The organism is Oleidesulfovibrio sp., assembly GCF_047973035.1.
Lineage (GTDB): Bacteria > Desulfobacterota > Desulfovibrionia > Desulfovibrionales > Desulfovibrionaceae > Oleidesulfovibrio.
The window spans coordinates 57,672-115,187 of the sequence record NZ_JBKEBF010000043.1 but is presented as its reverse complement, the minus strand read 5'-3'; the positions used below and the strand labels follow the sequence as shown (position 1 = coordinate 115,187).

Genomic DNA, 57,516 nt, shown 5'->3' with positions numbered 1-57,516 from the left:
ATCTGTACCGGCTGCTGTAGTGCAGCCATACAGATATGATTAACATGCCGTGCACTGAACGCAACCCCGAGGTTCGCTTTCGCACGGTAAGCTGCGGGATACGACGGGCGGGATTGTGTGTCAATCGGACTGTAAAAAAGCGTAAAGTCAGAGTTGCTGGCAGTCATCTTAATTATATCGAATAAAGTCTTATGTGCTGAAAGGGTGTTTCATGCACTACAAGCGTTGTTATCGATATAAGAGCAACTACCCACTTTTCCCGCCATGCATATTGACTGTATTCTGGAAATTGGATAGATCTGTATCAACTTTTCTTGATTCAGATTTATCAAGTAAACTGAAAATAATCGCCGGAACAGCCAATATGTCTTCTGCACTCGCTTTATTCAAAGCTTTGTCAGACGAAACCCGTCTGCGGCTTATTAACGTGCTCAATCGTTTTGAGCTTAGCGTTAACGAACTGGTAGCCATCCTTGAGATGGGGCAGTCGCGTGTTTCGCGTCATTTAAAAATAATGACCGGAGCAGGACTCTTAAGCTCGCGCCGTGATGGGCTTTGGGTGTTTTATTCCGCACCGGACGAGGGTCCGGGGCGTGAATTTATCAATGCCGTAATGCCTTTTGTGACTAAAGATATCACCCTGCATTCGGACCTTGATATGGCGCGCAAGATTATTGAAGAACGTTCGCGCAAAACGCGGCAGTTTTTCAATGCCATTGCAGAAGACTGGGATCAGCTTAACCGCGAGGTTATCGGCGAGTTTGACCTGCCGGAGGCCATTGTATCGCACATGCCCAAGTGTAAGGTTGCGGTAGATTTCGGCTGCGGTACCGGCACGATGCTCAAGGCCATGATGCAGAAAGCTGATGAAGTCATCGGCGTTGATGGTTCGCCCCGTATGCTGGAGCTTGCGCGGCGCAGGTTTGAAGAAGATGCCGAGCGGGTTTCGTTGCGTATCGGCGATCTGGAACATCTGCCGCTGGCAGATGGCGAAGCGGATTTTGCGGTGGTCAGCATGGTGCTGCACCACCTGTCGCATCCCGGAGCAGCGCTCAAGGAAGTGCGACGTGTGCTGAGCAAGGGCGGCATTCTGGTATTGGCCGATTTTGACAAGCACGAAGATGAACGGATGCGGACAGAATACGGTGACCGCTGGCTCGGGTTTGATATGTCCACCTTGGCTGACAAACTGACCGGGGCCGGATTTACGGTGCGCCACAACGATTTACATGGCGTGGAAAAAGGCCTTTCCATCCATCTTATCGTTGCAGAAAATAACAGTTAAATAAAAATTTTGTGGAGGCAGTCATGACTGACGCCAGCAGAGCTATTCCTCTTGATCTGACTATTGAAAACAAAGTACGCGACATTTCCGAAGCTGACTTCGGCTACAAGGAAATGCAGCTTTCCGAGCGTGAAATGCCCGGCCTGATGGAACTTATCAGCAAATACGGTGCAGAAAAGCCCCTCAAAGGGCTGAAAGTAACCGGCTCGCTGCACATGACCATCCAGACTGCCATGCTCATCAAAACCCTGTACGAACTGGGTGCTGACATCCGTTGGGCATCTTGCAATATTTTCTCCACTCAGGACCACGCAGCAGCCGCTATTGCCGATTCCGGCATGGCTAAAGTGTTCGCATGGAAAGGCGAAACACTGGAAGAATACTGGTGGTGCACCGAGATGGCTCTTACATGGCCTGATGGTTCCGGCCCCGACCTTATCGTGGACGACGGCGGCGACGCCACCATGCTGATCCACAAAGGCGTGGAAGCTGAAAAAGACGCCAGCATTCTGGAAAAGTCTTACAGCAACAAAGAGTTCCAGATTGTCATGGATCGTATCGCCCTGAGCGTTAAAACCGATCCCCAGAAGTGGACCCGTATCGCTGCCAAGATCAAAGGGGTTTCCGAACAAACCACCACCGCCGTTCACCGTCTGTACCACATGGAAAAAGAAGGCAGCCTGCTCTTCCCCGCCATTAACGTGAACGACTCCGTTACCAAGTCCAAGTTCGACAACCTGTACGGCTGCCGCGAGTCTCTGGCTGACGGCATCAAGCGCGCTACCGACGTTATGATCGCCGGTAAGACTGTTGTTGTTCTTGGTTACGGCGATGTGGGCAAAGGTTGCGCACAGTCCATGCGCGGCTTCGGTGCCCGCGTGCTGGTAACTGAAATTGACCCCATCTGCGCATTGCAGGCCGCCATGGAAGGTTTTGAAGTGATCACCATGGATGAAGCTGCTTCTATGGGCGACATCTTTGTGACCGCCACAGGTAACTTCAAGGTTATCACCGGCGAGCACATGGAACGCATGAAAGATGAAGCCATTGTGTGCAACATCGGTCACTTTGATAACGAAATCGAAATGTCCTACCTTGAAGACAACGATTTCTGCTCCTGCCTGAACATCAAGCCGCAGGTGGACAAGTGGACCCTGAAGTCCGGCCGTTCCATCATCGTGCTGGCAGAAGGCCGTCTGGTAAACCTTGGCTGCGCTACCGGTCACCCCAGCTTTGTTATGTCGAACAGCTTCACCAACCAGGTTCTGGCCCAGCTGGAATTGGCTTCCAACCCTGATCTGGATAACAAAGTGTACATTCTGCCCAAAAAGCTGGATGAAGAAGTTGCCCGTCTGCACCTTGCCCGCCTTGGTGCAAAGCTGACCACCCTGACCAAAGAGCAGGCAGACTACATCGGTGTGTCTGCAGAAGGCCCCTTTAAGCCTGACCACTACCGCTACTAGTCTTCAGACTGGTTGTCCGCGTATAAAACAAGGCCGCCACGCTATGCGTGGCGGCCTTTTCTTTTTGTTGTAAGGTATTACTGTAAGGGTAGCTGGTTGCGCTGCCAGTCCACAATGCCGTCTTGCAGGTGGTAGACGGGAGTTTTGAAGCCCATCGACTGCATTTTATCCAGCGTATGGCCGCTACGTCCGCCGGAATGGCAGTACAGCAAGTATGTGGCATTACGGTCGAGCTTTGCCAGCTGTTCGTCGAAGTCGGCATCATAAAAGTTGATGAGGACGGCGTTCGCGAGGTGTCCTTTTGCAAACTCTTCAGGGGTCCGTACATCAAGGGGGATGATGTCAGGTTGTTCCTGCAGCAGGAGCGCTGCTTCGGCTGCAGGCAGGTTGATGACGGCTTCGCTGTTCAAAGGCATCGCATTGTATCTGTACCATTGCATAAAGACCATGCTGGCAGCCAGAAATGCAAAAAGAAGCAGGTCGATGAGTAATGGCCTTTTATGTGTACTAACGGGTGTCATGTAGGCTCCTTGGAATGCGTATTGAACTGTGTTGCGTGTCTCGGTGGTTGGTGCAGAACTTGCTTTATCATTGAATGAGCGTAGAGGATAGCCCAGTATGCTTATAAGGGAGAGTCTCCCGTTGAAGTAAGGATGGAGGCACACATATGGCTCGTATTTTCAGAACATTTGAACTGGTTCGTAAAGGAGATCGGATGATTGAAGATCTCAACAGGGCCATTAAAGAGAGCGGAGTACCTCGCTGGTATCCCTACGAAGACCGCTGGCGATGGATGCGGGTGCTTTATATGCAGGGCAGAGCCACGGCGGAATTGCTGGAGATCTTTCTTGCCCGTCTGGGTGCTCACACTCCGTATACATTATGCACATTGCAGGATTTGAACGCGCGTTCCGGTGTGGAGATTGTCTGTCCTGTACTGCGGGAAACCGGAGTCTTTGACGTCTGATATCTGAAACGTTGAGCGGACATGCGGCGGACACGCTTTTCGGCAGGTCTTTCCGGTAACAGCTCTTTTAATTTTGTAGATTAAGAATGCCGCATGGTTAGATTTTAGCCATGCGGCAATTTGTTTGTAAAGTCTGATGGGGACGGGCCAAAGTGTACCGTTGCTGCGGGCGGATTGTTCCTTTTGACGGGTTGCGGAGCGCGGCGTGACAGTAGGTGGCAGGCAAAAGTATTATCGCTGAGGGCAGGGCTTTCAATGGAATATTGTTTCAATGCGCTGCATTCTTAGTAAATAGCGATACATTATGCTGGCAGCATGATGCTGTTATTGTGGTGTATTGGCCGTCGTTTGCGGGTGCTTGCTACTTCATGCTTGCGTAGTGCTCATGCTGTTGTATATTCAATGTCTGCATACAAAAGGAGTCACACCGTGAAGCATACGATTTCCGCACTTGTAAATAACCGTGTAGGTGTTGTGGCTGAGGCCACGGACGTATTCCGTAAATACAGCGTAAATATCAAGTCCGTATCCTGCGGTGAAACAGAAGATTTTGATGTTTCCCGCCTTGTCATCACCGTTGAAGGCCAGTCAGCAGAAGTTGAGCGCGTATGCGATGAGCTGCGCGGACTTGACTTTATCAGTGAAGTGGAAGACCTCGCCCGTCGTGATTTTGTAGACCGCGAGCTTGCGCTGCTGCGTGTTTCCATCACACGCGAAACAATGTCGCAGGTTATGCAGATATTTGAAGTGTTTCGCGCAAATGTTGTCGGTATGGGGCAGGAATCAATTACCGTGGAAATAACCGGCGACGAAGAAAAGGTGGACGGCTTTATTAAAATGCTGCGGCCGCATGGTATCCGCAGTCTGTGCCGGACCGGAGTTATTGCGCTACGGCGCGGGGATGAGGACTAACGCCGGAGGGCCGATGACCATACGTACAATGGAAGATCTGTTGTCCGCTGCAACCGGCCGCGAGTCTATGCCCCGTGTGGCGGTGGCGGCAAGCGGACAGGATGTGGCCTTAATGGCCGCATTGGACGCATATCAGCGCGGCATAGCCGAGCCTGTGCTGGTTGGGGATCTTGATAAGACCCGTGCCATAGCGGAGCGCGCCGGTACGGATATCAGCAAATTTGAAAGTCACCACGAGCCGGAAAAAGCGCAGGCTGTGCAGCACTGCCTGAAGCTGTTCCACGCCGGTGATGTTGCCATGATGATGAAAGGCAATGTGAATACCGACGTGTTGCTGAAGGGAGTGCTTAATAAAGAAACAGGCGTGCCGCCCACGGGTATTCTGTCGCATGTGGCTGTATTCTGCCTGCCTGGCGAGCAGCGCTTGCGCCTGCTTACTGATGCCGGAGTAAACATATCGCCTAACATGCAGCGAAAAGCGGAAATCGTCCGCAACGCGTTGGGTGTGGCGCATTCTCTTGGCATTGCAAAGCCGAAGATTGCCATGCTGGCAGCAACGGAAAAGGTAATCTATCCCGCTATGCCAGCTACGCTTGATGCCCAGATGGTCGCCCGTATGAGCGAGCAGGGCGAGTTCGGTGATGCTGTTGTCTCCGGCCCTATGGCGTTGGATCTGGCCGTTTCTCCTGCCGCTGTAGCGCGCAAAGGGTTTGAAGATCCGGTAGCAGGGGATGCCGATATTCTGGTGGCTCCGGATATCGAAAGCGGCAACATTCTGTACAAAACTCTGACAAGCCTTCTGGATCTGCCGCTGGCAGGTATTGTGGCGGGCAGCCGAATTCCGCTCATTGTGCCTTCGCGCGGTGACAGCGATAAGAGCAAACTGTATGCGCTGGCACTGGCAGCGTACATGACAAGAGAGGAACGCACCGGATGAGTCTTATCCTGACCATCAACCCCGGGTCTACCAGCACCAAGGTGGCGTTGTACGAAGACGAAACATCGCTTTTTGAAAAAACTGTCGAGCACACCCGTAGCGAGTTTAAAGGACTTGCCTGTGTTTTTGACCAGCTGGAAGCCAGACGCAAGGCCGTGGCAACCCTGATGTCAGAGGCAGGATTCGGTGATGTAAAGCTTGATATTGTTGTGGGTCGCGGCGGCCTGCTGGCCCCGATGCACGGTGGTGCATGGCGGATCACTCAGCCGATGCTGGATGATCTGAGCAAGGCCGCGTATGGTGAACATCCTTGTAATCTCGGAGCCCCGTTGGCACTCGCTTTTGCCGTCAGCCACGGTGCCGGTTCTTCAACTCCCGCAATTATAGTTGATCCTGTCGTTACTGACGAACTGGACGATATTGCACGCGTGGGTGGTTTGCCCGAATTACCGCGCCGCAGTGTGTTTCATGCCCTGTCACAGCGTGCTGCCGCCCGCAGGGCGGCAAGTCAGCTGGGCATGAAGTACGAGGAAGGTTGCTTTCTGGTAGGACATTTCGGCGGAGGCATATCCATAGGCGCACACAGAAACGGTCGCGTGGTGGATGTGAACAACGCGCTGGAAGGCGAAGGGCCGTTTTCGCCGGAACGCACAGGCGGACTACCTGTAATGCCTGCTTTGGAACTGGTGCGCAACGGCATGTACTCTTTTGACGAGATGCGTAATGTTGTGCAGCGTGCCGGCGGTATGTGGGCACATCTGGGCACAAATGACCTGCGGGAAGTGCAACGCCGTATGGATGAAGGTGACCGGCAGGCTGCACTTATTTTTGATGCTTTGGCTTACAACAGCGCTAAGGCTTTGTGCGCTCTTGCTCCTGCCCTTATTGACCCTGCGCAAATAGTTCCTTCGGGAGCGGGAAACGTGACGGTTACTATTGCAGGCCCGGCACCGGCAACATCAGAAGATGATCCTTCATGTCCGGCTGCACTGGACGGGGGAAATGACTGTGATACGGCAAGTCCTGTTGATGCGGTGGTGCTGACAGGCGGCATGGCCCGTTCTGAACGGCTTATGCATGCCATCGGCTGCAGGGTGCGCTATCTCGGCCCAGTAGTAGTGTTGCCTGAATTGGAAGAAATGCAGGCGCTGGCACTGGGTGGTCTGCGGGTTCTCAGAGGGGAAGAAACACCCGCAGAGTACGCCGCCTGAGGCGTAGTACAGCAGCCGGAACTTCGGGGATGCCGGAGCACTTGACGTTACTGCCGGATAGTAGTCTAGTGCGGCCTTTCTATCATACTGAAAAGCGGGGCGTTATGGCTTCATCTAAACAACTTATTCTTGAAAATGCTCGTAGACTCTTTTCCGAAAACGGTTTCAAGGGCACGACCATTGCGCAGATAGCCAAGACATCCAATGTTACGGATGCGGCAATATATCGACATTACCGTTCCAAGCAGCAGATTTTTGACGGCATCATTAATGATTTTTTTGATGACTTCAGCGGGTTGATGGACAGTATTCACGAGCGTCAGAAAACAGGTTACTGTCTCATCCAGACGTTGATTCTTGATCTGGATGCTTTTCTGGACGAGCGGGTGGTTGAGCTGAAGGTAATCATGAATACTTACACCGTGATGCCCAGTGCGCGTGAAGTTATGGAGCGGATTTACGCACTGCTTGGCCAGACGCTGGAACGTTGCCTTGAAAAAGGTATGCGTGACGAGACGGTGCGTGATGACCTTGATGTACCTGCCACGGCATCTCTTATTGCTGTTATGCTGATAGGCATGAGCCGCCGCCAGTTGTACTGGCCGGAAACGCCTAATCTGGCACAGGAAGCTGTGACGTTCTGTCAGCGTAGCATCCGCAGCCGTTAGAGTATTTGAAAGCTGTGCGTATCGACGTGCACGTTATAAAATTGTAACCGGCCTTTTCCTTTTGGAAGAGGCCGGTTTGTTTTGGCGTATGTCATTTTGCCACAATTATTACAGCGAGTTTCGTTGTATCCTGCTCAGATGCCGGAAGGCGTCGGCACAGTACGCGGCTGTGCCTCATCCTGTTATGGATCATGAAACTGCGTGTTGTTCTGTGTATCTTATTGCTTCGTAATGAATAGAAAAATCTTACCGGAATAACATGAAAAAAAACTCCTGTGACGCAAAACGCGCACAGGAGTTTTCAGTATGTCGAAGTTGCAAGCTGATTAACGGTCAGGTTGTACCGGCTAAGGCATGATGCCCCTGCTTGCTATAATACGCGCATGAATATCCGCATAACATCATCGTACGAAAGCGGTGTCAGTCTGCCAAGAGCGCGGTACGCAAAGGCGTTTTTCACCATATCAGGAATGGCGCTTTCGGGTATGTTCCAATGCGAGAGGCGCTGCGGTGCACCCCAGCGGGCAAAGGCGGCACGGGTGGCTTCCAGACCTTGCTGAGGGCTGTCGACTCCCCATACGTTACGGGCAAAGCGGGTAAAGATGTCCGGTACCTTATCGTACACTTCCTCCATCCATGAGGGGAAAAGTACAGCTAGCCCTTCGCCGTGGGGCACGGCAGGGTACATGCCGCTTACGGCGTGCTCCAGCGCATGAGATGTCCAGTCGCCGCCGGAAAGACCGGAGCCGGAAAGTCCGTTCAGCCCCCAGCAGGCAGCCCATGCAAGGTTTGCGCGGGCGGAATAGTTTGCGCCGTCTTTTTGCAGTTCATCCAGTGAAAGAATGAGGGACCGCAGAAGCCCTTCACATATCTGCAGGGTTGTCTCTTCGTGAAAGTAGCCTGTCTGCGCATCGGCAAGGCGTCCTCGGAAGTAATATTCCATCACGTGCGTCATGGCGTCTATGCCGCCGGATGCCGTCAGCCGCCACGGCAGCCCCGCCTGCAACTGCGGGTCAATGATGGATACTTTCGGGCACAGGCACAGGCCGTTGAGTGACCATTTTTTTGCCAGCGGCTCATTAGTGATGATTGCCCTTTCGTTCATCTCTGATCCGGTGCCGGACAGCGTGAGCACCGTGAACACAGGCAGCGCCTGTGTTACGGGTTTACGCGTTTCTACAACTGCCCAATAGTCATCCAGATAGACTCCGGCGGCGATGGCTTTGGCACAATCGATTACGCTGCCGCCGCCGATGGCAAGAACACCTTTCGCCTTACAGGCGCGGGCTGCATCAATACCGCTTTCGACCAGTTCAAGGGACGGGTTGGGCGTGACTCCCTCGAAGGGGGTGTGGCCGATACCGGCCTCCTTTAACGAAGCGAGAACTCTGTCATATGCCCCTGTGCGCTTTGCCGAACTGCCTCCCGTAACCAGCAGCACGTGCTTTACCGCGTACGCGGCAAGCTCTGTACCTGTGCGATCTACGGTATCTTTGCCGAAAACAATACGTGTGGGTGCGTGGTATACGAATGAATCCATTATTGTCTTCTTCCTGTGTCTATCTGCACGTCAGCAGGTGCGGTGACGGTAACGTTGTGGTTGATGGCGGTTTCCGACTGCGCGGGAATTTGCAGCTTCCAGACGTAGATGTGTTCTTCTTTGTCCAATTCCGGCGCGGGAGAGGATGTCAGCTCCAGCTCCATGTCTTTCATACGCAGACGGGGTGCTGCATCCTGTACTTCCACGTTGACAGCCGCAGAGCGGGCGTTGGCGATGGTTATATCCCATGCCCAGTCGAAGACCTGCTTCTTGCCGATGAAGCCCTTGGTACCCTCCTGTTGTTTTTGCAGGTTCATGGTCGCTGTAACCAGCGGGTCACTGCCGAAGTGGAATGTTTCTTCGGTTCCGGCAAACTCAAGCCTGCGTGTGCCCGCGGTGGCGTTGTCCACAATCATGGTGGCTACGCCGGGGGGCAGCAGACGCGCTTCAGGCAGGGTCACACGGGCTGTCAGGAACGCACGGGGCGAACGGGCAGGGCGGATGGTATATACAAATTCTGCTTTCCATGTCTCATCCACAATGGGAATGCGCAGCTCTTTGCCGGCTGCAAGTGACACACTACCCAGCTGCCAGATGGCATAGGTTGAGGCCATTTCCCGAACAGGTGCCGTTGGTGCTGCCATTTCTGCGGCTTCAGGTGCGGCATCAGCCATCATCATGGCAACTTTCATGCGCGGCTCAGGGCGGGGTACCCTCTGTTCGATGTCCCAGTCTGGCAGCGCAGGAGGCGTAAGGCCGGTTCGTGGCGGCATGGTGGCAATGGCAAGACGGGTGTTTGTCCAGTCCATGCCAAGACGCTGCCACAAGGTGGCGGCATACGTGAAAAGTACGGTGCCTTTGTCAGGGCGGGCATGCAGAGTATAGGCCGGTGCCCAGCCGCAGCCGGAAGCTGTGTATGTGTATTCGACCGGCACAGCTTTGTTGACGGGCTTAGCGAGTGATGCCGTGACCAGCCACATATGTTCGGCGCCGCCTGTGGCGTTTTTCAGTTCTTCGCGGATTTCTTTGACTTCCTGCTTGCGCTTATCGATAAGTGGCTCAAGGGTTGCCCGCTCTGCATAGAGTGCTGTGAGCCGCTTTTCCATTGCCGCATTCAGGCGTTCTACTTCTGCCACATTGTTCAGGGCACTGCGAGGGTCAGACCACAGATCAATACGTGCTTCAATGGATTTTTCTGTTGCCCGGACTTCTGCCAAAGCCTGTTCTGCCTTTTTCAGGCGTTCTTCAATGGCGGCAGTGGCAGGTGGCGCTGCCGCCACGGGAACGCGTTGCCAGTTGATGTCAGTAACGGTGTTCCCCCCGACTTTCAGTGACAGGCTGTCCTGATCTGCCTGTTGCGGCAGGAACAGGGTGAATGAGTCAGATGCCTGTACCGTTTGCTGTACACTAAGCTGTGCGCTTTGCGGGAAGAGTATTACCTGACTGGGCTCCGCCGGACGGGGCGGGAGCGCAGCGCTGGCAGCCTGCGGGGAAACAAATGAAGCAAGCAGCAAAAAAGCTGTTAATGCAGGGAGCCAGATGAAATATGAACGGGAGGTACTCATAACGGTCTCCGATGGTTCAATGGTTGTACGTTGTGTTTGCTGTTTTGTAGCACAGCTCTGCGGTATGGGCCATATGACAGGGAAGATTATCCTGTAGCAGAAGTGCCGGTTTGTGTTGCTGGTGCGGCACTGTATAAATTTTTTCAGTGAGCTGCCCACAAAAAACGCCCCGCGGTTGCACGGGGCGTCGGTAGTGTTTTTTCACGATGACTAGAACATCTGTTTCATCAGGTCTTCACCGCTTTTGCTGTCGTCAGCACCATGCCGCGGCGCGGAGCCCTCCACTATTGTGGGCTGGGTGCCTTCTTTAAAGGGCAGGAAGTAGCTCAGTGACGATGCCGGTCCTGCAAGGTTGCCGGTATTACCGTCGATTCGAACCTGAACAATGCCCGGGGGCATGGGGAAGTCCTGAACCGGATAATCTTCTTCCACGGCCCTGCGATAGTCCACCACGATGGGGGATGCCGCGCGTGAGCCTGTTTCCCATTTACCCATAGGCGTCAGGTCATCAAAGCCTACATACGAAACGGTTACAAGGTAGGGCGAAATGAGCACAAACCATGCGTCGCGTTCGTCGTTAGACGTTCCGGTTTTGCCGCCGAGAGGACGCTTGAGCACCTTGGCCCGGAAGCCGGTACCATCGCGGACAACCTCTTTCATCAGCGAAGCCATGATGTAGGCGTTCTGGGGCGAAATAGCCTCTGTCTGCTCCGGCTCAAACGTGGCGATGGGTTCATCCCAGGCGGATTTGATGCTGGTTACCATGCGGTGTTTAGCACGCATACCTTCGTGTGCAAACGCCGTATACACTTCTGTCAGGTTCAGCGGCGAAACAGCAACGGAACCAAGGCTGACAGACAGGTCAAACGGGAAAGGCGCATCAAAGCCCAGTGCCTTTGCGCGCTCTACAATAGGCGGAATGCCGATAGCCTGTGCAATGCGTATGGTGCACAGGTTACGGGATTTGACCAGTGCCGTGCGCAGCAGCGTGGGGCCGTAGAACTTGCCGGAGAAGTTTTCCGGACGCCAGATTTTAGCGGTAGCGTCATCAGTATACACGAAAGGCGCATCAAGCACGATGGATGCAGGGGTGTACCCGTTATCCAGTGCAGTAGAATATACAATAGGCTTGAATGCGGAGCCGGGCTGTCTTTTTGCCTGCACAGCGCGGTTGTATTGACTTTCTGCAAATGAGTACCCGCCGACAAGGGCGACCACGTCACCGGAGTCAGGTTCTATGGATACCAGCGCGCCTTGAACATCCGGCTCCTGCGCGATAGCCAGCTTGAATTTGGTATCAGCCGTAAATTGCGCGGGTTCAGCGTCTTTCTTGTCGTTTTCAGGCAATACAATCTGAGCCCAGACCACATCACCGGCCTTTACAACCGTACGGGCGTCTTTAACGGCGGCAACAAAGTCCGTTGCCACTTTGGGGTCGGGTGTACGGCACCAGTGCATGGATTCAACATCCATAAAGCCGCTGTATTCACCAAAGCTTACATCCGCGCCTTTCTGGCTTACGTTAGTTACCAGTACTTTTACCCATGCATTGTTAACCAGTGTTTCCGGAGCAACGGGGTTTTCCTGCAGAAAGGCTTCGCGGGCTTCCTTTGCTTCCAGATGTTCAAGCGGGCCGCGCCAGCCGCGACGTTTGGTAGAATCAATAAGGCCTTGGCGCAGGGCTTCTTCCGCCGCTGCCTGATGCTTGGGCTCCATGGTGGTGTAAACGTGCAGGCCGGATTCATAAACGGCATCTTCGCCGTAACGTTCCAGCTTGATTCCCTGTTTTTCCATGTTGTCTTCGCTCAGGTATTCGATAAGCCTGCGGCGGACCTCTTCAAGATACCATGAACCAGTACCCCACGAAGGATCTTTCATGGAGGTGAAAACCATCTCTTCATTGATGGCGGTGTCGTATTGTTCAGACGTAATCCAGCCCAGTGCAAGCATACGCTGCAATACATACAGCTGCCTGCTGAAAGCGGCTTCGGGGTTGTTAAGCGGGTTATATTTTGAAGGAGCCTGCGGCAGGCCGGCCAGCAAGGCCGCCTCGGCAATGGTCAGTTCGCCCACGTGCTTGCCGAAGTACGTACGTGCAGCGGACTCTACACCATATGCTCCTGCCCCGAGGTAAATCTGGTTCAGGTAAATGGTCAGAATTTCATCTTTGCTCAGGTAGCGCTCCAGCCGGTAGGCGAGGATTGCTTCCTTGATTTTACGCTCGTAGCTGCGTTCGGAGGTAAGCAGCAGACGTTTGATGACCTGCTGAGTGATGGTGGACCCGCCCTGACGGATACTGCCCGCCTGCATGTTCTTCATAAAAGCGCGCATGATGGCGCGGAAGTCGATGCCCTCGTGACGGTAGAATGAGTCGTCTTCTGCTGCCAGAAAGGCCAGAGGCAGGTGGCTGGGCATTTCATCAAGGCGCGCGAGAAAACGTTTTTCGCGGTAAAAATAGCCTATGGTGCTGTTGTCACGGGCATACACCGTGGTCACCAGCGGCGGGCGGTAGTCCGTGATGCGTGTGAATCCGGGCAGGTCTTTGGTTGCCCAGACGTAGATTCCGCCCAGCCCGAGTATGCCCAGAAGCACAAGGCTGAGTAAGCCGATAAGAAAGTAAGTGAGAGTGCGGTTCATGATATTCTATAAGGTATGGTCGCAAAGTGGATATTGGTTGCCGTGTTCGTCTTGCTCGGGGTCAAGTCCCCATGCAAGACGCAGGCGGCCGAAAATCAGTCGCAGTTCATTTTCTGTAACGCCCATGGTCTCCATGGCTTCACGTATGGACGAGGACTCAAGGTATACAAGGCACTCATCGGGTGTAAACATGGTCAGCATGCCATTGGGCATAAACCAGAAAGGGAAGAGGCGGCAATACCACGGACGGGCTTCGCGGGGAAGCCTGCAACCCGAATGCGTCAGAAAAAGGCAACGGCCTGTTTCGTCAGACGCAAGCCTGAGGTGGTCGCCATGCGGGGGAAATACCTCTTCCAGACGGGCTGAATCAGCGGGGAACAGCCGCTTCATACAGTCGATGAACGGCTGCGTGTTGCGCTGAGTCGCAAATCCGCCCTGATCATTGCAGTGATCCACTATGCGTTTCCATTCGCTGGGCGAAAGGGGAAAACATAACTCCTCATTTCCGGGAGTCATCTGACAGCACGTGCTGAATTTGGCAGCACAACGTGCACAGACATGAGGATCGGCACAGTTGGTCACGTTAGTATCGTTCCTGTTGTTCTCGGGGCCATTTGCCGTTGAAATCGCGCAATACCACAATGGTAAATTCGCGTCCCGGCGCGTCCCTGTGTGTAGTCTTGTAACGTATCACTTCATACGACGCGAACATTTCTTTCAACTGGGGCTTAATGCCGTTGTCTTTTTGCACGTAAATGGCATCCCAGCCTTTTTTATCCTCCGGCGTCGGCCACAGGTCATACTGGCTCATGCGTCTGCCAAAGTCGGCACAATAGGTAACCGGCTGACCGGGTGCGTAAAACGCCAGTGCGGCTGTGATGTCGTATGACTTAGAAAAATAAAATACTTTCTGCGGATCAGGCAGGCTGTTTTGCAGCTCTTCCAGCTTGTGGCTTAAGTCCGTCCAGCCTTTCAGCCTGACTGCCGGATTATACTTGGACGGCAGCGGCAGCCAGTTTTGTCCGTACAATAGCACAAACAGAAGCATGCCAAGCCCGACCCATATGCGGCGCATCCGCAGACGGGACAGCCGCTTACCGGCTTCGCGCACAGCCTGCCCGCTTCGCTCAAGGGCAGATGCGCACAGTATCATACCGGCAACGTAGCTCATGGCCGACCAGTTGGGGTAAATGCGGGTATGGAAGCTCCAGATAATGAAAAAGCCCCACAACGGCCAGAAGGCGGCAGAAAACAGCAGCGACTGCCGGACTTCGTTCATGTCGTTGCGCAGCCCGCTGTACATGTCGCGTCCGGAACGCGGGATGCGCCACACGCGCAATGCGCGCCATGCACCGGCCAGCATGAAAACAAACCACCACGGCGAAACAAGGCCGATCTGTGCACCGATGTATTCAGGAAAACGGTCAAAGCGGATAAGCGGCTTGGGATCAGGCGATGCGACACCTGCCAGCCCTGCAACATGCCTGAAGCCGACAAAGTCGTTCTGCATGTTCCATATGAGAATCGGCAGAAAGCCGATAACCGTACCTGCCCCAAGAGCAATCAGCATCCGCGTGACCATGCCTTCCGGCAGCATCCGTTGGCGGCGCAGACCCAGTGCGTACAGAATTGCTATGCCGGGCATGGCAAGCATCATATATTTTGCAAGAATGCCCAGCGCCATGGCTGTGCCCAGCAGCACATACGGGAGATAGTTACGGGGCGAGACGGACATCCAGTACAGGCACATCATGGCGCCTGCCCAGCAGACCAGCAGGGGGCTGTCAGTGGTCATCAAAATGCCGGAAGCGATGAACAGCGGCGTAGTATTGGCCACAACAAGCGTCCAGAGGCCCAGCAAGGGGCGACGCATAAGGTGGCCGACACCTGTGTACAGAATAATCTGCGCCAGACACGAGTTAATAACCGCGGCAAAGCGTACACCCAGTTCGGTATCACCGAAAACTGCCGTCCACAGGCTGATAAGCCACGCGATGAGCGGCCCTTTGGAATAGTAGGAAAGCTGGAGGCGGCGGGTCCAGTCCCAGTACTGTGCCTCGTCCTGAACAAGGTCAAGCTGACCGGAGGCTATGAACCAGAACCGGACAATAGTGGTCAGCGCTATGATTGCGGCAGCGCACAGCGCGGGCTGACGCTCCCATATGGGGCTTTTTTGCAAGAGTATCACCTTCGCAAGAGTCGTTTGGCGCGGAGTCTAGCGGCTCGCTTGTCTCCTGTCCAGTAAGCGGAGTAAGCCCGCTTTCAGGCTATGGCCAATGCAGCAGGCAGGCAGAAGGAGCGTTTTTGTAACTCTAGTAATACAGGGTAGTTGATGATGCAGGATGAGTGAGTGCAGTGTATAAAATGACAACGGCCTGCCCGTGCTTGGCACGGGCAGGCCTGAACGGATTTATTTTATGATGTAGCGTAGCAGCTTCTGCTTCCAGTTTGCATCCGGGCTGAAGCGTACCGGCAGGTCGATAAAGTTTGTGCCGCGGGCAACGCTGCGCAGACGCGAAAAGGCCATGAAGCCTGCCTCGCCGCGATGGCTGCCTGCTCCGCTGCCTGCCGCATCACCGAAAGGCAGCGCGGGATATACCGTCTGTACCAGCGTGTCGTTGACCGCTGCTGTGCCGGACATTGTTTCGTCCAGCACCATACGCGCAGTGAATATGTTGGTGCTGAATATATACAATGCCAGTGCCGCAGGGCGGCTGTTGACCATCTGAATGGCGTGCTCCACCGTGTCTGCTTCAAACAGGGGCAGAATGGGGCTGCGGGTGGTAGACTGCATCACCGGAGCATCGTCGGCTACACCTTCCAGTACTGTAAAATTGATGAAGCGTGAGGATGCATCGGACTCTCCGCCGATGACCGCTGTGCCGTCTGCAAGAAAAGCTTCTGCCTCTGCAAACGCCTTGGCGTCAATCATTTTGCCGAAAGCAGAGCTGGCTCTGGGAACTGCACCGTGCTGGGTTTCCAGTTCGTTGCGCAAAGCGTTTATCAGGCGCTCGCGGACCTTCTTTTGTACAATGATGTAGTCAGGCGCGGCGGCAGCCTGTCCGGCAGCAAGAGTTTTGGCCCACACGATGCGGCGCGCAGCCAGACGGATATCGGCATCTTCCAGCACAATGGCAGCATTGCGACCTTCTGCGGTTTCGATGACGGCAGGTGCCAGATGTTCTGCCGCTGCACGGCCGAAGCGGATGGCCACATCACGCGGGGCTGTACACAGATAGGCGTCAAAGCGCTGCCCCAGCAGTGACTCAACGGTTTCTTCTTCCGCTGTTGTTACAAAAATCTGTTCGGGTTTGAAGAACTGCTGCACGAGGCGCTCAATGACGCCGTTTACATTGGGAGTGCGCGGAGAAAGCGCCAGCACCAGCGGTGTACCGGCGGCCAGTGCAGATGTGACGGGCATGAGCGCACGCTGAACAGGCATATCCCAGCCGGTTACTGCCAGTGCCAGACCGGCAGGAGAGGGCACGCTGCGGCCCCATCCCCATACATGCAGACGGGAGCGTTTTACCAGTTTGCCTTTGGCAAGGCAGGGAAGCTTTTTGATCATATGGCCGATGTCATTGATGACGGGGGCGATTTCCGCCGCCAGTACCATATGTTCCGAGAGGCCGGCATCCTGACCTGCCGCAACGATAAGGCGGCGGGTGTAGTCGTGTACTGCGCTCCGCAGCGTACGAAGAGATGCCTTGCGGTTGTCCACGTCGCGTGTGGCGCCGGACAGGAAGAAGGCTCGCTGGTTTTCAGTTATTTCGTATATGCGTTCAGGTGTCATGGCAGGCTCCTTTGTGTGCATGTGAAACGTGATATCTGAAAATACTAACACGCACCCTCTGGGCTGGCTAGACCGTACCGTATCGTTTCAATAAATAGTGTATGCTTAACTTGCAGAAAACAAAGAGTAAAAATGTTCAAAATTGCAATTCTGCCCCCTCGGGAAATGTCGCCCGCGACCTATTGACAAATTCGCAGACCCGTGTGCAAGGTACACTAAGCCATTGTGCGCGCAGGGTGCCACGGTCTTGCGTGAATGGTGGTAATGTGTCGATTTTACGGGAGATTGTACATGTCGAAGGTGAAGACAGATTTTGACGTTATCATCGTGGGCGGTGGTCCTGCAGGGCTTTTTGCATCATACTATCTGGCAGAGCATTCCAACCTGTCTGTATGCCTTATTGAGCGCGGTAACACTGCCCGCAAGCGTAACTGTCCCATCAACAAAACGCAGAAATGCGTAAAGTGTAAGCCGTGCCATATTCTTTCCGGCATGGGCGGCGGTGGACTTTTTTCTGACGGAAAACTGAATTTTATCCATAAACTGGGCAAGACAGACCTTACGCAATTTTTGTCCCGCAGCAGTGCAGAGGAGCTGATTGACGAAACCGAAATGATTTTCAATCGGTTCGGCATGGACGGCCCTGTGTACCCTTCCGATATGGAAGCTGCAAAGCAGCAGCGCAAGCAGGCAAAAAAACATGGCATTGACCTGCTGCTTATCAAACAAAAGCACCTTGGCAGCGATTGTCTGCCTGAACATATAGCACGTATGTGCGACTACATAACTGAAAGCGGCGTTACCATCCGGACGGGTGAAGAAGTAAAAACAGTGATGGCCGAAGACGGTCAGCTGAAAGGCGTGATTACTGATAAAGGTGAGTATACTTGTAAAGCCGCCATTCTTGCCCCGGGGCGCGTCGGCGCGGACTGGGTGGGCGAAATCTGTCGTTCCTTCGGATTGCAGGTGAGCCAGCGTGGTATTGAAGTGGGCGTGCGCGTAGAAGTGCATAACGACATAATGTCGGATACAACCGACATTATATATGACCCCACATTCTTTGTGCAGACAAAAACCTATGACGATCAGACCCGCACGTTCTGCACTAACCCTGCGGGCTTCATCGCGCTGGAAAACTATCAGGATTTCGTATGCGTAAACGGCCATGCCTACCGGAACAAGAAGTCGGAAAATACGAACTTTGCTTTCCTTTCTAAGGTAGTGCTGACCGATCCGGTATCAGATAACACAGGCTACGGCACGGCTATCGGCAAGCTGGCGACCATCATTGGCGGCGGCAAGCCCATCCTGCAGCGCTTCGGTGACCTGAAGCGCAGCCGCCGTTCTACATGGAACCGCATAAGCAAGGGCTACATTGAGCCGACCATGACCAACGTGGTGCCCGGTGATATCGCCATGGCTTTGCCGGAACGCATTGTGACAAACCTTGTGGAAGGTCTGGAGCAGTTGAATCATGTGCTGCCCGGTATTTCCAACGAGGAAACTTTGTTGTATGCGCCGGAAATCAAGTTTTTTGCCACGCAGGTCGAGACTGACAGTCAGCTGGAAACAGGTGTGCGGGGGCTGTTTGTAGCCGGCGACGGTCCCGGCGTTGCCGGAAACATTGTTTCTGCCGCCGCAACCGGACTTATTCCTGCCAAGGCTATTATCGACAGATTGTAAGCTGGCATAAAAAACGCTGAATTCTGCTACGGCAGCAGGGTGCAGTATATTGATAATAACGCGGAGAGACCGGCTAGTCTCTCCGCGTTTTGTTGTGCCCTGCATGTAACCGGCAACACTGCACAGCGGGATCTGTCCTTTTGTGAAGTTATAACGCGTGGTCCGCGCTGGCGGCTTGCCAGGTGCGCTCCGTGTCTTATGTTTGAAGTATATTTTTTGTGGCGTCTTAGAGCTTTTGCGTAACCGGATAACGTAGCGTGGGAGGTTAGGTATGCCCTTCACCGCAGTAGCAAAAGTAGCGCGTAGTCGTTATGAAACAGACCCTGCCGTTCAGATGTGGATGACAGGGGTAAAGAGGCATATAGAAGAGCTTGCGCTGGACGTAGGTCTTGTCCCCGAGCGCAATGTGCTGCTTTCAGTGACAGAACAAGAAGTGCGATTGGGGGTAAGCGAAGAGATGGACGCTTACCTGCGGGAATCGTCAGGTGGCTGGCGGATTGATTGAGGCCGTTGAACGGCTTTTCAGGGGTGCCTGAAAAACATGGGCTGACAGGCAAGTAAGGGCGCATTGCGCCCTTTTTTTGTATCGTTAGCATGTAGGTGGCAAACGTGCCGATGGCAGATGCCGCCAGCTGAAACGAGGGGCACGTTATGAGTCTTCGCGGATTACGCGGTGCAGGCTTTCGGGAAGCAGCACTGTGTAGCGAGGGTGATGCATTGTTGCACGGCAGATAACGAGTTGCTTGCCGGATTACAGGTGTTCTGCATTACAATAACAAAACGAGAACCCGTATATGGGGCTCTCGTTTTGTTTTTATAGGCTGGTTATTTTTTGGTTTCGTCCGCGCCCTTAAACTGCACGGTGGAAAAGGTGCCGTGTGTGAACACGCTGGTTGCATAAGATACGGCAAGCGCAAACAGTGCGGCACCCACGCCTATGCCTGCTGCATAGTATGGAGGGGCGGAAAGGGCTATGCGCATGAACAGAGTGGCAATTACAAAGCCGGAGTTGCGGAATACGGCATGAAAGCTGGGCATAAACCGCTGCGTGACAAGCACAAGTAAAATATCCGCAAAGATAAGTACGGTATAAAAGGTGACGAAAAAGTCGTGCTTGGTGCCGTACATCAAAAAGTCCACCGCATCATAAATGCCGATAATAACGAACGAGATGAACAATACCAGCGCGATAATCTTTTTAGTCAGAACGTACCTCATGCGCTCCGTAGGGTCTTTCAGATACCCCTGAAAACGCTGCACTCTGTAGTAGACGCCAAGAATGACGAATATGCACAGCGCCGCAACGCCGGAAGCCGCAACATGCATCAGTGCTTCTGCATCAAGAATAACAGAGATCGGCTCATGCATTTGCGAAAGTGCTTTGAATGAGTTTCGCAGCAGAATCAGAGTCAAAATTTCAAGCTGCTTGCCCAGTGATTTTGCAACCGATGTGGAAAGCACGAAAATCAGGCTCATAACTTCCAGCACCAGCAACATGGTGAAGGCTAAGTCCACAGCATAAAAGTGGTTCATGGGGGTGATGGCAGAGAGCGGTGCAGGCAGCATTCCCTGCCTGTTCAGCTCGATACCGGCAAGTCCTATCAGAAAGATGATTATCAGACCGTGCGCTACATAGCGTTCTGTGCGCGGGTGTTCCCAGAAGTGATGCAGAATATCGAAGAGATTGGCTGCTGGTTCCAGACGACTCATGATGTACTCCGTGAAAGTGAAACGTATTGTAATACTACGCGAAAAAATGAGCAGGGCAAGAGGCTGGCGGCTTTTTTTGTTATTGAGTGGCGGGGTGCTGACTTCCTGTATTTAGTGCGGTGTGTGCGTTTTTTTAACAAGTTACTGGTAATTAATAGTGTTCCGGTATATTGCTTGTTTGTAAGTGATGCTTTCATGCTCTGTATTTTCTGTCTTTTTATGATGAAAGTGCATTGTTCTGAGTCGGCACTCTCTTACACATGCATAGGCTGAGGAGAATCATGTGCCAAAAATTACGTGTTATATGTGTGCGTTGCTCGTAATTTTGTGCTGTTTTGCTTCCGCTTACGGTGCGGATGTCCGCGTTCGCGCCCCTCAGTCTTTAGTCGATGTAACGCATGGATATTACATCAGTTTGCTTCAGTTGGCGCTGGATAAGACTGCGGATGAGTATGGGGTTGCAACCGTGGTGGTTACAGATTTTAATGTAACGCAGGGCAGGGCATTGACTGAGCTTGCCAGAGAGCAGGATTCGCGGATTGATGTTGATTGGGCGGCAACAAGCCTGAGGCGTGAACAAGACCTGTTACCGGTGCGTGTGCCTTTGTTGGGCGGACTGCTGGGATACCGTGTTCCGGTTATTCGCGTAGATTCGGTGGGTGATTTTTCGGCAATACGTGCAATAGGTGATTTGCGGCATTATAAGGCTGTGCAGGGTATGCACTGGCCTGACTCTGATATTCTGGAGTTTGCGGGAATTCCCGTAGAACGCGTGCCCTTGTTTGAGTCTATGTACGCCATGCTCAAAGAAGGGCGGAGTGATTTTTTTCCCAGAGGCATAGCCGAAGCCTACGCCGAGGTGGAAGAAACAGGGGGCGGTGCACTGGTCGTTTTTGATGCGCTGCTGATACAGTACCCTATGCCGATGTATTTTTTTACTTCGCACCTACGTCCCAAACTGGCAGTCCGTCTGGAAAAAGGATTGCGCGCAGCTATCCATGACGGCAGTTTTTCGCGTCTTTTCCGTTCTCACCCTGCAACTGCCCCGCTCTTTCCTCTGTCCCGCTTTGTAGGTTCCCGTGTGATTCATCTGGAAAATCCGAACCTGCCGCCGACCACATTGTTGGGGGATTCCTCTTTGTGGATTTCTGTCGGGGGGCCTTTGCGTCCTCACTAGCCGTTTGAATGATCCGTTAGAATGTTGCCCCGTGTTCGGGATGCCGGAAAGAGGTATACTGAATTATCGTTGTCTGTTTTCGTGTAACTTTTTTCCCTTCCTTCGGAGGAAAATTGGTGAACTATATTGTTTGTTTTATGTTTTGTTTTGTTTTGCTTACCGGCAGCGCGTTTGCCAACATGCTGGAAGTGCGGATTCGTAAGCCTCAGTCTGTGGAGGATGCAACGCATTCTTATTACGCGGGCCTGTTGCAATTGGCTTTAAACAAGACTGAGAAAGAATACGGGCCTGCAAAGATAAACATTACAAACGAGAAAATTACCAAAAGCCGTGCGTTTAAAATGCTGGAAGACCCCCGTTTGTCCCGCATTGACGTGGAATGGGCGGGAACAAGTCTCGAATGGGAGCAGAAATTGCTGCCTGTCAGAATTCCCTTGCTGGGCGGCTTGCTGGGTTACAGGGCTTTGGTAACGAACAAGGCCGTTGCGCCTGACATTGCGGCAGTAAGATCAATGGAAGAGATGAAGCGGTTTGTGGCGGTGCAAGGCACTGACTGGACTGATTCTGACATTCTGGAAGCTGCCGGTCTGCCTGTAAAGCGGGTTGTTGTGTTTGAGCATATGTATGCCCTGCTCAAGCGCAGAGGGGTTGATTACTTTCCCCGTGGCATTAATGAAGCATACGCAGAAGTTGCAGGTGCAGGGGACCCGAATCTGGTTGTTGTTGATTCTGTACTGCTGCACTATGCGTTGCCGATGTATTTTTTCACTTCGCTTACGAATAAGGCTCTTGCACTACGTATAGAGGCCGGACTGCGGGCTGCAATCAAGGATGGTTCGTTTGCGCAATATATGCGTGAGCATCCGGCCACGGCGGGTCTGTTTCCTTTGTCCAGATTCAACGACTCTGTAGTGTTGCATATGGATAACCCTTTTCTGTCGCCGGAAACCCCTCTCGATGATCCTTCGCTATGGATAAATGTCGGTAAAGGCATGCGCATACACTAGGCTGTGCACGATTTCCGTTGGCGAGGTATGAGGGCAGATCTGCTGCGGCTTTGACTGCACTATTCTTGCTGCCAGCTTAGTATAAGCAATCTGCGGGAAATTGATTGGGCAGGGGCTGTGTGAAGATTGCAGGGCATCAGTTGAACATTTTCCGGCTAGCCGCAGTCTGCCCGAATAGCATAGCTGTGCAGTGTGATATTTTTGCAGAATGGCTGCTGGGACTCATTCGGGAAAAGGGGCTCCGGTCCTTAAGCCCGCGATATAAGTTCCACAAGGTGTGTCATTCCCTGATCTGCACCTCTTGATTCGTTTTGGTAAAGAGCTGCTTGTGTGACTTTTTAAGGTTATGAAAAAGAACTAACGGGAAGACTTCACTCTTCTACGGGCATAAAAAAAGCGCCCTATGGCGCATTCTGCTGGCAGCGGCCCTCAAACGCGAAAGAACCTGCTTGAAATTTCCGGGCCGCCCGGGTCGTCCGGCCATATTGGCTTTGCCTTGGCTCCGGTACGACATTTGTCACCAGCAGGTTCTTTCATCTCGGTTCTCTTCATGGGAATTAATCAGGCTTATCCTCCGTTGCGGTATACTCTTGCAAGGCAGAGAACCCGCTGTCCTCTGTCTCGCCCATAGAATAATACCGCTGCCGCCACAGTCAATGCAGAAAAATGCATTTCGCCCAACAAAACGCTTGACGAATTTGACGCGGTACCATAAACACCTCTTCGCGCTGACGGCAACTGCTGTTCAGAGCCACATAAAATGCGTCCCCATCGTCTAGCCTGGCCCAGGACACCTGCCTTTCACGCAGGCGACAGGGGTTCAAATCCCCTTGGGGACGCCACGAATGTAAAAGCCCTTACGAGCAATCGTAAGGGCTTTTTTCGTTATGTCTGGGCCGCAGGGTAAGTTAGAGACAACAAAAAAAGCGGCAGCATGCACACGCATGCAGCCGCTTAACTATAGGGCTTTTTTGCTTAGTACCCTTGTCGTACGGGTACGATGATGATTTCAACACGCCGGTTGACATCGTGTGAAGAAGAAATGGGGCGGCTTTCGCCGTAACCTACCGTGCGGATTCTATGAGCGGCTACGCCGTTGCGCAGCAGTTCGTTGGTTACCGCCTGTGCTCTGCGTTCGGACAGACGCTGGTTATATTCTTCAGAGCCGCGCACGTCGGTGTGTCCGCCAACTTCGATGGTTGTCTGGGGGTATCTGTTCAGCACCTCGGAAATGCGGCGCAGTTCGTGGTATGCGCCGGGCTTCAGGTCGCTTTTATCGTAATCAAAGTATGCTTCGCCCTTGAATGTTGCGCGCAGAATGTCCTGTTCTCTCTGGATGCTTGCTGCTTCAGAAGCGGCAACTGCTTGCCGCAGTTCCTGCTCCTGCATGTCCATGTATTTACCGATCTGGTTACCGGCAATGCCGCCAACAAGGGCACCGATGCCAGCGCCGATAAGGGTGGACTTGGTATCCTTGCCCACAGCCTGACCGACTGCAGCCCCCACACCGGCACCTATACCGGCGCCGTACGCTGTACCTTTGTCCTGTTTGGTGTGCAGGTTGGAGCAGGCCAGCAAATTCATACACAGAAAACAAGTCAGAATAACTCTAAAAAATACCTTCATTTCTTTCTCTCTTTTTGGTCTTCAATAGTTGGCTTTACCGCTTTTAAAACGCATCTGATACGTTGTGCCGGAAAACCGGAACTTACTTTTCGGGATGGTTTGTGCAAGTCAACGTTCGGGTTCTGTGTTGCTATGAACAGCTACCTGTGGCGATGCTGCTTTACTATCCGGTATTACGCATAAAAGACAGTAAAATATGCCAGATGCGGCATCCTGCGCACCCACGCAAACTGTATACAGGGTAGAGTCTGGGGGAAGACGGAGTACGGCACTTGGCTATTCAGAGTATACCCGACTGTGTTTCCGCTGCATATAGGTAAACAATTTATTTTTACTGTATCTGCTGATCTGGTCAGCGGTGCAGCTGGCTGCTTGTTGGCGTCAGTTGGCGAAGCCTTGCAGAGTATTGCGTAACAGCCCTACGCCCTTGGCGATGTCTGTATCGGAAAGGTGGGAATACCCCAGAATGATTTTATGTTTATGCGTGCCATCCTGCAGCAGAGAGTGTTTTTCCACCGGAGTAACCTGCACGCCGCGGGAGTGCAGCGCCGCGATAAGTTTGTCTGAAAAGTTGACCTGCGGGAATCCGGCAACCAGATGCAGGCCGGTTGCCTGCCCTTCTATGTCGTAGTCTGGGCCGAATTGTTCAGTCAGGCACGCTATCAGATGAGCGCGTTTGTGGCTGTACAGTTTTTTCATTTTCCAGATATGCCGTTCCAGCCCGCCGCTGTTGATGAACGCCGCTAGCGTATGCTGTGAAAGGGCATCTGTGTGCACATCCATATACATTTTTTCAGGCTGCCACACGTCAATCATACTTCCGGGGATAATAGCAAATCCCAGCCGCAGGGCGGGGGCCATGATCTTGCTGAACGACCCTACATAAATGACAGTATCCGGAGCCAGCTCGTATAGTGAACTGACCGGCGCACCCTCATAGCGGAATTCGCTGTCGTAATCGTCCTCTACGATGAAGCAACCTGCGGCTTGGGCAAAGCGGATAAGCTCCTGCCTGCGCTGCACAGGCAGAATGCCGCCCAGCGGGTACTGATGTGAAGGCGTGACATACGCAAAGGCCGTGCTGACTGTTTCCTGATGACTAAGGCGCTGCAACTGCGATGTATCCAGCCCGCGGTTGTCTGCCCTGATGCTGCGCACGGTATAACCGGCCTTGCTGATCACTGCCGTAAGACCTGAATGCACAGGGTCTTCCACCACAACAGTCGAATCCGGTTTGTACAGTAACTTTGAAATCAGCAACAGGGCTTGCGTTGCGCCGGATGTGACCATGATGCGTTCCGGCGAAACGCGAATGCCTCTTATGCGCAGCAGGTAAGCGGTAATGGCTTCCCGCAGTTGCCGGACTCCGGCGGGTGCGCAGTAGCGCAAGGCCTCAGGGGGCAGAGCCTCGCATGTACGCTGGTACAATCTGCCCCATTCCTTTGCGGGAAACGCGTCCAATGCCGGAATGCCGGACCGGAAGCTGATGACTGGCTGGGCTGCTGCCATGGGTAACTGAGGCTTTTGCTGGTGGTTGCTTTCCTGATGCTGCGTGCGCTGTATGGGCCGGATGCCTTCCGCCACAATCGTGCCGGAACCGTGACGCGCGACCAGATACCCTTCTGCCAGTAATTGATCGTATGCTTCCATCACGGTGTTGCGGGCAACGCTCAGGTCTTTTGCCAGCGCTCTGCTGGAAGGCAGCTTTTTACCGGCACGCAGTTCTCCGGTCAGTATCTGCGCCTTCACCTGCCTGTATATCTGCCTGCTCAGCGTGGCCTTGCTGTCATGATCAAGCGTTATCCACATATGCATCCTGTGCTGAAAAAAGTGGCTTAGATGAAAATGATAAAAAGTGGGTCTTACAAGAGCCACTTGCGACACTATACAGTTCCTCCCGTACACAGGCAACCGCCGGCAGCGGCTGTGCCGATAACAAGGAGGTACCATGGATTTCGCAGATGCAGTGTTTGAGCGTCACCCGCAGACGATTATGGGCACCATGGCCGTGAGGCGGCTTGATACACCGAAGGATGAGGCGGGCTGGGCAAGGCTGAAAGCACAGGAACTGGCAGCTTTTAAAGAATATCACAGCGCATATGAACGTAAGAACGCTCTCTCTCAGGCGCCGCTGTCTTGCTACGGAACATATTATAAACAGTTTAAAAAGACCTACCCCGTCCTGTTACAGATGGAGTCTGTCCTGTTGAAAGGGCGCGGTGTTGATTCTCCATGTACGGCTGTGGAAACTATGTTTCTGGCAGAGGTGAAGCATGGCCTGCTGGTGGCAGGGCATGACGCGGAAAAATTGTCAGGCGGATATTCTCTACGCGTAGCCGAAGGGGGTGAGACCTTTACCGTGGTAACGGGCAAGGAACGCACACTAAAGACTGACGATTTGTATATCGCAGACGGCGAAGCGATTCTTTCCAGTGTGCTGGAAGGGCAGGACTATGCCTCGCGCCTTACGGGCAGCAGTACGGCTGCGGTATATTGCGCTTATGGTCTGTGCGGAGTCACCGTGCAGCAGATGCAAGACTTTTTTGCCGACCTTGCACACTATATCACAACGGCCTATCCGCAGGCGGTTGTATCCCCGCCCCGCATAATGCAGGCGGTGGCCTCATGAGTGTGCGGTTTTCCGCTTATGTGTATCTGGCGGCAGGGATGAGCATAGCCGGAAGCGCAGTGGTGGCCGGTAAGCTGATGGTAGCCAGTATCCCTGTTTTTCTGGCTGTGGAAATGGGGCTGCTGGTAAGTCTGTTTGTTCTGCTGCCTGTTGTATGGTGCAATAAAAACTATAGAACAGCTCTGGATGGTAAGGCGCATTTGCAGCTGTTGATGCAGGCTTTGTGCGGTGTGGTGCTGTATCGCATTTTTATGTTCTGGGGACTTCAGTTCACCACGGCAACAGCCGGAGGGCTGATTAACAGCGCAGTGCCCGCGTTGGTAGCTCTGCTGGCGTTTGTTCTGCTGCGCGAAAGGCTGGCTGCAACGCGGCTGATTGGTGTGGGGTGTGTCTCAGCAGGGATTCTGGCTGTAAATCTTATTCCGTTTCTGACGGATTCTTCTCAGGCCAACAGCGCGTTGAAAGGAAATTGTCTGGTGCTGGCGGCTGTATTTTCCGAAGCGGCATTCGCTGTGCTGTCCAAAGCGCATGAACGCCCCATGTCTGCCCTATTCAGAACCGCCATGGTTTCGCTGTATGCGTTTTTGTGTCTGCTGCCGCTGGCGATATACGACGCCCGCAATTTCAACTTCGGTTCAATTGATGCTCAGACGGCGTGGTGCATTGTGTACTATGGCGTGGTGGTTTCTTTTTTGTCTTATGTGTTCTGGTTTAAAGGGATTGTTCATGTTCCCGCCAGTGTTGCGGCGTCCTTTGCCGGCTTTGTACCTTTGAGCAGCGTGTTTTTTTCGTATGTTGTTTTGAACGAACAAGTCAGCGGTGCGCACTGGGCGGGGTTGGCGTGCGTATTGGCGGGTATCTGGGCTTCATGCCTGCCCGAAAAGGCGAACGTTAAAGCTGACGACGCAGAACCGGAACTGCCAGAGACTGTCTCTTTTTGAACTGGCTTATATGTTGTTTTGTCGTACTGTTGTCGGGTATTTCGGACTGCGTAACAGGGTAACACTCAGCCTTTGTAGTTGATTGTATTATTAGCTGACGGGGGATGGAGTTGCGGGCGTGACAGGTGTCAGCGCATGAGCAGAGCGTTATAACGGCTGCCTTTATAATTTTTGAAAGCCGTACGTTATATACCCGTATAGAAGATACCCTAATATTAAAAAAAGCGGCCGGCTTACCCTGTGAGTCTGCTGGCCGCTGTGTTTGTTATCTGCTGGAATCCCGCACAAACTTGAAAACATAAGAAAGGCAATTGCCTTCCGAACCGGAGTCGGGGTCTACAGCCATGGTGCGTACAAAACGTCCTGTCACATCTTTGCCGGACATGCCTTCTACAAATACCGCCCCGATAAAGTTAACGAAGATACTGTTACGTCCGGATACCGGCGGTCTTGTAGGATCGTAAAATGCAATCAAGGCTATACGCGGGCTGTTGAGCGGATCGGCGTAAGCACTCCCCTTAATGCTTTGTGTTGCGGCATCCCAGTACGCTCCGCCGTCCTGTGCGATGAGGTCTGCTATTCCCTGACTGGTTGGGCCGGTCATGTTGCCCGGTTCAAGCTGCAACTCATCATTGATACCCACGGCCATGGCGCTGCTGCTGCCTGTGCAGCCTTCGATATTTTCACGATATGCTGCTGCACCGGATATGGGAGCAGCTTTGTTAACCGGCGGAAAGTTAATGGGGTTGAACTGACCGGGCACTATGGTGTCTTTAGGGTCGCCGATTTTAAGCGTGATAGGGGTGCCGAGGTCAGCTTCAGAGTAGCCTTGTACGACCACTGAACTCATTTCCTGCGGGTTTGTGGTGGTCAGTTCGCCATCACCGTCCACTTCCGTGTACGTGAATTTGTCCGGCACAGAAAACGGCTTCAGGCACTTTGTTGAGCACATGGCCGTTGCGCTGGCTCGAGCACTGGCTGAAACGTCAAATTCGTCCACCCCCAGTACCGTGCCGAAAATTGAAGGTAATGGATTGGCACGTCCGGTGCTGCGCGTAATGGACACTTCAATCTGGTTGGGAGAGGTGATGTCAGGAACGCCGTTCAGATAAAAGGTTATGTCGGAATCCTGCAGCGCGGCTGCGGGCGAGTCACTGCTGTGCAGGTTGGAATGGCCGAACTCCGTTACTTTTGCCCTTACTTTAGGCAGGTCGTTGCCATATGAAATAAGCGCATGGCCTCCTGCCAGTGCCGCAATGTCCGCCGCTTTTTGCAGGTCTGCTTTTTTGGCGCGCAGATAGCCCATATCAACGGCAAAAGCCACAAAGCCGATAACCACAAACATGGAAATAGCCATAATAATGCTGACGGCACCCAGCTCGTTGCGTCGCAGAGCAGATAATATGCGCATAGTCACCTCACGGTCGCTGGTAGGTTGCATCAGCTTTTACCTGATCAGGAAATGATATTCCCGGAAAGGTAAACAGCGGAAAGTCCGGTATTGTGTAGGTCAGCCTGATTGTCCGGCTGTCGCTGGTTGCATCGGCAGGTGCTGTTTCAGTGACAGTAAGTGCGCTTGTGTCAAATCCGGCATCACTGAGCACCGCCTGAATGTGCGGTGTATATGCTTCGCCCCGCATGGCGTTGACTGCCCCCTCACGGGCGGCGCGGTTTAAAATTACCTTGGCATGTACAAACCGTGCGGCATCGACCATGCCCACCAGCAAAGGAACCAGTATGAATGCCAGAACTAGAGCAAACTCTACTGATACTCCGCCTTTATTATTTCGTAAGATATCCATGATAGTATTCCTTTGCTGCGCGAATAATGCAGAGCTTCCGTCACTTTTCAGAACGCATGGTGACTGTGTGCGAGATTGTCCGCACGGCAAAGCGGCCTGTCCATTCAGGCAACAGAATGAATGAAAACGGCATGGAAACTGTTACGGTAACCGTGGCGGGGGCTCCGGCCGCTGCGGGTGTTTCAGTTACTTGCGTTGTATGTGGCTGCTGCCAGTTGCGCATATGAAACGTTGCAACGTCTTCAACCTCGGAATCAGTTACATCGGCCAGCACAGCCATTCTGGCTGCTTCATTGGCAGCGTAGGTTACTGAATGCTGCGCCCAGAAGTACCGCCCCAGATCAATGACGCCGAACATAAGCACCAGAAAAATAGGGATAACCAGAGCCGTTTCAACCAAAGTGGCTCCAGACTCGCTATTGCGAAGTCGTAATAGTGAAAAGGTCATCTGTGTATCCCCCGCGTTCCCCGTTGTGCACTCTGAAACTGTTCGACCGCCTGCAATGCCAACTGTATGTCTATAGCTCATGTTTGTCGTAACAGTAGCTAATGTAAGTATCTTTATTTTATATGAACTGCAATAATTCTATGTTTTTAAAAATATAAATACGCGTTGAACTCTAAGGAAGGGCGGGCGGAAAAGATAATTAATAATCGCAGAGAGAGAGGTGGCGGTTTGTTGTCTTAGCTGTCCACCACAGTATGAAGATACAGTTTGGCGTCTTCAGGTGACAATCAACCTGTTTTGCTCAGCATGTGTTATAATTTTGCCGGTTGATGTGCGGGATGAGACTACGCGGCATACTTCTGTCTGGTATGCCTCTTTTCGCCATCCTGTTATTATTAAAACTCCTTACTATCGATTTGCCCTGCTGAGTTGCAAGTTTATCAGGAGTGGTATACCGGAAGAGTGATTCTCTAGGGGCGGCTGTGGTGTGCTCAGTTGCCGGAAATTGCTGTTTAAATTTTGGCAGGTACTGTTGTCTGCTTCAGTCGATGCGATCGAAAAGTATGGCTGTTCACTGATGTTTCGGGGTTGGCAGGGGTACCGGTGTATGGCCTTCGGGAAGTTTTTTATGGTTGTAAAAAAACGTTATATCAGGCTGTTGATTGTGACGGCGTGGGTATACCTGTTTGCTGTAGCAAGCGCTGCAGGGCTGTTGCATTTTGAGAGTGACCAGTGGTGGCCTGCTTCTTTTCTGTTGTTCGGTCCGCGGTGGATGTTCGGGGTGCCTTTACTTGCATTGCTTCCTGCGGCACTTTTTATCAGACGAAGCCTATTGTTGCCTCTTGGTGTTGCGGCGGTAATCTTTTTATGGCCATTGCTGGGGTTTAACTACGCATCGGGTGACAATGATTACCTGTTTGACAGCCGCATCCGCGTGTTGTCCTGCAACGCTGGCGGCAACGCGGTGGATGAAAAGGCACTTTCAGAACTTATCCGTAGCATGGACGTGGATGTTGTGGCCCTGCAGGAGTTTCCCGGACACCTGAAACTGGACTTGCCGGATGGGTGGAGTAAAGCGCAGGCGGGGGCTCTGGCCGTGTATTCCCGAGTTCCGATGGAGGCCGGAGAGCCTGTTCTTTTGGATCATCCCCCGCATAAATGGAAAAGAAACAGCCTGCTGCCGGTGGTTATTACAACGCGGCTTGGTCGGGTGGCATTTCATTCTATCCATTTACCCAGCCCCAGATACGGTCTGCAGCATGTTCTGGATAAAAAACGTATAATTAATACGGAAAAGACAGACCTTCTGGAAGCGCAGATATCCCAGCGGGAAGAGGCTGCATTTTTTACCCGTAAGGTGGTAAACGACGCCACGTTACCCGTCATTGTGGCAGGTGACTTTAACATGCCGCGGGAAAGTTCGCTGTTTCGCAGGTTCTGGGGAGACATGCAGGATGCCTTTGTGGCGAACAGCACAGGGTACGGCTGGACTTTTTTTGAACGTATGAAAGGTATTCCGGTGATGGTTGGCGTTGACCACATTCTGACAAGTAACGGCGTCCGGTCTGCATGGTTTCAGATAGGGCCGGATGTCGGCTCTGACCATCGGCCGATCATTGCTGATGTTATTCCGGATGCCAGCTAGGAATTTGCTCTGAACGCATTATGAAAGGGGCCTGTACAGTAGCTGTACAGGCCCCTTTTTTGTGCTGCTTCAAATGGTATTCGGCTGTATGCGCGCGGGCTGCTTTGCATTTTACGAGACCTCCTCAGACTGTCGGCCCGTCAGGCCCCCTGACCAGTCAGTTTGTCAGACCTGTGCAGGGACACATATTGCCGGCGGGCATTAAAGGAGACCTGTGAGAATGCCTTGTTCTTGCTGCGACATACATGTGTGACGTGACTTCAGGGGACAAATGCTATGTCTGCGGGGTGTCCGTTCTGCCGGAATAGCGCATTGCAAAAGTCACACCCAGAGGCAGCACCGTGCCTATTACGCCCAGAGTGGCAATGACAAACGGTTTGGACTGCCAGTCCAGCGACACAATTTCCATGGCCAGCGCTCCGCACAGGAAAAAGAAAAACGTAACCAGCGATGCCGCGGCACCGGCGTAACGGTCCACCTGTTCCAGAATCATATGGTTGCTGATGGGGCGGCTCATGCCCAGAAACATTGTGTAGAAAAACATGGTTACTGCAAAGCTGACCGGGGTGTCATTTCCCAGAACGACCATGCATAGAGCTGCCAGCAGCATACCGCTGAAAGAAATATACAGGATATGGCGTGATTCCATGCCTACACACAGGCGGGAGCACATGAAAGAACCGAGTGTCAGTGAGACCGCATTAAACGCAAACAGCAGGCCGTATGCTTTTTCCGACATGCCGAACGTGGTGATGTAGATGTTTGACGAACTGGCAATAAAGGCAAAAAACGCCAATCCTGCCATGGCAAAAGCCACGCAGTAAATCATGAAAGGGGCATTGCGGAACAGTATTCCATACCTGCCTAATGCCTCAGCCACTCCTCCGCTTTCCTTTTCTGTCAGGGGTTCCTGCAGCCTGAACGAACCGTAGAGCGCAAAAAGGGCCAACGTTCCCTGCAGGATAAATATGCCCCTCCAGGAGATTTGCTGCAGTATGAGTGCGCCGATGGTCGGGGACGTCATGGTGCACAGCGGGATGATAATACCGATGTATGCAAGCAGTTTTTTACGGTATTCACCGTCGTACAGGTCTTTTGCCAATGCAAAGCTTAGAGCTGAAGCTGCTGCGGCGCCGATGGCCTGCACCACACGGGCAGCGATGAGTGCATTAATTGATTGAGAAAATGCGCATAGCAAGCTGCCTGTAATAAACAGCAAAATGCCTGTCAGCAGAATGGGGCGCCTGCCGAATCTGTCAGAAAGGGGGCCATGAATCAGTAAAAAACTGCTGAAGGCGATAAAGAAGACCACAAGCGACAGGTTGGCCTGCGAAAGCGGTATGTCCCACACCGTGCAAAGTGTGGGAATGGCAGGCAGGTACATGTCTGTGGATAAGGCAGGAAAGGCTGCCAGCAGCAGAATAAGTACAAAATTTGACATATAAAGCGGATAGTCTGTTGTTATAACGTGTTCAGGTTGCCTGCGTTCTGTTCCAGTTTGTGGAGCATGTTACGCAATAATTGCTGTTCTGCAAGGCTCAGGCCTTTTGTCAGTTCCTGATTGAGTGCATCCAGCTGGTGTTCCAGCTCTTCTTTCAGTGCTTCAGCCTTCGGGGTCGGGTGCACCATGTTCATACGCCTGTTTTCCGGCACTGGCGTTCTGGTTATGAATCCCTTTTGCTCAAGTGTCCGCAAAACACGGGCTGTTGTGCTTTTGTCCATGGCTGTCAGCTCGGCTAATTTGTCCTGAGAACAGCTTCCGCGGCGCAGCAGGGCGATGACAAAAGGATACTGTCCTGCTCCCAGATCAAAAGGGGCAAGGCGCTCCACTAGGTGCGTGCGCATTTTGCGGGAAATGAAAGCGATAATCCGGCCCATGCTGTCATGACGGCAACGGCGGATGCGGCACAAACAGCCCGAAATGTCAGGTGCATCTTTTGCGGGAGGCTCTGCAGTCGAGAGCTGACATGTTGCGCATATCTTGGGTTGAACCGCTTGCGGCTGGCATCGCGTTTTTGTTTTCTGCCTGCGAGCTGTGCGCAGAATCGCTTTGCGCCTTCCGTGGCCAAGGCTTTGATGATCAGACATATGTGAGAACCGTAGAGCAGGGTGAAGTGGAATGTTTTGGCGGCAACTGTTGCAAATGCAACTATTAGCGCTGCGGGAGTGTCAGGTCAATATGGTTACTAAAAAGTAGTCATCCCTTTTGAGGGAGGAAGCCGCCGCTGTCGGGTACCGCAAGGTGGCAATGTGCTACAAATCGATCAGGGTGGTTCGTGTGGGACTATGTGCGGGCTCTGCGCAATTGCAGGCAGTTTATTTGGCAATGTACACGAACAGGGCCGGTTAAACCGGCCCTGATTTTGGTGTTGTCAGAAAGGCAGCCTGGGGGCTGCTTCTGCTTTGCTGTTGTAACTTTACGCTTCTTTGATGTGGTAGAAAATGGCGTACAGCACGGGGACGACAACCAGTGTCAGGATGGACGCAAATGTCAGACCGGCCATGATGGTCACAGCCATTGCAACAAAGAAGGCGTCTGTCAGCAGCGGCAGCATGCCGAGTACTGTTGTACTGGCAGCCATCAGAACGGGACGCATACGACTGACCGAAGAGTCCAGAATCGCCTGATAGCGGTCTTTGCCTTCGCGTATCTGCGTGTCGATTTCATCCAGCAGTACGATGGCATTTTTGATAAGCATACCCGTCAGGCTGAGGAAACCAAGAAGCGCCATAAAGCCAAAGGGTTGCCCTGCGGCAAGCAGGCCCCATGTTACGCCAATGACAGCAAGCGGTACTGTAAGCCAGATAATCAGCGGCTGCCGGATGGCGTTAAACAGCATAACTGTAATCAGCACCATCATTGCCAGCGTGGGAGGAATGGAAGCAAACAGCGCAGCCTGAGCGTCGCGGCTGTCTTCATACTCGCCGCCCCATTCAAGCGAGTAGCCTTCCGGCAGGGGCATGGACTCCAGTACGGGCTTCAGCTCTTTAAAGAGGGTGCTGGGCTGACCGGAAACAGGTTCGCAGGCAACTGTAATTGTAGGCTTGCGGAACCGTGATTGCCGCACGTTATCCACCATTCTGGTTTCAAACGATGAGACAAGCTGACCGATGGGAACCATGCTTTTGGCGGTGGGGCTCCACACCTGCACATCTGACAGACGTGATGCATCGTCCATTTCGTCTGCGGGGGGTCTTGCGATGATGGGGATAAGCGTATCCCCTTCGCGGTATATACCCACTGTGGTTCCGGAAGATGCCGTGCGAAGCGCTGTGGCTATATCCGGACGGGTGACACCGGCTCTACGGGCAGAGGCATCGTTTACCACAGGGACGACCTGCTTTACTTTTTGCCGCCAGTTGTCGCGTATGCCGCGGGCATTGGGATTTTCGCGGATGAGCGCTTGCGCCTGTATTGAAAGTTCACGCAGGACGTTAGGGTCGGGCCCACTGAAGCGTACTTCTACAGGGTCGTCACGACCGGGGCCAAGGCGGATTTTTTTGAATTTAAAGAACGCCGCAGGGAATGCATCCTGTAACCTGGCCCTGTACTCTTCTATTATCGCATCAATTTCTCTGTAATCTTTTACAGTGACAATAATCTGACCGTAGTTGGGGTATCTTTTTTCAGGGGTGTATACCAGCATGAACCGCGGTGCACCGCCGCCGGCAAAAGAGCTGGAAAACTCAATCCGTTCATCGTTTTTCAGTGCTTGTTCTATGCGCTGCATGTCTGCGCTGGTAGTGCGGATGTCTGTTCCTTCAGGCTTCCAGTAGTCCAGCAGGAATTGCGGCTGTGTGGAAGGCGGGAAGAAGCTCTGGTCCAGCAGGCCGAAGCCTGCCACTGAAAGGCCCAGCAAAAACACCATTACGCCGACTGTAACCCAGCGCAGCTTCAGACACTTATCCAGCATGGCGCGATACGCGCGGAAAATTGTCCCGCCGTAAGGGTCGCTTTCTCCTGCGTTACCGCCTTTAAGGAACATTTCGCAGAACAGCGGGGTAATGGTGATAGCCGTCACCCAGCTGAGCATAAGCGAAATAAGCAGAACCCAGAACAGGGAGCCGCAATATTCACCTGTGTTGTCTTCGGAAAGACCGATGGCGGCAAAGGCCATGATGGCGATAACGGTAGCACCCAGAAGAGGCCAGATGTTCTGGTTGACCACTTCCCGCGCTGCTTTTATCCGGTCTTCTCCTTGTTGGATGCGCACCAGCATGCCTTCTGTTATCACGATGGCGTTATCAACCAGCATACCCAGAGCGATAATGAGCGCTCCCAGTGAGATACGCTGAAGTTCAATGTCCATCATCTTCATGAAGATGAATGAGCCGCACACGGTGATAAGCAGGATAGAGCCGATAAGCACGCCGCTTCGCAGCCCCATGAAGATCATCAGCACGCCGATAACAATGGCGATGGCTTCGAGCAGGCTTACGGCAAAGTTGTTTACCGCGTTGGTGACGTAGTCGGGCTGAAAGTAGATTTTTTCAATATTGATGCCCACTGGCGTTACAGTATCTAGTTCTGCAAGGCGGGTGTCTATGCGCTCTCCCAGTGTGACGATATTGCCGCCGGGGGCAAGCGAAATGCCCATGGATATGGCAATCTTGCCGTCCTGACGCATTATGGTGGCAGGCGGCTCTACGTAATCACGGCGGATTGTCGCAATGTCTTTAAGGTATACAAGACGGGGCGCTGCGGGGTCGTTGATGTACAGATTGCCCAGTTCTTCAACAGATTTGATCTCTCCTGTGGGCTGGATGCGCAGATAGTCCGGCCCTGCACGAACATGGCCGGAATCAACCACAAGGTTGTTTGCTTTAAGCGCATCATACACGGTGGCAAGCGATACGCCGAGACTGCGCATGCGTGCGCGCGATATCTCAACATACACCGCTTCCTGCTGGGCGCCCCATAATGTGACTTTGGCCACGTCCGGCACTGTCAGCAGTTCTTTGCGCAAAAAGTCGGTGTAGTCTTTCAGCTCTTTATACGAGTATCCGTCTGCAGTGACAGCCAGAAAAATACCGTACACATCACCAAAGTCATCCACCACCAGCGGTTTGCCGGCACCGGGAGGAAGGTTGGCCTGTGCATCGCCCACTTTGCGGCGCAATTCGTCCCATACCTGCGGCAGCAGCGCAGGGCCGTACTGGTCTTTGATTTTTACAGAAATGATGGACATGCCCGGCAGGGAGACTGACTCGATGCGCTTGAGCTGCCCGAGTTGCTGGATTGCGCTTTCAAGCTCGTCCGTTACTTCTTCTGCCACTTCTGCGGGCAGTGCGCCGGGGTAGGTGGTGATGACCTGCGCGTCCTTAATGGTGAATGCAGGGTCTTCAAGCCGGCCCATACCCATATAGGCAATAATACCGCCCATTGTGAGCGCAACCGTAAGCGCAAGGCTTACTGTGCGCTTTCTGATACTGAACTCGGCAATGTTCATTTGCCGCCCCCGATTTTGCCTTCAAGGATTCGCACTTTCTGGCCTTCGTGCAGGTAGTTGGCACCTGCCACCACAACAGTCATTCCGGGCTCAAGGCCTTCCATGATGGTGATTTTATCCTGATGAACAGCCCCTACGGAAACAGGTTTGCGTGAAACTGTCATGGATTCCTTATCAAGCTGCCAGATGTACGGCTCGTCGGTTTCGCCGCCTACAACGGCAGAAACGGGCAGTGATGTTGCCTGAATGTCGTCCCCGAAGGGCAGGGTGCCTTCAACGTCGGCTGTCATGCCGGGAAGCAGCTCTATGTCTTCCGGACTTTCCATGGTCAGGGTGACTGTATATGTCTGAGTCTGGGGGTTGGCGGATGTCTGATATTCTTTCAGCGAAAGTTCAAATGAACGGCCGGGGAAGGCGGAGAAGCGCGCTATGGGAGGCGGCATTTTAGCCCTGTTCTGGTTGCGCAGCTGTACGATGACAAACTCCGGGGTTTCCACCTCGATATCAAGGCGGTCGGTATTTTCAAGACGCAGAACAGGCTGCTGTGCCTGAACCTGCTCGTAGTTCTTCACGTATTTTTTTGCGATCACGCCGGAAAATGGTGCGCGCAATGTGGTGTATTCAAGGTCCTGATTAGCCTGTTTGAGCTGCTGTGCCAGTGACAGCACCTTTGCGTTGGCGTTATCCATGGCTGCACGGGCTTTGTCATAGTCTGCTCTGGAAATGGTGTCCTGCTTGAGCAGAGTCTCCATACGCTTAAAGTTCAGCGTTGCTTCGTTCAGCGAAGCTTTAGCGCCGCCAAGCTGGGATTCGATGTTTCGTACCTTGGTGTAGAAATCATTCTTATCCAGTTCGGCAACAACCTGCCCTTCTTTTACGTGCTGGCTTTCCTTGACGGAAAATTCAGTCAGCTGTCCGGTAACTCTGAAGCCCAGTTCTACTTTTTCTCCGGCAACAACCTTTCCGGGGAATACCCGTTTAATGCCCTTGTCGCTTCCGCCGATGGTCATCACTTTTACAGGCTTGACCGGTGGCGGTGCAACTTCTTCTTTGTTTTCTGAACAGCCTGCAAGCAGCAGGATGCAGAGCGAAAATGTGATCAGAATGTGTAATGAAGAAGGTAATACACGGGCTTTCGTGCCGGATGCTGTCATATGTATACTCCTTGGGGGATAAGCATTGGAGACAAATTTCATTGTAAAAACATAGCACGGAAGTGGGAGTGCTCACAATAGCTGAATTAAATGCAGGAAGTAGAGCGTTACTCTTTGTGCTGTCGGTGGCGGGCTGGCTGAACCTTTTCTATGCAGTGCTTCGCAGACACTATGCATCATGATGTGTGTTACGACGTTATATTGAAGAACATGTGATTCATTATGATAAATACATGGGGTGGACTTTTTGGTCATGATATGTAATATAGCTAGCCTCAGAACAATTGCTGTTTTGATTTTTTTTGGGAAAAACGTAACAGGATTGTACCGATACATAACTATTAGTGAAAGCTTCGGAGGATAAAGATACCGCTCCTGAATAACACGTTTATTCGGGGCTTCACGGTTGCCGGAAAATGCGCTGAAGCATGTTGTTTGGCAACGTTCATGCCGGTTTATATGAATCTGCTTGGCATGACTGTATCCGCTCTACTTCAAGGTGTCGCCTGTAATCGGAATGTTGTCCTTAAATTGCTGCTATTTCAGCGATTGCCGGCTCCGGTTCGACGACCTGCCCCGCCTCTTTGCGGGCTTCCCGCGTCATCCTTGCAGCGTCATGCAATGGCCAGTTGCCATGCATGTCATCCTCCGAGAAGGCGATCAGACGACTGATTATGCCGGTGTCTTTTGTTGCCGGCATAATTCATGTGATCGGCTTTTGTTCTTTCTTGCCTTTGGAGGGTAAATGGCTAAAATTCGAATAGAGAATCTTACCAAAGTGTTTGGTTCCGACCCCCAGCGTGCTCTGCCGATGCTTGAGCAGGGGCTGGGAAAAGAAGAAATCCAGCAGCGCACAAAACTTGCCGTAGGTGTGAATCGTGCATCGTTTGAAGTTGCACAGGGCGAAGTTGTCGTTGTTATGGGCCTTTCCGGCAGCGGTAAATCTACTCTTGTACGCTGCATCAACAGGTTGATCGAGCCTACCGCCGGTAAAGTCATTATTGACGGCGAAGACGTAACTGCAATGGACATCAATACGTTGCGCGATTTTCGCCAGCGCAAGATGGGTATGGTTTTTCAGAATTTTGCACTCTTTCCCCATCGTAATGTCCTGCAGAATGCCGAATATGGCCTTGAAGTGATGGGCGTGAGTGCCGATGAACGTAAAGAGCGTGCCATGGCACAGCTTGAGCGCGTAGGACTTGCTGATTGGGCTGACAGCCGCCCCGCACAGCTTTCCGGCGGTATGCAGCAGCGTGTCGGGCTTGCCCGGGCGCTGGCTCTCGACCCTGATATCCTGCTGATGGACGAAGCCTTCAGTGCGCTTGATCCGCTTATCCGCCGCGATATGCAGGATGAGCTGCTCCGGCTGCAGGAAGAAATGCATAAGACCATTGTCTTTATCAGCCACGATCTGGATGAAGCCATCCGCATCGGCGACCGCATCGTTTTAATGCGTGACGGAGCCGTTGTGCAGGAAGGCACTCCGGAAGATATTCTTACTTCCCCCGCAGACGATTATGTCGCCCGCTTTGTAGAGTCTGTTGACATTTCCCGCGTGCTTACCGCCGGAGCTGTCATGAAACGCTCAGAAGAAGTTGCGATACTGGGCGTGGACGGACCTCGGACGGCTTTACGTAAAATGCGTAAGGCTGCCATTGCCACACTCTTTGTGCTGGACCGCGATCATCGTGTTCTGGGCATTGTAAGTGCTGATGATGTTATTGCGCTTATTAAAGAAAACAGGCGCGACCTTGAAAGCATCATGCGTAAAGACATTCAGACCGTAGATGTGGATACCCCTGCTGCCGAGCTTATTCCGCTTATGGCCGAACTGCCGCATGCTTTACCTGTTGTTGACGACAGGGGACGTATGAAGGGGGTTATCGTGCGCGGCCTGCTGCTGGGTGCGCTGGCTGAAAGAGGAGGTGAGCAGTAATGATGGATTATCGTATTCCTGTCGGAGCGACGCTTGAACTGATCATCGACTTTCTGGTGGAACATTGTTCCACTGCCACAAGAGCATTTTCCGCAGTGACCGAAGCGGCATTGTCCGTACTGGAAAATGGTCTTGCCTTTATCCCCTGGTGGCTTTTCATCCCGCTTGTGGCGGTGTTTACATGGCGCGCTACAAGAAGCCGCGGTCTCGGGCTGTTTGCGCTTCTCGGACTGGGCCTTGTGTATAATATGGGGCTGTGGCCTGCCACGGTCAGCACCATTGCTCTGGTTCTGGTGGCAACGCTGCTGGCGGTGCTCATCGGTCTGCCGCTTGGCGTGTTTGCCGCCATCAACAAGGTGGCATACCGCGTGATCATGCCTGTTCTGGATGTCATGCAGACCATGCCCGCGTTTGTTTATCTTATTCCGGCCATTCCGTTTTTCGGTCTTGGCAAGGTTGCGGCTATTTTCTCGACTGTTGTTTTTGCCATGCCGCCCGTTATCCGGCTTACCTGTCTTGGCATCCGTCAGGTGCCTGTCGAGCTGGTAGAGTGTGCCGAAGCTTTTGGTACAAATCGCTGGCAGCGTCTGCGCAAACTTGAGCTACCTCTTGCCGCGCCCACCATTATGGCAGGCGTAAACCAGACAGTTATGCTTGCTCTGTCGATGGTAGTTATCGCTGCCATGATCGGTGCGAAAGGTCTTGGCGGCGAAGTTTGGAAAGCCATTCAGCGTCTTGAGATGGGCCGCGGTTTCGAAGCCGGTATCGGTATCGTTATCGTAGCTATCTGCCTTGACCGCATTTTGCAGAAGTTTGGCTCGCGCACTGCCAGAAAATAAGATGTGAGTTGTGCCGGAACTGTTACGGGGACGGCTGATGATGAATGATACGTACATATTCTTTGTGTATGTAAAACGGAGGACTGCATGAAAAAGATTATTGTTGCTCTTATGCTTAGCTTGTTTATGGCTGTGCCCGCCTGGGCCGCTTCCAAAGGTAAAGTAGACCTTGCCTATGTAGAGTGGGACTGCGCCACTGCCAGCACCAATCTGGCAAAGGCCGCATTGGAAGAAATGGGCTACGAAGTGGATATTACTCCCGTTGGTGCTGCTGCTATGTTTATGGCAATTTCCACCGGTGATATGGACGGGATGGTCACCGCATGGCTGCCTGTGACTCATGGCGACTACCTTAAGAAAGTCGGTAAAAATACCGAAGACCTCGGCCCCATCGTCGGCGGTGCACGTCTTGGCTGGGCTGTTCCGAAGTATGTGGACATCAACAGCATGGAAGAACTGCAAGCCAACGCAGCTAAGTTCAAAGGCAAAGTTATCGGCATTGATCCCGGTGCCGGTCTGATGAAGCTTTCTGAAAAAGCTATGTCTGAATACGGCCTGAAGGACATGGAGCTGGTCGAAGGCAGCGGGGCAACCATGACGGCAGCTCTGGCTGATGCCATCCGCCGCAATGAATGGGTGGTTGTGACCGCGTGGTCTCCTCACTGGATGTTCGGTAAGTGGCAGCTGAAGTACCTTGAAGACCCTAAAGGTGTTCTTGGCGGCGAAGAGCAGATTCATACCGTTGTACGTGCCGACCTGAAGGCTGATAAGCCCGAAGTGTACGCTTTTCTTGATAACTTCCACTACGAGTCTTCCGAGCAGCTTCAGGAACTGATGGCATGGAATCAGGAAGGTGGCACCCCTCTGGAAAACGCCAGACGTTTTCTGAAGAAGTACCCCGAGCTGGTTGCTTCCTGGAAGAAGTAGTCAGATTCTGTTTTATACTGTGATGATACAAAGCAGGTCTCCATCGGAGGCCTGCTTTTTTTGTGAAAAAAAGCCTCCCTGAAGGAGGCTTTTCCGTGTCTGTCCAGATCAGCTTTCCACATAGTGGGAAAGCACATCAATGACCTTATCAAGAGGTTCAGTGGGATCTTCACTGTTTCGAAGTGATTCAATGTGGCATTTAAGCAGATAACGTTTGAGAATCAGGCGACTTGCAGACTGCAGGGCAGAACGAGCCGCGCGAACTTGTACCAAAATGTCTTCGCACTCTTTGCCTTCATCAATCATCCGCTGGATGCCTCGTATCTGTCCCTCAATACGCTTCATGCGCTGAATTACATTCTTTTTTATCTGTTCCTGTTCAATATCTATTTCTTCCATTCTTTGTGCCCCGTTATGGTGTTGCCCCTTGGGCGTAGCTGACGTAGTGTCAGTGCTCACACTGTTGATAATTGTATCAGGAGGTTGCTGCATGAGTCCGTACCCCGCTGAGGACGCCGTGTTCAGGCAGTCCATATTGGATGCGTTGGAATTGGCCGATGCCCTTTTCAGGGGGCTGGATTCACAGCGGTGCCTTGCGCTTTGTCGTGAAAATCTTGAATTGCATTTCGGCACAGCATCAAACCAAGCCGCTCACCTTACTGATCCCCTTGTTGCCCTGCAAGCCTTGCTTCCTCGCCCCGAAGATGCCGCGGCTGTCGCAGAATTTTGTGATACCATCCAGACGGACTTTGTCCGTCTGTTTGTCAACGACAAGGCCGGTGTGGCAGCCCCGCCTTACGAATCCCTGTACCCTTCGGATGAACACGTTCATGCGTCCCGTATGATGGGACCGCCTGCTCTGGCTATGCAAAAGCGTCTGGCAGAGGCCGGACTGGAGCGTGCGGTGTCATCAAATGAACCGGCAGACCATCTCTGCATTCAGCTGGAGTACCTGTACTACCAGCTTTCCCGCGGCTGGAACGATGCCGACATGACAGCGTTGCAGGCTGCCGCATCCTTTGCCCGCGGCACCATGCTCCCGTGGTTCGGGCGCTTTCGGCGGAGCCTTGCGGCAGCAGATGACAAAGGCTTTTACACTGTTGCCGCAGATCTGCTGCTGAACGTGCTCCGTGTAGTAGCAGCACAGGACAGTAACTCTTCAGACCGCTGACTTGTAATGCTTCACGGCAACTACACCCCGCCGTAAAAAAGTGTCTGATGCGTTGCCGCCGTTACTGACGTGCAGGGTGCGCAGCATGCGTTGCGCCATCGGTTGTTGTCGTTGCGGTGTCATCTATACCCCATGCGGGTACGCCCGTCATCCTGAAAAGTAGACTGCGGAAGTCGGGATTTCCGGCAACTTCACCCGTTGCAGACATAAGAATTTCTCGCTGGCTGGCATCTGTCGGGCCGATCAGCCATGCTGCGGGAACACCCGCAAAGCCGGAAGCCGCAAAAAGCGCTGCGTCAGGGTCTGCAAACAGCGGTATCGGGTGTTCTTGCCCGTGCCTCATGGTCGCAAGCGTCCGTTTGGATTCCTGCACGCCGATACCTACCAGCAACGCAGGCGCTGTTGAGCGCGCTTTCCCTGCCGCATCGTTAATCCGGCGTGTCAGCTTTTCCAGTGCGATCATCTGTTCGCGGCACTGAATGCAATGGGTGTTAAAGAAGAGCACCACCAGCATGTCGCAGCGGATGTCTTCCAGACGGGCGGTATGGGCGTTTTCCGGCAGCCCCAGAATACGTCTGTCAGCATCTCCGCCCAGAATAGCAAGGCCGTGGTCGGGTAGCCTGCGGACCGCAGTCTGCGCATCGCTGCCGCATCGGCCGGGCGCTTCACCTTTCTGGGGCTCTTGTACGTCCAGCCAGCCAAAGTAGCCTTCCGCCATACGCCATACATTGGTATACCCCAGCCGTGCTGCAGCCTTGGCAGCAATACCGCTGCGCAAGCATCGGAAACTGCGGCAGTAGACGACTATCATCCTTTTTGTATCAAGCCCGAGAATTTCCTTCAGCTGTGCTGCTTTTTCCGGTGAAAGATTGTCCGCATCACCGGGGTCGAACTCAAGGTTCACCGCGTCAGCAATGTGGCCGCTCTGGTACTCATAGTCAGGACGTACATCCAGCAGCAGGGCAGTGTCAGGAATAGTTGCCAGCTTATCCGGCGAAAGCAGCCGGTAGCCGTCTTCGGCGGCGTGCAGCCGCATGGTTCTATGCCAGAAAGGCTCAGCATCAGCTGCGGCAGGCGAAGGTGCATGAGAGTCAGACCGGTCGGAGGCGTAGGAAAGCAGGGGAAAGGCCATAACGCAAAAAGCGCACGTAAGAAGCAGAGCTGGTATACCTGATGGGGAACGGAGTCTGGAGATGCGGGAGGCAATGGCTGCAAAAAAAAGTGCTGCGGACATGCTTTCTCCATGGAACAAAAGCGGCGGGTTGCATAATACAACCCGCCGCATGAGTATTAGGGCTTCTTGATTTCGAAGCTGCCGTCCTTGTGATAGGTGGTTTCGGCTTCAAGGTAGAAGACGTCTTTCAGTTCGGGGCGCAGGTCGCGTATCATATAGAACGCTTCGCCGCTGCGCGCGCCGGATGCGCATACAAATACCACAGGCTTGTCAGAAGGAAGGCCGGCAATCTGGCTTTCCAGCTTGTCTACGGGAATGTTTACAGCGCCGGTCATGTGGCCTGCACTGTATTCATCAGGGTCACGTACATCCACCACCATTATACTGGCGGGGTTGGAGGCCATGATGCTTTCAAACTGTACGATGTCGATGGCACCTTCTGCTCCGCCGGACTGAACAGTAACAGCCTGTCCGCCGCCGTACATGGCTTTCCAACCGGGCTCGCCTTTTTCGGCAATCCAGACACTGGTGTAGCCAAGTGCCTGTGCCTTTGCAGCGGACTTATGGCTGAGGGGGCATTTCAGACCACCGCAGAAGTAGATAAGCGGAGTGTTTTTATCAGCAGGCAGCAGGCCTTTTTTGGCGTCAAACTGGCTGTCGGGAATAGATATGGCTGAGGGGATGGAACCTTCAAGATACTTTTTGGCAGGGCGTGCGTCGATGAGCATGTAACTGTCACCTGCTGCCATCATGGCATGCAGTGCTTCAAGACCCAGCCCGGGAGCATGGCCGTTTTCCAGCCATGCGGGGTATCCTGCCGCGAACACTTTTACATTGGTATAGCCCAGCGCCATAGCCTTCTGGGCGGACTTGTGTGAAAGCTTGCAATGCCAGCCGCCGCAATAGAAAATGAGCAGTGCGTCTTTGTTGGCTGGCAGCATGTCGATATGCTTGTCAAACTGCGTATCAGGAATGCTGACCGCGGTGGGGATGTAGCCCTTGACGTACATTGCCTCATACGGGCGGGAGTCGATGATCATTACATTTTCAGGGTGGGGAACTTTGACGTACTGTGCCACAAACTGAACATCAACTATATCATCTACCATCCACGGTTCGTGCGGTTGTTTTGCGGCACAACCGGAAAGCAGCATCAGGCCGAAGGCCAGCATCATCAGGGCCAGCAACTGTTTGCGCATCATTCTCATTGTGGTTCCTCTCCTTTTAAGATGTGCGGTGTCGCCTAGACCGAGCGTCAGGCGAATCCGGCAATTATTCCTGTGCGTTCTGGTTAACGCGATCATACCAGAGTCTGTGGTGGTGTCTGGCGTATTCTTCCGGCACCGATCCTGTAAACATGGACTTGAATCCGGGGCGCTCTTCCGGCGAAATGGCTGCCATGTAAATGTGCACAAGCAGCCCCGCAAAAACCAGCCCGACAGCAAGGTAGTGCAAGGTTACGGCCCAGCCTGTCAGTCCGGTAGCGGGGGTAAGCGGCCCTACATCGGAAAACAGCATTGCAAGGCCTGTTGCGGCAATGACCATGCTGCCTATGACGGCAACCTGTGCAAAACCTTTTTGGCCCATGTTATAAAAGCCCTGCGGCGGCAGTTCTGCCGGTTGCCCCATACGCTTCAGTGCCTTTTCGCCCAGCGTCATAAGCACCATTTTGCGAACCATCCATGTCATGTCACGTGCAGGGCTGACGTTGAATATTTCTTTCAGAAAGAAGCCTGCGCCCTTCGGATTGACAATCAGGTACAGGATAAATGCAGTCAGCCAGCCGATGCCTACGGCCTCATGGAAGATGAGCAGATTGCCTGCTCCGCCTGCCATGGCGCGCAGTACCTCGGGAAAGCTTTCGCCCAGCGGGTTGAGGGCGTGGTTTTGTATGAGGCCCAGTCCGCTGATCAGCAATAACAGCCAGCAGGCTGCGTTGATCCAGTGTATGGCAATGTCGGAACGGTCATGACGTTTGTATCTGATGTTCATGACGTCCTCCTATTCTTTGCTTTCAGCGGCGGTACCGCCGACGCTTTTTGACGAGTCTTTGGTAGATTCAGAGTCTGTCGGAGTATTTTCAGCTGCATTATGAGCAGCCTGTCCGGAGGCTGCTGAGCTTTCTTTATCCGGTTTTTTATCTGATGGGGCTGCGTTATCATGATGCCCGCCGTCTTTACGGCTCAGCAGCTGTCTGCCCAACATGGCCAGTACGCCGATGCCCGAAAGAGCAACCAGTCCTTTGATACCGGGGGCCACTACGCCGGTGAAGGCATCCATGGAGGCAGGAGCCTTGGCTTCCTGCACCCATCCCTTCGGGGCGGTTGCCAGCAGGTAGTACATGTGCGGTGCAGTGTTACTTTTTTCGTTAATCAGCTGGACAACCTGTCCGCTGTATTTGCTAAGAAGTCTTGAAGCTTCGGATTCAGGATCATGAATGTCGCCGAATACCCGTGCCTTGGTCGGGCAGGTGTCCACGCAGGCTGGCGGAATACCGGCAGCCCGCCGTTCGGGGCAGTAGTTGCACTTGTCTGCAATGCGTTTTGCAGGGTTACGGAATCGTGCCCCGTAAGGGCAGGCGGGTATGCAGTTGCCGCAGCCGATACACAGCTTGGGGTCAATCTCCACTATGCCAGTGTTCTTCTCTTTCCATGTGGCGCCAGTTGGGCAGGCATCCACGCAAGTCGGCGCTTCGCAATGCATACATGCGCCGGGCTGGAAGTGACCGTTCTGGTTTCTGCCGGCCTTTACAACGGGCACAGCTTCTTTAATCCAGTTACGGTTGTATCCCGCTGGAACATTGTTAGCCACTTTGCAGGCTACAACGCAGGCTTTGCAGTCAATGCACTTGGCCGAATCGATCACCATGGCGAATTGCTGCGTCATGATGCCCTCCTCGTTACAAACACGAATGTTTCATGCATGGCGGCGTTGCCGGAAACACTGTCATAGTGACTTTCCAGCAGGGCGGCGATGCTGGCTCCCACACCTTTGATGCGGCTGAGCCCGTCGGAAAGCGTGCCGAATCCCGTCAGCATATAGACAGAATCAGGGCGGATGCGCTCTGTTACTTCCGCTTTCAAGGTGCCGCGGCCCACAGGCGATGATACTTCGACCATGTCTCCTTCGCTGATGCTCAGGCGTTTTGCGGCGTCGGGATGTATCCACAAGGTGTTTTCGGGCACCAGTTCATGGATGAGCGAGTTGTTATTGGTCGAGCCGTGGGTAACGTAGGCGTTGCGCCCCACCAGCAACCGGAAGGTGTTGGCAGGTGCTTTTGCCGGAGGTTGATAGACCGGCATAGGGTCGAGCCCCATTTTTTCGTAACGCTGGTTATAGAATTCAATTTTGTGGCTGAAGGTTTTGTAAATACGGTCTTCGTAGATGCCGTATACCTTGCTGGGGTTGTAGTATACGCCGTCACGCTCCAGCGCGAGCGGTGCATCCGGCAGGTCGCGCAACTGCTTGCTGCGGTATTCATCCATGGAGAAGTCGAAATATTCACCAAGCTCAAGTCTGCCTGCGATGTCTTTAAGCACATCAAATACAGGCCGTGATTCGTACATGGCGGGTACTACAGGATCACGCTGGACCACGCAGGCACAGGCGGAAGAGCCTTGCAGGCCTGAGGCGGGGTCCTGTCGTTCCAGATAGCTGGGCGCAGGCAGCACAAGGTCAGCCATGAAGGCGGTATCGCTCATCACAATGTCCACCACCATCATGAAATCCATTGCATTACACATTTCAATAGTGCGTGCACGGTCCGGCGCATTGACCAGCGGATTGGTCTTGTAAATGAACCATCCTTTAATGGGATACGGTTCTCCGCTGAGCACCGCCTCGCGGGTAAGCACAAACGACCCGTCATGTTCAAACAGGCCGGGTACGGTGCCTGCGTCCACCCGTTCGAACGGGTTTTCGTCGTACCACGGTGCATCATAGGGTACGCCTTTCAGACCGACTGCCCGTGCAGCCAGCAAGCCGCCGGGCTTGTCCCAGTTGCCCAGCAGGGCGTTTACTATGGCAAAGCTGCGCCGGATCTGGGTAGAGTTGCTGTAGTCCGATGTACGCCTGCCGGGGTATACCATGGCGGCAGGAGCGGCGGCTGCAAGCTCTCTGGCTATGCGGGTAATGTCTTCTGCAGGAATGCCGCACTCTTTTGCCGCCCATTGCGGAGTGTACTGCTTTACATGCTCCGCAAGCTGCGCAAGCCCGTATGTTTTTTCTTCAATCCATGCAGAGTCGTATAATTTTTCTGCAATAATCACATGGGCCAGTGCCAGCATAAAGGCCATGTCGGTGCCGGGACGGATTGGATGCCACTCATTGGCAAGCGCTGCTGTTTTGGTGTGGCGCGGGTCAAGCACCACCAGCTTGCAGCCGTTGCGCAGGGCCGTCATCATGTCGATGGAGTCAGGCGTGACCAGTGCTTCAAATCTGTTCGCACCGGCCATGATGATGTAGCGGCTGTTCAATACATCGGCAAAAGGGGCTTCGCCAAACGTATCAAGGTAGGCGCGGTTGTTGGACAGCAGGCACAGTGATTCGTGTGAGGTGATATTGTACGAACCGAAGACTTCGGCAAAGCGGCCTACAAACTGTGATTGCAGGTCTGCTCCGGCGGTGAACAGCATACCGCAGGGGGTATATTCCTTGCGCACTGCCTGCATTTTTTCTGTGGCAATATTCAGGGCGTCATCCCACGAGATACGCTTCCATTTACCCTCGCCGCGCTTGCCGACACGCAACAAGGGGTATTTCAGACGGTCAGAATCGTATAGCTGGGCTATGCCCGCATTGCCTCTGGCACACAGCATGCCGCGTGATTTAAGAAATTTGGGATTAGGGTCAAGCTTTGTAACTACCCCGTCTTCCACCCGGGCTATCAGCCCGCATTTATTAAAGCACATGTCGCAGGCGGAATAATGCGATGTGAAGTCCGGCGCTTTGGCCTTTGCCGTGCGCACCATGGGAGCCAGCGAGCCGAGTATGGAGGCTCCGGCTCCGGCGGCAGCGGTCAGCCCTGCCGCTTTAAAGAACCCGCGTCTGGTCAGTCTGGGGTGCCTGATGTCCGACATGAAATCCTCCTGTTGTTGCCTCGGGCGGCAATGGTACCACCGGCCTGCCCCTGTCATGCAGAATTGACAGGGGCAGGCGCAGGGGCTGCTTAGCTACACTTCGCCGGAGAGGGGGAATCCTTGGCGAAGTCAATCATGTAGGTAAAAATGTCGTTAAGGTCGGAGTCAGAAAGGTTCGGCCAGTCAGCTTTGCAGGGAATGGAAGAAGGATCGGCCTGAAGTGCTTTCCATTCTTTTTGCAATTTGCTGCTGGGTGAAAGGTCGCTGGCGTTCACGCCATGACAGGTGCGGCAGTGCTTGCGGTAAAGGTATTTGCCTTTGCGCGCGTTGCCACCTTCGGCAAAAGCCATGCTGAAAGCTGTTACCAGAAAGAGTGCCGCTACGATTCCGGTGATGACTTTGCGTTGCATACATTCTCCTGTTGCATGATTTTTTATCCACTCTACCGATTGTGCTGTTACTTCGGGCGAGTGCAATGATAAAAGACTGTTTTTACTGTTTCCCGACGCGCTGTGCCCGGGCTGACGCTTTGTGAATATGAGCTATGAATACCCATAGGGGGTATGGGTGTCAATGGCGTGCAACGTTTTTTTGTGACGACAGCATTATTTTTTTCGGGTGCGATACGTCATGTTGTGGCGGTGCACACGCTGAGGTGGCGGGCTTTGCGCTATATATTGCCCGTAACTAGTAACAAACCATGAAGTTATCATAGGTGCTGGACGTGACGGGCGCGGCAAGGTATGTGAGTGGGAATCATGTTCCGGCATGATGCGCAACTCTGTTTGTATGGCGCAGGGATTGTGTAATGCGGTTAGTTTTGTGGTCTGGGGGAACACTTTCGTCCTAACAGGTTAACAAAAGGCATTTACTACAGATGAACATTGGAAAATACACTTTCGAAGAGTTTAAGGAGCTTGCCGCCGCGTTTCACAGTTACCCGGCGCCGGGGCTTCTGCTGGGCGGGTACATGGTTGAAATGGCACGCCGCCAGCTGCCCGAAGGCACACTATTTGAAGCAATGGTGGAGTCTGCCAAGTGTCTGCCCGACGCTGTACAGTTGCTGACGCTGTGCAGCACCGGCAACCAGTGGATGAAAGTTATTCCTTTGGGCCGGTATGCTGTATCGCTGTACGATAAGTATACGGGGCAGGGGTATAGGGTGTATGTAGATGAGCAGAAGCTTAAAGCATGGCCCGAATACTATGCATGGTTCATGAAGCTGCGCCCCAAAGCAGAGCAGGATTCAGACCAGCTTTTCGCAGAGATTGAAGAGGCAGGCGAAACAGTCTGCGGTATCCAGCCTATTCAGATTAATCCCAAATATCTTGGCCATTCGCACATGGGCGACGTTGGGGTATGCCCCGTTTGTAAAGAGCCTTATCCGGCCCGTGACGGCGGCATCTGCCGCGGCTGTCAGGGCGAAGCGCCTTATGTCATCGACTCGCGCGACGGACAGCCCGATGATGTGGCAGATGTGCTTGAGCGCGCTCCCCTGCGGATTATTCCCGCAGAGCAGGCAGAAGGGAAAAAAGCGTTGCATGATATGACGGAAATTGTTCCTGATGAGCATAAGGGACCTTCCGTACTTGCCGGTCAGACTCTGGAAGCAGGAGACCTGTGCCGCCTGCAACGTATGGGTAAATTTAATGTATACGATGATTCCGAGCTGCCTTCCGACGAATGGGTACATGAAAACGCTGCGGTAGAAGCGTTTGCAAAGCGCATTGCCGGTGATGGTGTGGCCTATGAGCTGCCCCCCCGCGAAGGTAAGATTAATTTTACCGCCGCGCATGCAGGTGTGCTGACGGTTGATCTGGAAGCGCTGGAGCGATTCAATCTGGTGCCTGACGTGATGCTGGCTACCCGCCACGGGTATTCCGTCATCGAAGAAGGCAAGCAGATTGCTGGCAGCAGAGCTATACCTCTGTATCTTTCGCAGGAATATTTCAGCCGTGCACTTACCGCGCTGGGTGATTCGCCGGTACTTTCCGTCAAGCCCATGGTGCTGAAAAAGGCAGGGGTGCTTGTTACCGGAACAGAAGTGTTTCAGGGGCTTATTGAGGACCGTTTTATTCCCATTGTCAGCAGCAAACTGATGGGACTGGGATGGGATGTGACTGTCAGCCGCATTGTGCCGGACGACAAGGACGCAATTTCACAGGCTGTACGTGACTTCATGGAGCAGGGGGTAGAGCTGGTCGTCACCACGGCTGGTATGAGCGTGGACCCCGACGACGTTACCCGTGCGGGCCTTGTTGACGCAGGCCTTTCTGAAGCGCTGTATGGGCTTCCCGTGCTGCCCGGCACTATGACTCTGGTGGGCAGGCTGCGGCATGGCGGACGTACCGCGCGCGTTATCGGTGTGCCGGCCTGTGCGTTGTATTACAAGACCACGGGCTTTGACCTGCTGCTTCCCCGACTGCTTGCAGATTGTGACGTTACGCGGCGCGATCTTGCCCGTCTGGCAGAAGGGGGCTTTTGCCACAACTGCAAAGCCTGCACATGGCCCAAGTGTTCGTTCGGTAAATAGCGATATACAACTGCATTTGAATAACGCAGATAACGGCAGCGGAAGGCAGTTCCGCTGCCGTGTTTATATTCAGTACGGCGGTTGTAGTGTTCGTTTATTGCAATACAGATTATCATGACGGCACAAAATGCAATCCATAATGTGTATTGATAACGGGGGGGTGAGTTTTTTCCGGTATGCGCGCTGTTTTATAAAGAGAGCGCAACGTGCGGCTCCGGATATACAGGACGGCCTGAGGGACTCCTGCAACGTTGCCTGCAAGTATGTTGCTTACGTGCTTGGGCTACCAGCGTTTAGGGCGTGTCGCCAGTTCCGGCATGGATGGCGTGTTACCCGCCTGCATGGCGTCCAGATCATCAGGTGTGTTGATGTTGGCAAATGACTCAAGCTCAGGGTCAACTGCTTTCAGTGTTTCTACCTGCGGTGCTACGGGCATCATTCCATCTGCCTGCATCCTTTCAAATAATCTGAATACATGAGGAGTGCCTTCGCTAGCCAGTGCTTCCATATACGGAATGCAGGCGCGCCGGTAAACGGCCAGAAGCGGCATCCAGAACCCGTCAGCCTGTCTGGGAACAACGGCAGGTGCTTGTGGTGCAGTTAGTGCCAGTTGCAGAAGATGCTGCAAGACGCTTTTTTTTAAAAAAGGAGCGTCGCACGGTACTACAAGCACAAGATCGTTCGAAGCATGCACCAGTGCGCTGTGCAGCCCTGCCATAGGCCCTTTAACGGGCAATATGTCCGGTACGCAGCGGATTCCTTCGGGCAGCATATCTGCTTCATTGCAGTCACCGCCAGCAAACAGCATTTCGTCTGCAAACGGGTGCAGCACTGCCAGTTGCCTGTCGCGTATGGTCCGCCCCTTTATTTCAAGCAGCCATTTGGATGAGCCGTTCAGGCGTACTGCCAGCCGTTGGCCCTTACCGCCACCCAGTATGGCAACGGTACAAGCAGGATGTGCTATCTCTATGCGGAAACCAGCACAAGCGCACGCCTCTGCCTCCGGATTTTCTTTGTTCGTCTCGCTCATCGGCTGTCTGGATGCGGGTTAGGCGTCATCAATAATGTCGAAAGCCCAGCTGAGCGCGGCAGCCACAGTGGGATAGCCGATTGTGGGAATCAGCAGAATGAGCGCATGACCGATTTCGTCGCCGGCGCATCCGGCTTTAAGTGCTCTGCGGACATGGCTGTGCACAGCTCCTTCGGAACGCTGCGCCGCAGCGGCGGCAAGCTGGATAAGGTGTGCCTGCTTTTTATCCAACGGACCGGCAGCAGATGTGGCTTCTCCTAGCTCCTGCAGTTTATCCATCACAGAGCCATAACGGCTTTGCATCTTCTGGAAATGCTTGGGGGTACGACTACTCATGGTTGGTCTCCGGTTGTGTCCGGTTCAGGATGCTCTGGGTGTCTCCTGATACCGTTCGCGAATCCTGTTGATCTCGTCAAGCTTGTCAAAGAAAACATCAATCAGCCTGGGATCAAAGATAGTTCCCTGATTTTCCCGAAGGTAGCTGAGGACGTCTTTCTGAGTCCATGCTTCTTTGTATACCCGTTTGTTGGAAAGAGCATCAAAGATATCTGCAAGGCAGGTAATTCTGCCGGCGATATGTATGTCCTCGCCCTGCAACCCTCTGGGATATCCCTGACCGTCCCAGCGTTCATGGTGCTCGTGGGCGATGATGGCGGCTGCCTGCATGATGGGACGTTCGGAAGTGTTCAGAATGTGATACCCGATGGTTGTATGCGTCTTCATTACCTCACGCTCTTCATCGGTCAGTCGTCCCGGTTTAAGCAGGATCGAATCTGATATGCCTATCTTCCCGACGTCATGCATCGGGGATGCATGGCGGTACAGCTCGGCTGTCTCTTCGCTAAGTCCCATGGCCAGAGCAAGAACACGCGTAAATTCGGCCACGCGCCGGACATGGTGCGCTGTTTCCTTTGAGCGGCTTTCCACAACGTCGCCCAATCGAAGAATAACTTCTTTCTGGGTGTTTATGATTTCTTTATTCAGGTAGACGTTGTCAAATGCCACAGCCACGTTGTTGGTAAATACCTGCAGCATGTTTTCATCTGGCGTGGAAATTCCGCCCCGACCTTCCAGATAAATCAGGTGCTCGCGTCCATCGCGGGCAGGAAAGTAACCGACGTAGTCGCGCCCGTTGAATATGCTATGTTTTTTTTCAACTGCTTCTTTTACTGCTTTACGCACTTCATCACTTAAAGCGGGGCAGCCTTCGTCGGTCTGCAGGTCGTTGTATTTGCCCGTAGCGGCAATGAATTCCAGTGCATCATGGTCGTTGGCAGCCGTAAAGCCCGAGCTCTGAATGTATACCGACCCTGCAAATAAGCCGTACAATGAAGAAAGCTGCGTCAGCACGCCTTGGGCAAGCTGGCGGATGGAGTGTATTTTGAAAAGATTGGCAGAGGCATCAATAATATGCCGCAGTCCCTGCCTGTTCTGCTCGATGACCCGCAGGTCGCGATACGAACGTAACGCAGTGTAGACTGTGGTGAATAACCGCTGTGAAGTAAGTTCGGCCTTATGTTTGTAATCGTTGATGTCATATTCAACAATTACTTTGCGCTCCGGTGCCTGCCCCGGTTGTCCCGTGCGCAGAATGATCCGCACCAGATTGTTGTTAAGCTCTTCGCGGATGGCTTTTGCCACTTCAAGCCCTGCATGATTTGTCTCCATGACAACGTCCAGCAGAACAGCGGCAATGTCCGGTTGTTCCTTCAGAATCGCTAACGCCTCTTTGCCGGTGTACGCACTTAAAAACTGGAGGCCGGCACCGTTGAACGTAAAATCACTGAGAACCAGTCTGGTTGTCGTGTGCACGTCTTCCTCGTCATCGACAATCAGCAGCTTCCAGCATGAGTCTCCACCCATCTCGCACGTTTCAGAAGAACTTTCAGATGCAGTGCTTTCATCTTCTTCGGCAAAGAGCAGATCGTCGTCATGGTCATCGGCCTGAACGGGAATATTGTCATATGTAGACATGGTCGCTCCTTTATTCGGCAAACTGTTGCGATGCCTTAAATGTGCATACCGGCATGGAGACCACTGCCTCCGTACCGCCGCCGCTTTGCGGAAGCAGGGCTATGTCCCAGTGGTGCTCTGTGGCGATGCGTCTGGCAAGGCAAAGCCCCATGCCGCTTGCTTCGGGCAGCGTTGAATACAGCGGGTCAAACACAAATGGGAGTACAGAGTCTTTTATACCGGGGCCGTTGTCGCGTATGTGCAGGAACACCCGTTTACCGGTTGGGATTACTCTGATTTCAATCAGGCCTTGTGCCTGCGGGGCAAAGTTCAGAGCGTTGCCCAGTAGTTCGGCTATAAGTCTGATCAGCAGGTCCGGGTCGGCAACAATCGGGGCAGGAGTATAACTTTCTTTCCAATGTACATTGTCTGCACTACGCGAGCTGCCGCCTGATTCGGGATTCTGTTTAAAAGCCTCAACGGCTTTTTTTACCGCCTGACCCAGATCAAGCTGTTTTCTCGGGCCGGTTGTAACGGCTGCGAAGTCGGAAACACTGTGGACCAGCGATTCAAGCTTGGTTGCTTCTTCCACTATGGGAACAAGGTAATCTTTGATGTGCGAATCTTCAGGGATACCGCGCAGTATCAGGCGTGAAAATCCGGCTATGGACATTGTGCGGTTGCGGATATGGTGTGCTACCCCCAGCGCAAGTTGGGCAAGGCGGCTACGATTATCTTCTATTGTCAGCAGATCACGGTAAGAGCGCAGAGCCGTGGTTACAGACGTTGCCAGAGTCTGCGCGGAAAGATCTGATTTCTGGCGGTAGTCGTTTATGTCCAGCTCAGATATGACCTGCTGTTCGGGGGCGAGCCCCGGCTGGCCGGTGCGCAGAATGATCCGCACAAAGGAGTTGTTCAGTTCTTCACGCACTCTGCGGGCCACTTCCAGTCCCGCATGCGGTGTTTCCATCACAACATCAAGCAGAATCACGGCAATGTCATTGCGGGAAGAAAGGGTAGCCATCGCTTCGTTTGCAGAAAGAGCATACAACAGTTCCAGCTGCTTACCTTCAAAGGAAAAGTCGTTCAGCACCATGCGCGTGACGCGGTGAACTTCTTCTTCATCGTCTACAACAAGAACCGTCCAGCAGACGTTTGACACACAACCGGAACGTTGAGTGACGTCATTGCCAGTTCCCTGTACATCTTCAGGAGCGAACAGCAGATCGTCGGTATCACCCGCGGATACAGGCTTGAGATGGTCGGTGTTGTCGTGGCTATGCTGCATGGTTGTTTCCGCTTATTGGTATGACGATGGTAAACGAAGTTCCTGCACCGGGAGCACTGTCACAAGTTATCGTGCCGCCTAGTCTCTGGGTTACCAGATTGTAGACAATATGCATTCCAAGGCCTGTACCGCCTTTGCCGCGTTTTGTAGAGAAGAAAGGTTCAAATATCTTGTCGCGTACCTCAGGAGGCATTCCGTTTCCGTCATCCTGCAATACAAGCTTAAGTTCCGCTTCAGTCATGTGAATTGAAATGGTCAGGGTTCCCTTTTCTACGTTTTCAAATCCGTGCAGCAACGCATTGGTCAGAATGTTTGTAACAATCTGCATAAAGACGCCCGGGTAACTGATAATGGTCGCCTCTTTGTCGCCTTCCACCTTTACTGTATGGGCTGTGCGCTTATAACGGGGGCGCAGACTGACCAGAACTTCTTCCAGGTACTCTGACACGTTGAACTTTCGTGGCATTTCTTCTGACTGGTCTACAGCTACTTGTTTGAAACTGCGGATAAGTTCCGCCGCGCGGTTCAGGTTTATCTGGGTGGCAGCCAGAGATTCGTTACCGGTACGCAGAAAGCTTTCGATATCCGAACGTCTCATTTTGCCGGAAGCATATTGCGCTTCAAGCTGCTGTATTTTTTCCTGTAAAAAAGAGGTGCTTGTGACGCCGATGCCGATAGGCGTGTTGATTTCATGCGCAACTCCGGCAACCAGACCACCCAGCGCAGCCATCTTTTCAGTCTGCACCAGCTGGCTTTGTGCCTGTTGCAGCCGCTCAAGTGACTCTTTCAGTTCTGCTGTCCGTTCACGTACACGCTCTTCAAGTTCTTCGTTCAGCTTTTCCAACTCATTCCGGGTGGTCACTCTGTCGGTGATATCCGTGGCAAAGCCTTCGATCACATCGCCGGGCCTGCACTCCACACTCTGCGGTTCGTTGGTTTCTGTCATGCATGTCCCGCTTTCCCATACCCAGCGAACAGAGCCGCCAGCTTGTACGATGCGATATTCCACGGCATAACGCTGCGGAAATGCCATGGCTGCGTTTTGTACCTTGTGCAAATCAGCAGGGTGGATAAGGGCCCAATAGCCTATATTGTCGCACAGTCTGGCAGGAGAATAACCGGTAAGCTGCAGGCAGCCTTCGCTGGCAAACAGTATTGTGCCGAGATCATCGCCCCTGCGCCTGAAGGCCATTCCCGGAAGGTTTGAAAGCAGCACGGCGTAGCTGCGCTCACGCCTTGCAAGTGCATCCTGAATTTTTTTTCTGGCGGTTGCATCCTGCCCGGCAGACAGCAGACCGACAACTTCTCCGTCTTCGGAAACAATAGGTTTGTTG

General features: G+C 53.1%; 48 protein-coding genes and 1 tRNA gene (1 of these 49 cut by a window edge). 20 read left to right on the top strand and 29 right to left on the bottom strand.

Annotated elements, in window-relative coordinates; translation table 11 throughout:
* The first annotated feature begins 364 nt into the window (after positions 1 to 364).
* Both ACK5LI_RS15635 and ahcY read left to right on the top strand, forming a co-directional pair.
* Complete coding sequence (locus tag ACK5LI_RS15635; protein WP_416951072.1) at positions 365 to 1,285, top strand: ArsR/SmtB family transcription factor; 921 nt, start codon at positions 365 to 367, stop codon at positions 1,283 to 1,285.
* A gap of 23 nt (positions 1,286 to 1,308) precedes the next feature.
* The gene (gene ahcY, locus ACK5LI_RS15630; protein ID WP_416951070.1) at positions 1,309 to 2,748 is read left to right on the top strand and encodes an adenosylhomocysteinase; all 1,440 of its coding nucleotides are present in this window, start codon (positions 1,309 to 1,311) and stop codon (positions 2,746 to 2,748) included.
* 77 nt (positions 2,749 to 2,825) lie between these two features.
* On the opposite strand, the gene ACK5LI_RS15625 is transcribed toward ahcY, so the two are convergent.
* Positions 2,826 to 3,269: a rhodanese-like domain-containing protein gene (locus ACK5LI_RS15625; RefSeq protein WP_416951068.1), complete on the bottom strand. Its 444-nt coding sequence runs from the start codon at positions 3,267 to 3,269 to the stop codon at positions 2,826 to 2,828.
* 146 nt (positions 3,270 to 3,415) lie between these two features.
* Between ACK5LI_RS15625 and ACK5LI_RS15620 the strand changes: the two genes are divergently transcribed.
* The 5 genes from ACK5LI_RS15620 to ACK5LI_RS15600 all read left to right on the top strand — a co-directional run bounded on the left by ACK5LI_RS15620 (position 3,416) and on the right by ACK5LI_RS15600 (position 7,443).
* Positions 3,416 to 3,715: a hypothetical protein gene (locus tag ACK5LI_RS15620; protein ID WP_416951066.1), complete on the top strand. Its 300-nt coding sequence runs from the start codon at positions 3,416 to 3,418 to the stop codon at positions 3,713 to 3,715.
* A 429-nt stretch (positions 3,716 to 4,144) separates the two neighbouring features.
* The gene (gene ilvN, locus ACK5LI_RS15615) at positions 4,145 to 4,627 is read left to right on the top strand and encodes an acetolactate synthase small subunit (protein ID WP_416951064.1); all 483 of its coding nucleotides are present in this window, start codon (positions 4,145 to 4,147) and stop codon (positions 4,625 to 4,627) included.
* 13 nt (positions 4,628 to 4,640) lie between these two features.
* Positions 4,641 to 5,564: a phosphate acyltransferase gene (locus ACK5LI_RS15610; RefSeq protein WP_416951062.1), complete on the top strand. Its 924-nt coding sequence runs from the start codon at positions 4,641 to 4,643 to the stop codon at positions 5,562 to 5,564.
* Positions 5,561 to 6,775, top strand: coding sequence for a butyrate kinase (gene buk, locus ACK5LI_RS15605; RefSeq protein WP_416951060.1), 1,215 nt, complete (start codon positions 5,561 to 5,563; stop codon positions 6,773 to 6,775). Before ACK5LI_RS15610 ends, buk begins: the two co-directional genes overlap by 4 nt.
* Before the next feature lie 104 nt (positions 6,776 to 6,879).
* A complete protein-coding gene (locus ACK5LI_RS15600) occupies positions 6,880 to 7,443 on the top strand; it encodes a TetR/AcrR family transcriptional regulator (RefSeq protein ID WP_416951058.1) in 564 nt (187 codons plus the stop codon).
* A gap of 370 nt (positions 7,444 to 7,813) precedes the next feature.
* Here ACK5LI_RS15600 and ACK5LI_RS15595 read toward each other — a convergent pair whose 3' ends face one another.
* The 6 genes from ACK5LI_RS15595 to ACK5LI_RS15570 all read right to left on the bottom strand — a co-directional run bounded on the left by ACK5LI_RS15595 (position 7,814) and on the right by ACK5LI_RS15570 (position 16,999).
* Positions 7,814 to 8,983 (bottom strand): iron-containing alcohol dehydrogenase, encoded by a 1,170-nt coding sequence (locus ACK5LI_RS15595; protein WP_416951056.1) that lies wholly within the window; start codon positions 8,981 to 8,983, stop codon positions 7,814 to 7,816.
* Positions 8,983 to 10,548 carry a mucoidy inhibitor MuiA family protein gene (locus tag ACK5LI_RS15590; protein WP_416951054.1) on the bottom strand — a complete coding sequence of 522 codons (1,566 nt, stop codon included), beginning with the start codon at positions 10,546 to 10,548 and terminating at the stop codon, positions 8,983 to 8,985. Before ACK5LI_RS15590 ends, ACK5LI_RS15595 begins: the two co-directional genes overlap by 1 nt.
* A 210-nt stretch (positions 10,549 to 10,758) precedes the next feature.
* Positions 10,759 to 13,185 carry a penicillin-binding protein 1A gene (locus tag ACK5LI_RS15585; protein WP_416951052.1) on the bottom strand — a complete coding sequence of 809 codons (2,427 nt, stop codon included), beginning with the start codon at positions 13,183 to 13,185 and terminating at the stop codon, positions 10,759 to 10,761.
* 6 nt (positions 13,186 to 13,191) lie between these two features.
* Positions 13,192 to 13,641 (bottom strand): YkgJ family cysteine cluster protein, encoded by a 450-nt coding sequence (locus ACK5LI_RS15580; RefSeq protein WP_416951050.1) that lies wholly within the window; start codon positions 13,639 to 13,641, stop codon positions 13,192 to 13,194.
* A 127-nt stretch (positions 13,642 to 13,768) separates the two neighbouring features.
* Positions 13,769 to 15,373 (bottom strand): ArnT family glycosyltransferase, encoded by a 1,605-nt coding sequence (locus tag ACK5LI_RS15575; protein WP_416951048.1) that lies wholly within the window; start codon positions 15,371 to 15,373, stop codon positions 13,769 to 13,771.
* A gap of 222 nt (positions 15,374 to 15,595) precedes the next feature.
* Positions 15,596 to 16,999: an aldehyde dehydrogenase family protein gene (locus ACK5LI_RS15570; RefSeq protein ID WP_416951233.1), complete on the bottom strand. Its 1,404-nt coding sequence runs from the start codon at positions 16,997 to 16,999 to the stop codon at positions 15,596 to 15,598.
* A gap of 270 nt (positions 17,000 to 17,269) precedes the next feature.
* Between ACK5LI_RS15570 and ACK5LI_RS15565 the strand changes: the two genes are divergently transcribed.
* Complete coding sequence (locus ACK5LI_RS15565) at positions 17,270 to 18,661, top strand: NAD(P)/FAD-dependent oxidoreductase (protein WP_416951046.1); 1,392 nt, start codon at positions 17,270 to 17,272, stop codon at positions 18,659 to 18,661.
* 271 nt (positions 18,662 to 18,932) lie between these two features.
* Entirely contained in the window at positions 18,933 to 19,166 is a 234-nt protein-coding gene (locus tag ACK5LI_RS15560) for a hypothetical protein (protein WP_416951044.1), read from the top strand.
* A 320-nt stretch (positions 19,167 to 19,486) separates the two neighbouring features.
* Here ACK5LI_RS15560 and ACK5LI_RS15555 read toward each other — a convergent pair whose 3' ends face one another.
* Entirely contained in the window at positions 19,487 to 20,371 is an 885-nt protein-coding gene (locus ACK5LI_RS15555; RefSeq protein WP_416951042.1) for a hypothetical protein, read from the bottom strand.
* A gap of 283 nt (positions 20,372 to 20,654) precedes the next feature.
* On the opposite strand from ACK5LI_RS15555, the gene ACK5LI_RS15550 reads away from it, so the two are divergent.
* The 3 genes from ACK5LI_RS15550 (at position 20,655) to ACK5LI_RS15540 (ending at position 23,397) form a co-directional block, all read left to right on the top strand.
* A complete protein-coding gene (locus ACK5LI_RS15550) occupies positions 20,655 to 21,548 on the top strand; it encodes a hypothetical protein (protein WP_416951040.1) in 894 nt (297 codons plus the stop codon).
* Positions 21,549 to 21,664: 116 nt separating this feature from the next.
* Positions 21,665 to 22,555 carry a hypothetical protein gene (locus tag ACK5LI_RS15545; protein ID WP_416951038.1) on the top strand — a complete coding sequence of 297 codons (891 nt, stop codon included), beginning with the start codon at positions 21,665 to 21,667 and terminating at the stop codon, positions 22,553 to 22,555.
* Between the two features lie 764 nt (positions 22,556 to 23,319).
* Positions 23,320 to 23,397: transfer RNA gene (locus ACK5LI_RS15540), tRNA-Glu, on the top strand.
* Between the two features lie 133 nt (positions 23,398 to 23,530).
* On the opposite strand, the gene ACK5LI_RS15535 is transcribed toward ACK5LI_RS15540, so the two are convergent.
* Positions 23,531 to 24,181 (bottom strand): OmpA family protein, encoded by a 651-nt coding sequence (locus tag ACK5LI_RS15535; protein WP_416951036.1) that lies wholly within the window; start codon positions 24,179 to 24,181, stop codon positions 23,531 to 23,533.
* Positions 24,182 to 24,562: 381 nt separating this feature from the next.
* Positions 24,563 to 25,990: a PLP-dependent aminotransferase family protein gene (locus ACK5LI_RS15530; RefSeq protein WP_416951034.1), complete on the bottom strand. Its 1,428-nt coding sequence runs from the start codon at positions 25,988 to 25,990 to the stop codon at positions 24,563 to 24,565.
* 139 nt (positions 25,991 to 26,129) lie between these two features.
* Between ACK5LI_RS15530 and ACK5LI_RS15525 the strand changes: the two genes are divergently transcribed.
* Entirely contained in the window at positions 26,130 to 26,810 is a 681-nt protein-coding gene (locus ACK5LI_RS15525) for a phenylalanine--tRNA ligase beta subunit-related protein (RefSeq protein WP_416951032.1), read from the top strand.
* Entirely contained in the window at positions 26,807 to 27,751 is a 945-nt protein-coding gene (locus ACK5LI_RS15520; protein ID WP_416951030.1) for a DMT family transporter, read from the top strand. Before ACK5LI_RS15525 ends, ACK5LI_RS15520 begins: the two co-directional genes overlap by 4 nt.
* 265 nt (positions 27,752 to 28,016) lie before the next feature.
* Here the strand turns inward: ACK5LI_RS15520 and ACK5LI_RS15515 are convergent, their stop codons facing one another.
* Genes ACK5LI_RS15515 through ACK5LI_RS15505 form a run of 3 tightly spaced genes read right to left on the bottom strand, consistent with a single transcriptional unit; the run spans position 28,017 to position 30,001 of the window.
* Complete coding sequence (locus ACK5LI_RS15515; protein ID WP_416951028.1) at positions 28,017 to 29,192, bottom strand: pilus assembly protein TadG-related protein; 1,176 nt, start codon at positions 29,190 to 29,192, stop codon at positions 28,017 to 28,019.
* On the bottom strand, positions 29,170 to 29,553 hold the full coding sequence (locus ACK5LI_RS15510) for a TadE/TadG family type IV pilus assembly protein (protein WP_416951026.1): 384 nt from the start codon (positions 29,551 to 29,553) through the stop codon (positions 29,170 to 29,172). Before ACK5LI_RS15510 ends, ACK5LI_RS15515 begins: the two co-directional genes overlap by 23 nt.
* A gap of 40 nt (positions 29,554 to 29,593) precedes the next feature.
* Complete coding sequence (locus ACK5LI_RS15505) at positions 29,594 to 30,001, bottom strand: TadE/TadG family type IV pilus assembly protein (protein ID WP_416951024.1); 408 nt, start codon at positions 29,999 to 30,001, stop codon at positions 29,594 to 29,596.
* Positions 30,002 to 30,629: 628 nt separating this feature from the next.
* On the opposite strand from ACK5LI_RS15505, the gene ACK5LI_RS15500 reads away from it, so the two are divergent.
* Entirely contained in the window at positions 30,630 to 31,646 is a 1,017-nt protein-coding gene (locus ACK5LI_RS15500) for an endonuclease/exonuclease/phosphatase family protein (protein ID WP_416951022.1), read from the top strand.
* 274 nt (positions 31,647 to 31,920) lie between these two features.
* Here ACK5LI_RS15500 and ACK5LI_RS15495 read toward each other — a convergent pair whose 3' ends face one another.
* The 4 genes from ACK5LI_RS15495 to ACK5LI_RS15480 all read right to left on the bottom strand — a co-directional run bounded on the left by ACK5LI_RS15495 (position 31,921) and on the right by ACK5LI_RS15480 (position 38,250).
* Complete coding sequence (locus tag ACK5LI_RS15495; RefSeq protein WP_416951020.1) at positions 31,921 to 33,087, bottom strand: Bcr/CflA family efflux MFS transporter; 1,167 nt, start codon at positions 33,085 to 33,087, stop codon at positions 31,921 to 31,923.
* A 20-nt stretch (positions 33,088 to 33,107) separates the two neighbouring features.
* On the bottom strand, positions 33,108 to 33,734 hold the full coding sequence (locus ACK5LI_RS15490) for a MarR family winged helix-turn-helix transcriptional regulator (protein WP_416951018.1): 627 nt from the start codon (positions 33,732 to 33,734) through the stop codon (positions 33,108 to 33,110).
* A gap of 329 nt (positions 33,735 to 34,063) precedes the next feature.
* Complete coding sequence (locus tag ACK5LI_RS15485) at positions 34,064 to 37,096, bottom strand: efflux RND transporter permease subunit (RefSeq protein ID WP_416951016.1); 3,033 nt, start codon at positions 37,094 to 37,096, stop codon at positions 34,064 to 34,066.
* Positions 37,093 to 38,250, bottom strand: coding sequence for an efflux RND transporter periplasmic adaptor subunit (locus ACK5LI_RS15480; RefSeq protein WP_416951014.1), 1,158 nt, complete (start codon positions 38,248 to 38,250; stop codon positions 37,093 to 37,095). The genes ACK5LI_RS15485 and ACK5LI_RS15480 overlap by 4 nt, the downstream gene beginning before the upstream one ends.
* Before the next feature lie 745 nt (positions 38,251 to 38,995).
* On the opposite strand from ACK5LI_RS15480, the gene ACK5LI_RS15475 reads away from it, so the two are divergent.
* From ACK5LI_RS15475 to ACK5LI_RS15465, 3 genes are all read left to right on the top strand, one after another.
* Positions 38,996 to 40,189: a quaternary amine ABC transporter ATP-binding protein gene (locus tag ACK5LI_RS15475; RefSeq protein ID WP_416951012.1), complete on the top strand. Its 1,194-nt coding sequence runs from the start codon at positions 38,996 to 38,998 to the stop codon at positions 40,187 to 40,189.
* Entirely contained in the window at positions 40,189 to 41,028 is an 840-nt protein-coding gene (locus tag ACK5LI_RS15470) for an ABC transporter permease (RefSeq protein WP_416951010.1), read from the top strand. The genes ACK5LI_RS15475 and ACK5LI_RS15470 overlap by 1 nt, the downstream gene beginning before the upstream one ends.
* A gap of 87 nt (positions 41,029 to 41,115) precedes the next feature.
* The gene (locus tag ACK5LI_RS15465; protein WP_416951008.1) at positions 41,116 to 41,955 is read left to right on the top strand and encodes a glycine betaine ABC transporter substrate-binding protein; all 840 of its coding nucleotides are present in this window, start codon (positions 41,116 to 41,118) and stop codon (positions 41,953 to 41,955) included.
* A 108-nt stretch (positions 41,956 to 42,063) separates the two neighbouring features.
* Here the strand turns inward: ACK5LI_RS15465 and ACK5LI_RS15460 are convergent, their stop codons facing one another.
* Positions 42,064 to 42,447: a metal-sensitive transcriptional regulator gene (locus tag ACK5LI_RS15460; RefSeq protein WP_416951006.1), complete on the bottom strand. Its 384-nt coding sequence runs from the start codon at positions 42,445 to 42,447 to the stop codon at positions 42,064 to 42,066.
* On the opposite strand from ACK5LI_RS15460, the gene ACK5LI_RS15455 reads away from it, so the two are divergent.
* Positions 42,446 to 43,126, top strand: a complete 681-nt coding sequence (locus ACK5LI_RS15455; RefSeq protein WP_416951004.1) for a TorD/DmsD family molecular chaperone — start codon at positions 42,446 to 42,448, stop codon at positions 43,124 to 43,126. The two genes, ACK5LI_RS15460 and ACK5LI_RS15455, sit on opposite strands and share 2 nt — an antisense overlap.
* Before the next feature lie 61 nt (positions 43,127 to 43,187).
* On the opposite strand, the gene ACK5LI_RS15450 is transcribed toward ACK5LI_RS15455, so the two are convergent.
* The 6 genes from ACK5LI_RS15450 to ACK5LI_RS15425 form a co-directional block, all read right to left on the bottom strand.
* Positions 43,188 to 44,360, bottom strand: a complete 1,173-nt coding sequence (locus ACK5LI_RS15450) for a rhodanese-like domain-containing protein (RefSeq protein ID WP_416951002.1) — start codon at positions 44,358 to 44,360, stop codon at positions 43,188 to 43,190.
* 56 nt (positions 44,361 to 44,416) lie between these two features.
* The gene (locus ACK5LI_RS15445; protein ID WP_416951000.1) at positions 44,417 to 45,502 is read right to left on the bottom strand and encodes a rhodanese-like domain-containing protein; all 1,086 of its coding nucleotides are present in this window, start codon (positions 45,500 to 45,502) and stop codon (positions 44,417 to 44,419) included.
* Positions 45,503 to 45,572: 70 nt separating this feature from the next.
* Entirely contained in the window at positions 45,573 to 46,292 is a 720-nt protein-coding gene (locus ACK5LI_RS15440) for a formate dehydrogenase subunit gamma (RefSeq protein WP_416950999.1), read from the bottom strand.
* 9 nt (positions 46,293 to 46,301) lie between these two features.
* Complete coding sequence (locus ACK5LI_RS15435) at positions 46,302 to 47,186, bottom strand: 4Fe-4S dicluster domain-containing protein (protein ID WP_416950997.1); 885 nt, start codon at positions 47,184 to 47,186, stop codon at positions 46,302 to 46,304.
* Entirely contained in the window at positions 47,183 to 49,378 is a 2,196-nt protein-coding gene (locus ACK5LI_RS15430; RefSeq protein ID WP_416950995.1) for a molybdopterin-dependent oxidoreductase, read from the bottom strand. Before ACK5LI_RS15430 ends, ACK5LI_RS15435 begins: the two co-directional genes overlap by 4 nt.
* 89 nt (positions 49,379 to 49,467) lie before the next feature.
* The gene (locus ACK5LI_RS15425; RefSeq protein ID WP_416950993.1) at positions 49,468 to 49,788 is read right to left on the bottom strand and encodes a cytochrome c; all 321 of its coding nucleotides are present in this window, start codon (positions 49,786 to 49,788) and stop codon (positions 49,468 to 49,470) included.
* Positions 49,789 to 50,255: 467 nt separating this feature from the next.
* On the opposite strand from ACK5LI_RS15425, the gene ACK5LI_RS15420 reads away from it, so the two are divergent.
* Positions 50,256 to 51,911: an FmdE family protein gene (locus ACK5LI_RS15420; RefSeq protein ID WP_416950991.1), complete on the top strand. Its 1,656-nt coding sequence runs from the start codon at positions 50,256 to 50,258 to the stop codon at positions 51,909 to 51,911.
* 283 nt (positions 51,912 to 52,194) lie between these two features.
* Here the strand turns inward: ACK5LI_RS15420 and ACK5LI_RS15415 are convergent, their stop codons facing one another.
* The 5 genes in view from ACK5LI_RS15415 to ACK5LI_RS15395 are tightly spaced (at most 24 nt apart) and all read right to left on the bottom strand, a layout consistent with a single transcriptional unit that may run on beyond the window.
* Positions 52,195 to 52,941: a molybdenum cofactor guanylyltransferase gene (locus ACK5LI_RS15415; protein ID WP_416950989.1), complete on the bottom strand. Its 747-nt coding sequence runs from the start codon at positions 52,939 to 52,941 to the stop codon at positions 52,195 to 52,197.
* A gap of 18 nt (positions 52,942 to 52,959) precedes the next feature.
* Positions 52,960 to 53,277, bottom strand: coding sequence for a carboxymuconolactone decarboxylase family protein (locus ACK5LI_RS15410; protein ID WP_416950987.1), 318 nt, complete (start codon positions 53,275 to 53,277; stop codon positions 52,960 to 52,962).
* A gap of 24 nt (positions 53,278 to 53,301) precedes the next feature.
* On the bottom strand, positions 53,302 to 54,915 hold the full coding sequence (locus ACK5LI_RS15405) for a DUF3369 domain-containing protein (RefSeq protein WP_416950985.1): 1,614 nt from the start codon (positions 54,913 to 54,915) through the stop codon (positions 53,302 to 53,304).
* Positions 54,916 to 54,925: 10 nt separating this feature from the next.
* On the bottom strand, positions 54,926 to 56,182 hold the full coding sequence (locus ACK5LI_RS15400) for an ATP-binding protein (protein ID WP_416950983.1): 1,257 nt from the start codon (positions 56,180 to 56,182) through the stop codon (positions 54,926 to 54,928).
* On the bottom strand, positions 56,172 to 57,516 hold the 3' end of the coding sequence (locus tag ACK5LI_RS15395; RefSeq protein WP_416950981.1) for an ATP-binding protein. Its footprint extends 1,559 nt past the window's final position; 1,345 of the gene's 2,904 nt are visible here — the last part of the coding sequence; its start codon lies beyond the right edge, outside the window — the gene reads right to left on this strand; it ends in the stop codon at positions 56,172 to 56,174. The genes ACK5LI_RS15400 and ACK5LI_RS15395 overlap by 11 nt, the downstream gene beginning before the upstream one ends.

Excerpts from the sequence above, each read along its gene's own strand:
- ACK5LI_RS15635 (WP_416951072.1), top strand. The coding sequence starts at position 365 with ATGTCTTCTGCACTCGCTTTATTCAAAGCTTTGTCAGACGAAACCCGT.
- ahcY (WP_416951070.1), top strand. The coding sequence starts at position 1,309 with ATGACTGACGCCAGCAGAGCTATTCCTCTTGATCTGACTATTGAAAAC.
- ACK5LI_RS15625 (WP_416951068.1), bottom strand. The coding sequence starts at position 3,269 with ATGACACCCGTTAGTACACATAAAAGGCCATTACTCATCGACCTGCTT.
- ACK5LI_RS15620 (WP_416951066.1), top strand. The coding sequence starts at position 3,416 with ATGGCTCGTATTTTCAGAACATTTGAACTGGTTCGTAAAGGAGATCGG.
- ACK5LI_RS15610 (WP_416951062.1), top strand. The coding sequence starts at position 4,641 with ATGACCATACGTACAATGGAAGATCTGTTGTCCGCTGCAACCGGCCGC.
- buk (WP_416951060.1), top strand. The coding sequence starts at position 5,561 with ATGAGTCTTATCCTGACCATCAACCCCGGGTCTACCAGCACCAAGGTG.
- ACK5LI_RS15600 (WP_416951058.1), top strand. The coding sequence starts at position 6,880 with ATGGCTTCATCTAAACAACTTATTCTTGAAAATGCTCGTAGACTCTTT.
- ACK5LI_RS15595 (WP_416951056.1), bottom strand. The coding sequence starts at position 8,983 with ATGGATTCATTCGTATACCACGCACCCACACGTATTGTTTTCGGCAAA.
- ACK5LI_RS15590 (WP_416951054.1), bottom strand. The coding sequence starts at position 10,548 with ATGAGTACCTCCCGTTCATATTTCATCTGGCTCCCTGCATTAACAGCT.
- ACK5LI_RS15585 (WP_416951052.1), bottom strand. The coding sequence starts at position 13,185 with ATGAACCGCACTCTCACTTACTTTCTTATCGGCTTACTCAGCCTTGTG.
- ACK5LI_RS15570 (WP_416951233.1), bottom strand. The coding sequence starts at position 16,999 with ATGCACACAAAGGAGCCTGCCATGACACCTGAACGCATATACGAAATA.
- ACK5LI_RS15565 (WP_416951046.1), top strand. The coding sequence starts at position 17,270 with ATGTCGAAGGTGAAGACAGATTTTGACGTTATCATCGTGGGCGGTGGT.
- ACK5LI_RS15560 (WP_416951044.1), top strand. The coding sequence starts at position 18,933 with ATGCCCTTCACCGCAGTAGCAAAAGTAGCGCGTAGTCGTTATGAAACA.
- ACK5LI_RS15555 (WP_416951042.1), bottom strand. The coding sequence starts at position 20,371 with ATGAGTCGTCTGGAACCAGCAGCCAATCTCTTCGATATTCTGCATCAC.
- ACK5LI_RS15535 (WP_416951036.1), bottom strand. The coding sequence starts at position 24,181 with ATGAAGGTATTTTTTAGAGTTATTCTGACTTGTTTTCTGTGTATGAAT.
- ACK5LI_RS15530 (WP_416951034.1), bottom strand. The coding sequence starts at position 25,990 with ATGTGGATAACGCTTGATCATGACAGCAAGGCCACGCTGAGCAGGCAG.
- ACK5LI_RS15525 (WP_416951032.1), top strand. The coding sequence starts at position 26,130 with ATGGATTTCGCAGATGCAGTGTTTGAGCGTCACCCGCAGACGATTATG.
- ACK5LI_RS15520 (WP_416951030.1), top strand. The coding sequence starts at position 26,807 with ATGAGTGTGCGGTTTTCCGCTTATGTGTATCTGGCGGCAGGGATGAGC.
- ACK5LI_RS15515 (WP_416951028.1), bottom strand. The coding sequence starts at position 29,192 with ATGCAACCTACCAGCGACCGTGAGGTGACTATGCGCATATTATCTGCT.
- ACK5LI_RS15510 (WP_416951026.1), bottom strand. The coding sequence starts at position 29,553 with ATGGATATCTTACGAAATAATAAAGGCGGAGTATCAGTAGAGTTTGCT.
- ACK5LI_RS15505 (WP_416951024.1), bottom strand. The coding sequence starts at position 30,001 with ATGACCTTTTCACTATTACGACTTCGCAATAGCGAGTCTGGAGCCACT.
- ACK5LI_RS15500 (WP_416951022.1), top strand. The coding sequence starts at position 30,630 with ATGGTTGTAAAAAAACGTTATATCAGGCTGTTGATTGTGACGGCGTGG.
- ACK5LI_RS15495 (WP_416951020.1), bottom strand. The coding sequence starts at position 33,087 with ATGTCAAATTTTGTACTTATTCTGCTGCTGGCAGCCTTTCCTGCCTTA.
- ACK5LI_RS15490 (WP_416951018.1), bottom strand. The coding sequence starts at position 33,734 with ATGTCTGATCATCAAAGCCTTGGCCACGGAAGGCGCAAAGCGATTCTG.
- ACK5LI_RS15485 (WP_416951016.1), bottom strand. The coding sequence starts at position 37,096 with ATGAACATTGCCGAGTTCAGTATCAGAAAGCGCACAGTAAGCCTTGCG.
- ACK5LI_RS15480 (WP_416951014.1), bottom strand. The coding sequence starts at position 38,250 with ATGACAGCATCCGGCACGAAAGCCCGTGTATTACCTTCTTCATTACAC.
- ACK5LI_RS15475 (WP_416951012.1), top strand. The coding sequence starts at position 38,996 with ATGGCTAAAATTCGAATAGAGAATCTTACCAAAGTGTTTGGTTCCGAC.
- ACK5LI_RS15470 (WP_416951010.1), top strand. The coding sequence starts at position 40,189 with ATGATGGATTATCGTATTCCTGTCGGAGCGACGCTTGAACTGATCATC.
- ACK5LI_RS15465 (WP_416951008.1), top strand. The coding sequence starts at position 41,116 with ATGAAAAAGATTATTGTTGCTCTTATGCTTAGCTTGTTTATGGCTGTG.
- ACK5LI_RS15455 (WP_416951004.1), top strand. The coding sequence starts at position 42,446 with ATGAGTCCGTACCCCGCTGAGGACGCCGTGTTCAGGCAGTCCATATTG.
- ACK5LI_RS15460 (WP_416951006.1), bottom strand. The coding sequence starts at position 42,447 with ATGCAGCAACCTCCTGATACAATTATCAACAGTGTGAGCACTGACACT.
- ACK5LI_RS15450 (WP_416951002.1), bottom strand. The coding sequence starts at position 44,360 with ATGTCCGCAGCACTTTTTTTTGCAGCCATTGCCTCCCGCATCTCCAGA.
- ACK5LI_RS15445 (WP_416951000.1), bottom strand. The coding sequence starts at position 45,502 with ATGATGCGCAAACAGTTGCTGGCCCTGATGATGCTGGCCTTCGGCCTG.
- ACK5LI_RS15440 (WP_416950999.1), bottom strand. The coding sequence starts at position 46,292 with ATGAACATCAGATACAAACGTCATGACCGTTCCGACATTGCCATACAC.
- ACK5LI_RS15435 (WP_416950997.1), bottom strand. The coding sequence starts at position 47,186 with ATGACGCAGCAATTCGCCATGGTGATCGATTCGGCCAAGTGCATTGAC.
- ACK5LI_RS15430 (WP_416950995.1), bottom strand. The coding sequence starts at position 49,378 with ATGTCGGACATCAGGCACCCCAGACTGACCAGACGCGGGTTCTTTAAA.
- ACK5LI_RS15425 (WP_416950993.1), bottom strand. The coding sequence starts at position 49,788 with ATGCAACGCAAAGTCATCACCGGAATCGTAGCGGCACTCTTTCTGGTA.
- ACK5LI_RS15420 (WP_416950991.1), top strand. The coding sequence starts at position 50,256 with ATGAACATTGGAAAATACACTTTCGAAGAGTTTAAGGAGCTTGCCGCC.
- ACK5LI_RS15415 (WP_416950989.1), bottom strand. The coding sequence starts at position 52,941 with ATGAGCGAGACGAACAAAGAAAATCCGGAGGCAGAGGCGTGCGCTTGT.
- ACK5LI_RS15410 (WP_416950987.1), bottom strand. The coding sequence starts at position 53,277 with ATGAGTAGTCGTACCCCCAAGCATTTCCAGAAGATGCAAAGCCGTTAT.
- ACK5LI_RS15405 (WP_416950985.1), bottom strand. The coding sequence starts at position 54,915 with ATGTCTACATATGACAATATTCCCGTTCAGGCCGATGACCATGACGAC.
- ACK5LI_RS15400 (WP_416950983.1), bottom strand. The coding sequence starts at position 56,182 with ATGCAGCATAGCCACGACAACACCGACCATCTCAAGCCTGTATCCGCG.